The organism is Collinsella sp. AF33-16 (genome assembly GCF_003475325.1).
Classification (GTDB): Bacteria; Actinomycetota; Coriobacteriia; order Coriobacteriales; family Coriobacteriaceae; genus Collinsella.
Window position 1 is genome coordinate 1 of sequence record NZ_QRQC01000008.1, and the last position, 57,554, is coordinate 57,554.

51 protein-coding genes and 2 tRNA genes (1 of these 53 running past the window's edge) are annotated in these 57,554 nt (G+C 61.1%); 48 read left to right on the plus strand and 5 right to left on the minus strand.

Annotated elements, in window-relative coordinates; all coding sequences use genetic code 11:
- The first annotated feature begins 40 nt into the window (after window positions 1-40).
- The 7 genes from DWZ52_RS04070 to DWZ52_RS04100 all read left to right on the plus strand — a co-directional run bounded on the left by DWZ52_RS04070 (window position 41) and on the right by DWZ52_RS04100 (window position 6,284).
- Complete coding sequence (locus DWZ52_RS04070) at window positions 41-415, plus strand: PTS sugar transporter subunit IIA (RefSeq protein WP_118384962.1); 375 nt, start codon at window positions 41-43, stop codon at window positions 413-415.
- A 71-nt stretch (window positions 416-486) separates the two neighbouring features.
- Complete coding sequence (locus tag DWZ52_RS04075; protein WP_117634363.1) at window positions 487-960, plus strand: PTS sugar transporter subunit IIB; 474 nt, start codon at window positions 487-489, stop codon at window positions 958-960.
- A 195-nt stretch (window positions 961-1,155) separates the two neighbouring features.
- Entirely contained in the window at window positions 1,156-2,190 is a 1,035-nt protein-coding gene (locus tag DWZ52_RS04080) for an SIS domain-containing protein (protein WP_117640663.1), read from the plus strand.
- 81 nt (window positions 2,191-2,271) lie between these two features.
- Window positions 2,272-3,045, plus strand: coding sequence for a PTS sugar transporter subunit IIC (locus tag DWZ52_RS04085; protein WP_117716592.1), 774 nt, complete (start codon window positions 2,272-2,274; stop codon window positions 3,043-3,045).
- Entirely contained in the window at window positions 3,045-3,893 is an 849-nt protein-coding gene (locus tag DWZ52_RS04090; protein ID WP_192924133.1) for a PTS system mannose/fructose/sorbose family transporter subunit IID, read from the plus strand. Before DWZ52_RS04085 ends, DWZ52_RS04090 begins: the two co-directional genes overlap by 1 nt.
- 550 nt (window positions 3,894-4,443) lie before the next feature.
- The gene (locus tag DWZ52_RS04095; protein WP_158572408.1) at window positions 4,444-5,109 is read left to right on the plus strand and encodes a PilZ domain-containing protein; all 666 of its coding nucleotides are present in this window, start codon (window positions 4,444-4,446) and stop codon (window positions 5,107-5,109) included.
- A gap of 5 nt (window positions 5,110-5,114) precedes the next feature.
- Window positions 5,115-6,284, plus strand: a complete 1,170-nt coding sequence (locus DWZ52_RS04100) for a hypothetical protein (RefSeq protein ID WP_117655660.1) — start codon at window positions 5,115-5,117, stop codon at window positions 6,282-6,284.
- 48 nt (window positions 6,285-6,332) lie between these two features.
- Here the strand turns inward: DWZ52_RS04100 and DWZ52_RS04105 are convergent, their stop codons facing one another.
- A complete protein-coding gene (locus DWZ52_RS04105; protein WP_118328413.1) occupies window positions 6,333-6,845 on the minus strand; it encodes a hypothetical protein in 513 nt (170 codons plus the stop codon).
- A gap of 399 nt (window positions 6,846-7,244) precedes the next feature.
- Here DWZ52_RS04105 and DWZ52_RS04110 point away from each other — a divergent pair, with 399 nt between their 5' ends.
- From DWZ52_RS04110 to DWZ52_RS04125, 4 genes are all read left to right on the plus strand, one after another.
- Entirely contained in the window at window positions 7,245-8,021 is a 777-nt protein-coding gene (locus DWZ52_RS04110; protein ID WP_117634351.1) for a hypothetical protein, read from the plus strand.
- A 70-nt stretch (window positions 8,022-8,091) separates the two neighbouring features.
- Window positions 8,092-9,036, plus strand: a complete 945-nt coding sequence (locus tag DWZ52_RS04115; RefSeq protein WP_117634349.1) for a hypothetical protein — start codon at window positions 8,092-8,094, stop codon at window positions 9,034-9,036.
- A gap of 144 nt (window positions 9,037-9,180) precedes the next feature.
- Entirely contained in the window at window positions 9,181-10,263 is a 1,083-nt protein-coding gene (locus DWZ52_RS04120) for an HNH endonuclease (protein WP_118256699.1), read from the plus strand.
- A 118-nt stretch (window positions 10,264-10,381) separates the two neighbouring features.
- Window positions 10,382-10,663: a hypothetical protein gene (locus tag DWZ52_RS04125; protein WP_118256698.1), complete on the plus strand. Its 282-nt coding sequence runs from the start codon at window positions 10,382-10,384 to the stop codon at window positions 10,661-10,663.
- Window positions 10,664-10,793: 130 nt separating this feature from the next.
- On the opposite strand, the gene DWZ52_RS04130 is transcribed toward DWZ52_RS04125, so the two are convergent.
- Window positions 10,794-11,492 carry a DUF5710 domain-containing protein gene (locus DWZ52_RS04130; RefSeq protein ID WP_118384964.1) on the minus strand — a complete coding sequence of 233 codons (699 nt, stop codon included), beginning with the start codon at window positions 11,490-11,492 and terminating at the stop codon, window positions 10,794-10,796.
- A 407-nt stretch (window positions 11,493-11,899) separates the two neighbouring features.
- Here DWZ52_RS04130 and DWZ52_RS04135 point away from each other — a divergent pair, with 407 nt between their 5' ends.
- Entirely contained in the window at window positions 11,900-12,913 is a 1,014-nt protein-coding gene (locus DWZ52_RS04135; RefSeq protein WP_118384965.1) for a hypothetical protein, read from the plus strand.
- A 379-nt stretch (window positions 12,914-13,292) separates the two neighbouring features.
- On the opposite strand, the gene DWZ52_RS04140 is transcribed toward DWZ52_RS04135, so the two are convergent.
- Window positions 13,293-13,367: transfer RNA gene (locus tag DWZ52_RS04140), tRNA-Val, on the minus strand.
- A 231-nt stretch (window positions 13,368-13,598) separates the two neighbouring features.
- On the opposite strand from DWZ52_RS04140, the gene DWZ52_RS04145 reads away from it, so the two are divergent.
- From DWZ52_RS04145 to glmM, 11 genes are all read left to right on the plus strand, one after another.
- Window positions 13,599-14,483: a hypothetical protein gene (locus DWZ52_RS04145; RefSeq protein WP_118384966.1), complete on the plus strand. Its 885-nt coding sequence runs from the start codon at window positions 13,599-13,601 to the stop codon at window positions 14,481-14,483.
- A gap of 11 nt (window positions 14,484-14,494) precedes the next feature.
- A complete protein-coding gene (locus tag DWZ52_RS04150) occupies window positions 14,495-15,331 on the plus strand; it encodes a hypothetical protein (RefSeq protein WP_118384967.1) in 837 nt (278 codons plus the stop codon).
- A gap of 15 nt (window positions 15,332-15,346) precedes the next feature.
- Window positions 15,347-16,333, plus strand: a complete 987-nt coding sequence (locus DWZ52_RS04155) for a hypothetical protein (protein WP_118328406.1) — start codon at window positions 15,347-15,349, stop codon at window positions 16,331-16,333.
- A 2-nt stretch (window positions 16,334-16,335) separates the two neighbouring features.
- On the plus strand, window positions 16,336-17,142 hold the full coding sequence (locus DWZ52_RS04160) for a hypothetical protein (protein WP_118328405.1): 807 nt from the start codon (window positions 16,336-16,338) through the stop codon (window positions 17,140-17,142).
- Window positions 17,143-17,202: 60 nt separating this feature from the next.
- Entirely contained in the window at window positions 17,203-17,952 is a 750-nt protein-coding gene (locus DWZ52_RS04165) for a signal peptidase I (RefSeq protein ID WP_118384968.1), read from the plus strand.
- Window positions 17,945-19,681, plus strand: coding sequence for a hypothetical protein (locus DWZ52_RS09935; protein WP_158572409.1), 1,737 nt, complete (start codon window positions 17,945-17,947; stop codon window positions 19,679-19,681). Before DWZ52_RS04165 ends, DWZ52_RS09935 begins: the two co-directional genes overlap by 8 nt.
- Before the next feature lie 99 nt (window positions 19,682-19,780).
- The gene (locus DWZ52_RS04175) at window positions 19,781-22,063 is read left to right on the plus strand and encodes a DUF2357 domain-containing protein (RefSeq protein ID WP_118384969.1); all 2,283 of its coding nucleotides are present in this window, start codon (window positions 19,781-19,783) and stop codon (window positions 22,061-22,063) included.
- On the plus strand, window positions 22,063-22,767 hold the full coding sequence (locus DWZ52_RS04180) for a signal peptidase I (protein ID WP_118384970.1): 705 nt from the start codon (window positions 22,063-22,065) through the stop codon (window positions 22,765-22,767). The genes DWZ52_RS04175 and DWZ52_RS04180 overlap by 1 nt, the downstream gene beginning before the upstream one ends.
- A gap of 125 nt (window positions 22,768-22,892) precedes the next feature.
- Entirely contained in the window at window positions 22,893-23,915 is a 1,023-nt protein-coding gene (locus tag DWZ52_RS04185; protein ID WP_233547261.1) for a DMT family transporter, read from the plus strand.
- Between the two features lie 139 nt (window positions 23,916-24,054).
- Window positions 24,055-26,394: a DUF4012 domain-containing protein gene (locus tag DWZ52_RS04190; protein ID WP_118384972.1), complete on the plus strand. Its 2,340-nt coding sequence runs from the start codon at window positions 24,055-24,057 to the stop codon at window positions 26,392-26,394.
- An 83-nt stretch (window positions 26,395-26,477) separates the two neighbouring features.
- On the plus strand, window positions 26,478-27,809 hold the full coding sequence (glmM, locus tag DWZ52_RS04195; RefSeq protein WP_118384973.1) for a phosphoglucosamine mutase: 1,332 nt from the start codon (window positions 26,478-26,480) through the stop codon (window positions 27,807-27,809).
- Between the two features lie 205 nt (window positions 27,810-28,014).
- On the opposite strand, the gene DWZ52_RS04200 is transcribed toward glmM, so the two are convergent.
- Complete coding sequence (locus DWZ52_RS04200) at window positions 28,015-29,598, minus strand: carboxypeptidase M32 (RefSeq protein WP_118384974.1); 1,584 nt, start codon at window positions 29,596-29,598, stop codon at window positions 28,015-28,017.
- A gap of 504 nt (window positions 29,599-30,102) precedes the next feature.
- Here DWZ52_RS04200 and pheS point away from each other — a divergent pair.
- The 6 genes from pheS (at window position 30,103) to DWZ52_RS04230 (ending at window position 37,783) form a co-directional block, all read left to right on the plus strand.
- Window positions 30,103-31,179, plus strand: coding sequence for a phenylalanine--tRNA ligase subunit alpha (gene pheS / locus DWZ52_RS04205; protein WP_055250566.1), 1,077 nt, complete (start codon window positions 30,103-30,105; stop codon window positions 31,177-31,179).
- Window positions 31,180-31,359: 180 nt separating this feature from the next.
- Window positions 31,360-33,813, plus strand: coding sequence for a phenylalanine--tRNA ligase subunit beta (gene pheT, locus DWZ52_RS04210; protein WP_118384975.1), 2,454 nt, complete (start codon window positions 31,360-31,362; stop codon window positions 33,811-33,813).
- A gap of 326 nt (window positions 33,814-34,139) precedes the next feature.
- The gene (cbiM, locus tag DWZ52_RS04215) at window positions 34,140-35,225 is read left to right on the plus strand and encodes a cobalt transporter CbiM (RefSeq protein ID WP_118384976.1); all 1,086 of its coding nucleotides are present in this window, start codon (window positions 34,140-34,142) and stop codon (window positions 35,223-35,225) included.
- Window positions 35,203-36,039, plus strand: a complete 837-nt coding sequence (locus DWZ52_RS04220) for an energy-coupling factor transporter transmembrane protein EcfT (protein WP_118384977.1) — start codon at window positions 35,203-35,205, stop codon at window positions 36,037-36,039. The genes cbiM and DWZ52_RS04220 overlap by 23 nt, the downstream gene beginning before the upstream one ends.
- 46 nt (window positions 36,040-36,085) lie before the next feature.
- Window positions 36,086-36,856 (plus strand): energy-coupling factor ABC transporter ATP-binding protein, encoded by a 771-nt coding sequence (locus DWZ52_RS04225; RefSeq protein ID WP_233547262.1) that lies wholly within the window; start codon window positions 36,086-36,088, stop codon window positions 36,854-36,856.
- A gap of 78 nt (window positions 36,857-36,934) precedes the next feature.
- Window positions 36,935-37,783 carry a hypothetical protein gene (locus DWZ52_RS04230; protein WP_117736236.1) on the plus strand — a complete coding sequence of 283 codons (849 nt, stop codon included), beginning with the start codon at window positions 36,935-36,937 and terminating at the stop codon, window positions 37,781-37,783.
- Window positions 37,784-37,985: 202 nt separating this feature from the next.
- On the opposite strand, the gene pyk is transcribed toward DWZ52_RS04230, so the two are convergent.
- Window positions 37,986-39,446: a pyruvate kinase gene (gene pyk, locus DWZ52_RS04235; RefSeq protein WP_117637393.1), complete on the minus strand. Its 1,461-nt coding sequence runs from the start codon at window positions 39,444-39,446 to the stop codon at window positions 37,986-37,988.
- 442 nt (window positions 39,447-39,888) lie between these two features.
- On the opposite strand from pyk, the gene DWZ52_RS04240 reads away from it, so the two are divergent.
- The 19 genes from DWZ52_RS04240 to metG all read left to right on the plus strand — a co-directional run.
- Window positions 39,889-42,570: a cation-translocating P-type ATPase gene (locus DWZ52_RS04240; RefSeq protein ID WP_117634309.1), complete on the plus strand. Its 2,682-nt coding sequence runs from the start codon at window positions 39,889-39,891 to the stop codon at window positions 42,568-42,570.
- Window positions 42,571-42,953: 383 nt separating this feature from the next.
- Window positions 42,954-44,138 carry a ribosome small subunit-dependent GTPase A gene (rsgA, locus tag DWZ52_RS04245; protein ID WP_233547263.1) on the plus strand — a complete coding sequence of 395 codons (1,185 nt, stop codon included), beginning with the start codon at window positions 42,954-42,956 and terminating at the stop codon, window positions 44,136-44,138.
- A 251-nt stretch (window positions 44,139-44,389) separates the two neighbouring features.
- Window positions 44,390-45,049 (plus strand): Flp pilus assembly protein CpaB, encoded by a 660-nt coding sequence (gene cpaB / locus DWZ52_RS04250; protein ID WP_022094089.1) that lies wholly within the window; start codon window positions 44,390-44,392, stop codon window positions 45,047-45,049.
- Entirely contained in the window at window positions 45,049-46,698 is a 1,650-nt protein-coding gene (locus DWZ52_RS04255) for a P-loop NTPase (RefSeq protein WP_118384979.1), read from the plus strand. The genes cpaB and DWZ52_RS04255 overlap by 1 nt, the downstream gene beginning before the upstream one ends.
- Window positions 46,695-48,023, plus strand: coding sequence for a CpaF family protein (locus DWZ52_RS04260; protein ID WP_118384980.1), 1,329 nt, complete (start codon window positions 46,695-46,697; stop codon window positions 48,021-48,023). Before DWZ52_RS04255 ends, DWZ52_RS04260 begins: the two co-directional genes overlap by 4 nt.
- Window positions 47,996-48,922 (plus strand): type II secretion system F family protein, encoded by a 927-nt coding sequence (locus DWZ52_RS04265; RefSeq protein ID WP_117786099.1) that lies wholly within the window; start codon window positions 47,996-47,998, stop codon window positions 48,920-48,922. The genes DWZ52_RS04260 and DWZ52_RS04265 overlap by 28 nt, the downstream gene beginning before the upstream one ends.
- Complete coding sequence (locus DWZ52_RS04270; protein WP_055250542.1) at window positions 48,919-49,560, plus strand: type II secretion system F family protein; 642 nt, start codon at window positions 48,919-48,921, stop codon at window positions 49,558-49,560. Before DWZ52_RS04265 ends, DWZ52_RS04270 begins: the two co-directional genes overlap by 4 nt.
- 10 nt (window positions 49,561-49,570) lie before the next feature.
- Window positions 49,571-49,804, plus strand: a complete 234-nt coding sequence (locus DWZ52_RS04275; protein WP_089572694.1) for a hypothetical protein — start codon at window positions 49,571-49,573, stop codon at window positions 49,802-49,804.
- Window positions 49,768-50,331: a hypothetical protein gene (locus DWZ52_RS04280; RefSeq protein ID WP_128620524.1), complete on the plus strand. Its 564-nt coding sequence runs from the start codon at window positions 49,768-49,770 to the stop codon at window positions 50,329-50,331. The genes DWZ52_RS04275 and DWZ52_RS04280 overlap by 37 nt, the downstream gene beginning before the upstream one ends.
- A gap of 1 nt (window position 50,332) precedes the next feature.
- Window positions 50,333-50,551: a hypothetical protein gene (locus DWZ52_RS04285; protein WP_117563704.1), complete on the plus strand. Its 219-nt coding sequence runs from the start codon at window positions 50,333-50,335 to the stop codon at window positions 50,549-50,551.
- On the plus strand, window positions 50,487-51,023 hold the full coding sequence (locus DWZ52_RS04290; RefSeq protein WP_117563703.1) for a TadE/TadG family type IV pilus assembly protein: 537 nt from the start codon (window positions 50,487-50,489) through the stop codon (window positions 51,021-51,023). Before DWZ52_RS04285 ends, DWZ52_RS04290 begins: the two co-directional genes overlap by 65 nt.
- 76 nt (window positions 51,024-51,099) lie before the next feature.
- Window positions 51,100-53,160: a hypothetical protein gene (locus tag DWZ52_RS04295; RefSeq protein WP_117862864.1), complete on the plus strand. Its 2,061-nt coding sequence runs from the start codon at window positions 51,100-51,102 to the stop codon at window positions 53,158-53,160.
- Window positions 53,160-53,636, plus strand: a complete 477-nt coding sequence (locus DWZ52_RS04300) for a TadE/TadG family type IV pilus assembly protein (protein WP_117563701.1) — start codon at window positions 53,160-53,162, stop codon at window positions 53,634-53,636. Before DWZ52_RS04295 ends, DWZ52_RS04300 begins: the two co-directional genes overlap by 1 nt.
- Window positions 53,612-53,992: a DUF192 domain-containing protein gene (locus DWZ52_RS04305; RefSeq protein ID WP_089572686.1), complete on the plus strand. Its 381-nt coding sequence runs from the start codon at window positions 53,612-53,614 to the stop codon at window positions 53,990-53,992. The genes DWZ52_RS04300 and DWZ52_RS04305 overlap by 25 nt, the downstream gene beginning before the upstream one ends.
- Window positions 53,993-54,312: 320 nt before the next feature.
- Window positions 54,313-54,600, plus strand: coding sequence for a ribbon-helix-helix domain-containing protein (locus DWZ52_RS04315; protein WP_199575474.1), 288 nt, complete (start codon window positions 54,313-54,315; stop codon window positions 54,598-54,600).
- A 123-nt stretch (window positions 54,601-54,723) separates the two neighbouring features.
- Window positions 54,724-54,796, plus strand: a tRNA-Phe gene (locus DWZ52_RS04320).
- A 391-nt stretch (window positions 54,797-55,187) separates the two neighbouring features.
- Window positions 55,188-56,249 carry a glycoside hydrolase family 5 protein gene (locus tag DWZ52_RS04325; RefSeq protein WP_117640793.1) on the plus strand — a complete coding sequence of 354 codons (1,062 nt, stop codon included), beginning with the start codon at window positions 55,188-55,190 and terminating at the stop codon, window positions 56,247-56,249.
- A gap of 6 nt (window positions 56,250-56,255) precedes the next feature.
- Window positions 56,256-57,134, plus strand: coding sequence for a 16S rRNA (cytidine(1402)-2'-O)-methyltransferase (rsmI, locus tag DWZ52_RS04330; protein ID WP_118384981.1), 879 nt, complete (start codon window positions 56,256-56,258; stop codon window positions 57,132-57,134).
- A 69-nt stretch (window positions 57,135-57,203) separates the two neighbouring features.
- On the plus strand, window positions 57,204-57,554 hold the 5' end (the start) of the coding sequence (metG, locus tag DWZ52_RS04335) for a methionine--tRNA ligase (RefSeq protein ID WP_118384982.1). The gene runs 1,251 nt beyond the window's last position; the window shows 351 of its 1,602 coding nt (coding positions 1-351); its start codon is at window positions 57,204-57,206; the stop codon falls past the right edge of the window.

Consider the following 57,554-nt stretch of genomic DNA (forward strand, 5'->3'; position numbering starts at 1 on the left):
TGAGTCCTGAGGCTGTTGCAATGAAAATGAGAATCAAGGCATGAAAAGCTCTCTGGAGATTCTGATGGGCACCAACGACCGAATCGAGTGCCTGTGCGCCTATGTCGATGACGATTCAAGGGACGTCGCGGCGTTGATTGATGCATGGATGGAGACGAGGGACCCTGCCGACTCTTGGTTTGTCGTGACTGACATCTTTGGCGGCTCTGTAAACAACGAATTCATTCAGAGGCAGACCGACGGATCGTTTACGTTAATCGCTGGAATGAACTTGCCGCTGCTGGTGGAAATGGTTACACAGATGGACTCCCTGGATGCGGACAAGGCCAAAGCCGCGGTCGAGGGATCGCGTTCGTTTATTCAGCTTTGCGAGGCGGCGGACATGCTTGCCGGCGCCGAGGAAGAAGAGTTCTAGTTAGTTCTGGTTCGAGCCCTAGCTAGGGGCCACACCTGTCATTCCCTTTATCACGTGCGGAGATGATAACGATGATTAAGCTTACGAGAGTTGATTACCGACTGATTCACGGCCAAGTTGCCATGTCCTGGACTCACGCTTTGGATGTAGATTGCATCTTGCTTGCCAGCGATGCTGTGGCAAAAGACGACATGAGGAAGGCGGCCTTGAGGCTCGCCCGCCCCAACGGCGTTAAACTCGTCATCAAGGATGTTGACGCTGCTATCGAGGCGCTCAACAGCGGCGTTACCGACAAGTATTCGCTGTTTATCATCACTGAGACGATTGAAGATGTCTATCGTCTCGCTAAGGGTTGCAAAGACATCAAAGAGATCAATCTGGGCGGAACCCGAAAGACCCCTGAGACCACGCTTCATCCGACCCCTGCGATCTTTGCGACCGAGAAAGATGCCGAGCATATCCAAGAGCTCCTGGGCGATGGCGTGGCCATCGAAATCCGTCAGGTCCCCAATGACGCTAAGGTGTTTGCCAAGGACGTTTTCTAGCCGGAAACACGTTGATGCTCGGCATTTATTGAACCAATGCTCTATGCCTATGCCCGTCGATCATTTGATCGGCGGGCTTTTTATTAAAGAAAAATCAAAAAAAATCTGAAATAGTTCTTGCATAGTTAGTTATATAAAGTATTATAACGTCATGGGATGAATGAAGGGTTCATCCAAGTGAGTTAGGAGTAAGGGATGTTCAATTTCGATGAGCCTCGTTACGAGAAGGTTGTGAGCGATGCCCTCGCTCTCCGTCCTCAGATTGAGGCTGCCGTGGACGAGGTCTGCGAGCAGGGTTATTCCAACATCTTCTTCATCGGCTGCGGCGGCACCTGGGCCCACACGCTCCCGATGAAGTATTGGGTCGAGACCACCACGGCCGACGTCGATGTCCACTGCGAGATCGCCGCAGAGTTCCTCGCCTGCCCGCCCAAGACCTTCAACAAGGATTCTGTCTGCGTCTTCTCCACCCGTACCGGCACCACCCCCGAGATCATTGAGGCTGCCAAGTTCTGCCAGGAGCAGGGCGCCCGCACGCTGATGTATGTCTCCAACGACAACACCCCGGCCACCGAGTACGCCGATTACAAGTTCTTCAGCTTCGCCGAGGACGACGTTCTGTGCGAGGCCATCTACACCTACCAGATCACGCTGGTCGCCCGCTTCCTCAAGAACGCCGGCGCCTTCCCCAAGTACGACACCTTCATGGAAGAGTTCGGCAACATCGCTCCGTACCTCATCAAGGCCAAGGACGCTCAGGACGAGCGCTGCGCCGCCATGGCCGAGGACTTCAAGGACACCGATTACCACATGGTGATTGGCTCCGGCATGCTCTGGGGTGAGGCCTACGACTACGCCATGTGCATCCTCGAGGAGATGCAGTGGATCAAGACCAAGTCCATCCACGCCGCCGAGTTCTTCCACGGCACCATCGAGCTGTGCGAGGAAGGCACGAGCCTCATCATGCTCTACGGCGAGGATGACACCCGTAAGCTCATGGACCGCGTGGACAACTTCACTCACATGCTCGCCGACGAGAAGGGCGTCAACGTCCGCGTGAACAAGTTTGACACCGCCGAGGTCGAGCTGCCGTTCAGCGACCCCGAGTTCCGCAAGATCGTTTCCCCGATGGTCACCTACACCATCACCGAGCGTCTGAGCTGCCATCTCGAGCACGTCCGTAACCACCCGCTCACCACGCGTCGTTACTATCACCAGATGAACTACTAATCCTCTCAAATTGCTGCGGTTGTCTGCAGGCGAGCTGCGCAGAATGCCTCGCCTGCAGACCTGTTTCTGGGGTTGATCGAAATGGTTGTCCAGTATCTTCTAGTTGCACTGGTCGCATTTATTGCGTCCATGGACGAGCAATTATTTGGCATTACGATGCTTGGTCGTCCGCTGTTTACGAGCCTGTTTGTCGGCTTGATTCTTGGCGATGTCCAGCAGGGCGTTATCGTCGGCGCTGCTTTGGAGTCCATGTTCATGGGCGCCATCATGGTCGGCGCGGCGGTTCCTCCCGAGGTCTATGCCTCCGGCGTGCTTGGCTGCGCGTTTGCCGTCATTACGGGTACGGGCACGGCAACTGCCGTCGCGCTCGCCCTTCCCGTCTCCGTCTTCCTTCAGGTGTGGCGCAACTTCTGCTACGCCGTTCCGGGTGCCTTTGCCTGCAAGAAGATTGAGACCGCTCTGGCAAATCGCGATCTTGCCAAGGCGAATCTGTACCATCTGACCATCGTGCCGCTGTCGATTGGCATTCCGTCTGCACTGCTGGTGTTTGGCTCGCTGTTCTTTGGTGCCGACCTTATCAACAATGCGCTCAGCGCGATTCCGCAGTTTGTGATGGACGGCCTCAACGTTGCGTCCGGCGTCATGGTCTGCATCGGCTTCGCTCTTCTTATCAGGACCATGGGCGATAACAAGCTCCTTCCCTGGCTGTTCCTGGGCTTCATTATGGTCATCTACCTCAAGATGGACGTGGTCGGCGTCGCCGCAGCTGCCATTTGCGTCGCGCTGCTCCTGGCCTTCCGCGAGGGCTCGTCCGGTCCGCAGACGGTTGCTGCAGATGAAGAGGAGGACTTCTAATGGCTATCCAGAACACCGACCTCAAAGAGGCCAAGAAGGACGCGATTATGACTCCCGATATGTATCGGAGCATGTTCCTTCGCCAGTTTACGAGCCAGTGCTCGCAGTCGTACGACAAGATGATGGCAATGGGCTTCATGTACACCATTCAGAAGCCCCTGCGAAAGATCTATCCCAACGACGACGATTACTATGCGGCGCTCGATCGCCATACCGAGTTCTTTAACATCACGCCTCATGTGCTTCCGTTTGTAGCCGGCCTAACGGTTTCGATGGAAGAGCAGGCGGCTGCCGATAAGAACTTCGACACGTCCTCGATTAACGCCATGAAGGTCGGCCTTATGGGACCGCTTTCCGGCATCGGCGATTCGTTCTACTGGGGTACGTTCCGCGTGGTTGCCGCCGGCATTGGTATTGGCATCGCTTCGACGGGCAACCCGCTCGGCCCCATCGTGTACGCGCTTATCTACTCCGTGATTAACTTTGCAACGCGTATCGTCGCCGCCCATCTGGGTTACGACTTGGGAACCAAGTTTTTGCAGCAGTCCGAAGAGAGCAACCTTATGTCTCGCATGACGCATGCTGCCGGTGTTCTCGGAATGACCGTTATCGGCGCCATGATTGCGGCACAGGTCTCGCTGTCCACGGCTTTGACCTTTGACGTGGGTGGTTCGGAGATTGTCCTGCAGGATCTGTTCGATTCGATCTTCCCCGGTCTGCTGCCCTTGCTGGCAACGTTCGCTTGCGTTGCCCTCTATAAAAAGGGCGTCAAGACCATTTGGATCATCTTGGGCATCTTCGCAATCTGCATCATCGGAACGGGCTTGGGAGTGTTCGCGGCGGCGTAATGTTGACTGCTATGCTCGCGCGTTGGATAACTAACTGACCGTTTGAAAACGGGGCTCGGCGTAAGGCCGGCCCCGTTTTTTATTTGAGGGTTTTTCCGACCGTCCAAAAAATCACACTCGTCCATCACTCACGCATCTCTCATCTCTCATTCGTCACTAACACGAGAGATAGCTGAAAGACGAGAGATAAATATGAGAGATAACAATGCTGCAAGGTGGCTAGGGATCGAGTCAAAGTTCCCGTATACATGAGTTTACCTGCGCGAACGTGATTTGCTTGAACCGATAACGGCATTTTTGTCTCTCATCTCTCACTCATCTCTAAGCTGAGAGATAAATGAGAGATGGCTGAGAGATAGACAGACGGACTGTCGGGGGCATGCATCGCTGTCAGATTAATGCCGCGCGCGGAGCAGCTGCGCGTTCACCCGCGCCCTGCATCCCGCCATTTCACGCGCTGCACATCGAAACCTGCGGCAAAGCAGGTACAATAGCCCAATGTGCATCGCGCACGACGATGATATCGGCGCCCGCGACTGGGGGAGACAACATGGCAGAGCAACAGATAACGCCGGGGACCAAGCTTCAGGTGGCATTCGACGTGCCCATGGGCCAAAAAACCGACTTCAACATGCTCGCCACGTACAAAGAGAACCTGGACGACGCGTACTTCCTTATGAGCGCGCCCATGCTCGCCGGCAAGCCGCTCATCATGGACGAAAACCAAAAGCTGCTGCTGCAATACAAAGTGGGCGAGGAGACGTTCGTGCTCGCCGGCTATCCCGAGGCAGTCGAGAAAAAAGGCATCCGCACCTACTGGAAAATGCGCAAAGTCGCCGAGCAGCGCACCTTTGTCAAGCGCCGCGACGAGCGTTTTAAGGTCGCCATGCGCCTTACCTACCAGCGCGACAACGCGGCCGCCTCCGAGCCCGAGGACGCCATGACCATCGACGTCTCGGCCGGCGGCCTGGCCGTCTACCTCAACGATTATCCCGACGTGGGCGAGGCCCTGGCCGTGCAAATGCCCACGATCCGCCTGCAGGGCGAGCGCCACGAGCTGCCCGAGCAGCTGGGCATCGTGTGCTGGGTGCGCCGCGCGCCCAAGGGCAGCCTGTACCGCAACGTCTGCGGCCTGCAGTTCCGCTACGCCGACGACATGGAGCGCGAGCTCGTCAAAGAATACGTCGGCTACATTCGCACGAAATATAAGATCTGATCGCCATGGCTCTGTTCAAGCGTAACGACAACAAAGATCAAGCTGCCGAGGATTTGGCCGAGGGTTTGACCGAGGACCAAGCCGAGGACGCGCTACAGGACGCTCCCGGCGCCAACGCCGAGGACGCGCCCGGCGAGGACTCCGCGCCCGACCAGCCCCCCGCCTCCCGCAAGCGCTTCGGCAAGCCCAAGTCCAAGCCCAAACCCAAACCCAAGCGCAAGCCCAAGCGCGACTTGCGCGGCGTGGTGCGCATCGAGGAGCTGGAGCAGGCGCTGGCCGACCAGGACCTCGACGACATCGACCCCGACGCGGTCGTGTCCATGTACATGCCCAAGCGCCGCATGGAGCGCATCGGCACGGCGCTGCTGCGCATGGACAAGCTACAAAAAGCCCTCGTGGTGCTGGCGCTTGCCTTTGGCGTGCTGTTTGCCCTGTCGTTTATGCAGGAAAACATGGGTAACTTCACCATCAACCTCAACCGCCTGGAGCTGTTCCGCCGCGGCGTGGCCATTGCCGACAATGGCGACTTTAACAACGCCACCGCGCGCCTGGCGGCCGACGCCGTGGACAACGGCACCAATATCGCTGCCGACGACCTGCCCGACAACCTGGATAACATCGACGGCAGCCACAACGGCAAGAACTATGTGGCGTACACCTTCTATATCCGCAACGCCGGCAAGACCGATCTGGGCTACAGCGCCAAGCTCAAGGTGGTCAGCGCCAGCAAGGGCGTGGAGAAGGCGGCGCGCGTGCGGGTGTACCGCAACGGCGAGCCCACCACCTATGCGGCGGCAACGGCCGACGGCAGCCCCGAGCCCAACACCGAGCCGTTTGCGTCCAAGGACGTGGTGACGACCATTAGCCACAAGAACTTTCGCGTGGGCGATGTGGACAAGTACACCGTGGTCATTTGGCTGGACGGCGACGACCCGGAGTGCGTGGACAAGATCATCGGCGGTGCGGTGGAGTTTGGCTTTGACTTTGATTCGTCCGAGACCGACGACTCGAGCCTGTTCATTAAATTCGTGCAGGATATTGCCGACACCCTGACCGGCAACGACCCCATTAGCGCGAGCGGCAACGAGGCGCCCGATTACTACAAGGAACACAACGTGACCTGGAGTAACCGTCGCAACCAAAAGAACTCGCCCGCGGGGGACGGGGACAAGTAGAACGAAGAAGCGCCGGGCCGGGAGTGATTTCCCGACCCGGCGCTTTTGTTATGCGGAGGCGTTGTCGGCGGAGGTAGCGCCGTTGCCAGCGGCGTCGTCCAGCAAGAACAACCGCAACGCGAGCTTGATCGCGTAGCCCGGTTTGACCTGCACCGGATCTCTCATGCGCTCGCCCAGGTCGCCGCAGTAGGCATAGATGTCGCGGATCAGATCCGCGCCCGAGAGCGTGAACATGTAGCCCGCGTCCGAAAGCGCGTTGGGCGCTGCGGGCAGCCCCGCGGCCGCACAAAAGCTCGCGAGGTCGGAGCCCATGACGGCCTTGTAGTCGATCGCGGCGCCACGGTCCCGGGCGGTCTGCTCCTGCTCGCGGGCATATGACAACGCCGCCGCCAGCACAAAGCTGGGTGTGGGCGCGTTGACGTCGTCGGTGGTGGCGACGAGCTTACCGGCCGCTTGCGTGACCAGCCAGGCAACTTCGCGCTGACAACGAACGGCTTTGCGCGTCACCGGCTTGATCGATCCGGTAGAAACGCTTCCCTTGGGTTGATTGGCGGCAGCCATAGAGTCCTCCCGGCAAATAGCCCGCATAAGCAGGCAGAAATTACACGTGCTACATCAGTATAGCGGGTGGGGAAGGGCTAGGGCGAAGCTCGGCGGAGGGCGAATGTGTGCGTTGGCATGGCGCTGCGGTCGCAAGGCTTAAGAGGGGCTTATGACTGCGCGGGAGAGAGATCAAATAAGGTAAACGATGTTCATGTAGCACCGCATATAACCAGAGGTAGACCTATGAATCTGCCGGAATGTAGGCTGCCGAAAACTCATAAGGAAATCGTAAGAATTATGGTATTCTCAATTCCATGTCTAAAGGATGGGCAAGCAACATCCAACACGAAAGCGCGGGCTCCCCTTCCGGGCTTCTCGAGGGTCATCTGGGATGAATGGGGAAAGAAAGGGGTCCGTATGGATACCAAGGCATTAAAGAAGCAGATGGGCGCCGCCATCGCCATGGTGCTGGTAGCAGCCGTAGCACTGGGCTCTGCCACGTTCGCATGGTTTGTGAGCAACAACAAGGTCGACGCAACGACCAGTAAGATTTCTGCTCAGTCGAACTCTGCGTTCATGTATATTCGTGATGAGAATGAACCGTCTAAGGATCTTCGCACGGATGATTCTTCTGTTGCGAACACGCCGCTTTATCCGGCTCATTGGGCAAATGGCGCCGACACGACTCCGTACGATACGCTGGCTAACTTCTATACGGCATTCGGTACCAGTGCGACTGATGGCTTGAAGGTCGACAATACCGTCAAGCTTGTTCCTGCTCAGGGCGCCGACGCTGCCGGCACGCCTGCCGCCGCGGTTACTGGAAAGTATGCCGTAAAGAACACCTTTTATGTTGGCTCAAAGGGCGCTGAGCTCACCAATCTTGTAGTTGATTCGGCCAAAATTACGGGTGCCACAGGCGATAATGATAAATTTGATTCTGCGCTTCGCGTGCTGGTCATGAGCGGGACGAACTGGGTGCTTTGCAATAAGGACGGCATTGTCTCCTCTTCTGACACCACGCATAAGCTTGCCGATAAGATTGGCGAGGATGAGACAACCGTTGAAATGTATGTCTTCTACGATGGTGACGATGCTCAGGTCTTTACGAACAATCTTGAGAATCTGAAGACGGCTTCCAAGCGCATTAACGTTGTCTTCACTGCTACCTCTACTCAGACCGATAAGAACTAGCGGGATAAGCAGCTAAACAAGGCGGGGGAGAGGTGTCCCCCGCCTTTTTCTTTAGAGAGGAGGATTTCCGTTGAGCGTTAAGCAGATGAAAAAGCAGCTTGCGATCGCAGCCTTGTCAGTCGTTATGGCAGCGGTTGCGCTTGGCTCTGCAACGTATGCCTGGTTCGTTTCAAACACAAAGGTTGACGGCACCACCAGTACCGTTAGCGCCCAGGCAAACGGCATGGTCCTCCAAATTGCGTCCGGCCCAAATGCCATTCATGACGGTAGCGATCATCAGACGACCGCCGCAAGCACTGGCCATGAGATCAGTCCGTCTTCCACGGACGATGCCCATAGCTGGTTTGTACCAAAATCATGGAATGGTACAGATGTGAGTGGTTACCAGAAGGCAACGATTTCTAAGCAGCTTGAGGGTTCCTATACGCTCAAGGGAGATACCGAGACTTATTACGCCTATACGATGGCGGAATATACGCTCTACACGATTAACCAGACTGGCGAGGCTGACGTCTATCTCGACAACAGCAGCTCGAACGGTCCCGTTGTTGTGACTGCGTCGGAAGGCGCTTCGAAAGATTGGTTTGACAAAATCAAAGGCAGCCTTCGTGTTGGTCTGCTGATTAATGACGAGCTCAAGGTTGTTTATGCTCCGGTCCTTCCGACAGGCAAGGGAAACGATGTTTCTGCTACCGAAGGCTGGAGTTGCGTGAATCCCGACAGCCTCTCGGTGACCATGGCGCCGTCCTATGCCCATGTGTGCGGTGGCAATATGATTGACCAGAACAGTAAAAACTGGGGAGCAACTGGAAGCGGTGACTCCTACGTAAAGCCGACGGGCGACGCTCAGATGCTCGCTCATGTTGGTTACAGCGGGACAAACTTCAAGGTTGTCATTTGGATGGAAGGCACTGACAGCGATTGTCAGAACATGTCCGGCCTCGATGTTGGTGAAGGAAGTCCGACCTTCGATGTAACGGTTAGCCTGGTCGGCATCGTGCCTGACTCTAAGTAGAGGCAAGACAACAATTAAACTGCCTAAAGGGGCCGCTTCGATTGAAGCGGCCCCTTTTTTTGTGGCTGTCCGCTGGAAGCACTTTGTCGCATATCGCTCGGGGTCGGCGATAATGTGAAGAACTGTTCTTCCTGGAGGTTCCTTATGGACGGCATTGCTTCTAGTGTTCCGCTGATTGCTCGGCCGAGTTTCGACCGCGCTTGCAGCGTTGTGCCGTCCGAATATGTTCAGGCTTGGGAATGGTTCTTGCGCGAGGAGCAGCGTGGCGGCCTATGGGACAAACTCCCGCATCGCACCAATGCCGATAGCCCTCAATATCCCTTTCGCCTGACGATTGATTCTGAGCTCTTTCCGGTGTCGCGCGATTCGGGCATCTTTTGGCCTGGTCGCGGGCGCGTTAATCAGCCGCGCGAAAAGACCTTCGCCCTTTCGGTGCACAATTCCAAGCGCGGCGCCTACCCCGATGTTCCGCCGCTCTATCTTGAGGACGGCACGTGGGTGCTCAAGTACTCGTCGCAAAGTGCTTCGGTCGAAAACTGGCGCGACCAGGACTACAACCAAAAGATGATCAACTGCATGGAGTGCGGCGTTCCCGTTGGCGTGTTCTTTGCAACGAGCGCCGGCTACAAAGTGCTGGGCCTAGCGTTCGTTGAGCGTTACGAGCCCGAGAACAGCTGGTTTGTGCTGCACGGTCCCGTCCACAAGGGCGGACCCGATGCGCGTTTCTTCCCTGATATGAGCTACATGAAGGACGCTCCGGTCGCGGCGGAGTTTTCCGGCACTCCAGCGAGCGACGATGAAAAGGTCCGGTATGCGTTGCGTCGCGAGCGAATCGGCCAGCAGCGTTTTCGCAATCAGCTTTTTGAGGCTTATACCGGTCGATGTGCCGTCTCGGGCTGCAATGTGGATGAAGCTCTCGAGGCCGCGCATATCGAGAACTACTCGGGTCCCAAGTCGCAAGTTGTCAGCAACGGTATTCTGCTGCGCCGTGACTTGCACTCGCTGTTCGATGCTCATTTGATTTCGTTTGAGCTGGTGCGTGGCGACTATCAACTTTGCGGGTCGTATCTTCTGCGGCATACGGACTATGCGGCGTTTGCAGGGTCGGTGTTGCGTGAGCCGGACGAACATCGCCTGCGTCCCAACGCTCGATTCCTCGAGGCTCATCGTGCCGAGTTTGATTTCTCGGAATCGCGGCGCCGGGCGGAAGCCGTTGCTCCGTATTAGCTGGGCGTGGCCCGTCGCAACCCAATCATGTCGATTGATCGGATCGCGTCGCGCCGCAACGAGAGCCGCACGATCCTGCCATCCTCTTCTCAACAGGTAAAACAGGAAAGGGGAGACCATGGGATGGCGAAGCGATATCGCGCGCGGCGCATACGGTAACTTACCGCGCGTTTTGATGGATCGGAGCTTATTTCCGCTCATCGAGGCCAGCTGCAGCCAAATCTGTCTGCCCTGTCCTTGCTGCGGTACAGACCTTCCGTGCCTAGACATCACCTTCATCGATGCCCGCGATAAGCACGCCACCGACCCGCGGGTTCGAACGGGCCTGCGCCTCCCGGTCTATCCTCAGCAATGCCCGACCTGTGGATGCGCCATTACCTATGACGATGCGGACACCTAATTGCCTGATGGCGAGCGAGGATTTTTGGACGATCGAAAACCGAGCGTGGATAATCTCCCGTTTTTGGGCTGAAGGGCTGTCAAAAACGGGAGATTTTCCACGCTCAGCCGTTTCTGCCTTATAAGATGCCCTACAGGTAAATCCCCTCGTACAAGGTCTTGTGGAACTGGGTGTGGTGGTCGCGTGCCCAGGTGAAGAGCGCCTGGTCAAAGTTGTCCTGGCTGGCGGGGATGCCGTAGACGCCGGCGACTTCCACGCGCACGAACTCCAGCGCGGGCAGCTTGTTGATGGCCGTGAGTGCAAACGGCGACGTGGGCTCCTCGAACAGGTAATGGCTGCCTTGCAGCGCGCCGCAGCCGGTGCAGGTGCTGGCGAGCGATACGGTCTTGGTGGTGCGCGACGTTACGGGCTTGTAGCCGCAGCGCTCGCGCAGGTAGTCGCGGATCTCGGCCGGCACGCAGCCCAGCGTGGGGACGATGGCCACGGCGTTGGCGCAGGCGGTGTCGATCACGATGTGGCCCGCGTCGTCCATGGCGGGCGCGCCGCCGGGCGCGGCCTTGCTGCCCGAGTCCTCGGCCGCCCAATACGGAATGCCAAAGGCCGCGACCGTCGTCTGCTCGTGGCACTTCCAACATTCGCGCTTGCCCAGCACCAGGTAGATGTAGGGCGCGCTGGGGTCGGAGCGATCAACGCCGGGCAGCCACGCGGCAAAGGGCTCGGGGTTGATGCCGTCGGGCACGTACCAGATCTTCTTGACCCGGTCCCACTTGGCGCCCAGGGCCTTGGCCTGGTCTTTGTGCGAAAAGGGAACATCGAGCTCGGTGCGCATGGCGGCTCCTTTGTGCGACTTGCGGTGCATGTGCTCCAAGGATACCCCAGCGCTGGGTGTGTGGTCGCTAAACGAGCATTTCGACCGTCCGAGAAGTCGCGGAGCATTTTGGCGAGGTCGTGCCGTCAAGTAAATGGGCAAGCAAATGGTCAGCTTTTGGTCAGTTGAGCGGCAACCTTGCCAAAAGCTTGACGGATTTGCAGCTAGACGTCGACGAATGAACACTTTGGACGCGCTGCGGCAAAAAACCGCCGGTCGTTTGCCGAAAACTTACCAGGACCGCCGGCGGCCGCCGACGCGCGTGTTATCTTCGCGCCATGAGCTACTTTATCGTTTCACATAACGCTGCGTTGGCGCTTTTGGCGCACATTCCGAACCCTCGATTTGGGGATTCGGAACCAGAGGTCGTGTCGATTGCGGGCGCCTGCGCGCTCTTGGACCAAGAGGCGCAGGAGTTTATCGATCGCTATGATTTAGGGGTCGAAACGCTGGATTTGCTGGTGCCGTCGCGCGCCGACCGTCGGCGGAGCAAACATGTTAAGACGCATCTCTGCACCAACGAGCTCCCGGCGGGTTCGTTTATCTCGCTGGGCCACTGGATGGGCGGCCTGGATGCGTACGTGTGCGCTCCCGAGCTGGCGTTTGTGCAGGCTGCGCACGACGGCTCTGCAGCCGAGGCCATCTATGCCGGCTATGCCATGACATCGGACTATCGGCTGGACAACCTTGCTCCCGGCGGGGTGACAAGCAGGGATGGGGGCATGCGCGATGGCAGGCTCACGACGAAGGAGCTCATTGCGGCGTATATCGAGGCGTCCCCAAAGGTAAGGGGTCTCGCGAAGGCAAAGGCGCTGCTTGCGTATGTGATCGAGGGATCGCGCTCTCCGAGGGAGTCGGGGCTGTGCATGTTTATGTCGCTGCCTGCGCGCTACGGCGGGTATGCATTGGGCAAGGCCGAGCTCAACAAGAAGGCTTTCATTCGCGATGGACTCAACGATGGGCGCGAGCGCAAACTGCGCGTGTTGGAGCGCACGCCCGACATTACGCTTACGGCTAAAGTCGAGGTGGGCAGGGATAAAGTAAAGGCCGGGCTGCTGCCAGAGGTGCTGACCGCGATGGTCGACTACGACAGCGATGCCATTCATGACGGCCGCGAGAAGATCCACAAGGATGTCGAGCGCCGCAACGAGTTGGAACTGCTTGAGGGAGTAGCGTATTTTACGGTGACAACCGACCAAGCAATTGACTACGACAAGCTCGTTCGGCTGTGCGAACGCATCCGACGGAAGCTGCATCGGAATAAGCGCCCCATCTTTAACAAGGCGATGAGTGCAGAGCAGCGATATTTTGCCCATGCGCGTGCCGAAACGAAGCGATTTTGGCTCTGGCAAGCCGTTATCGATGCGCATCAGTATTGGTAGGGGCGGTAACAGGGGGTTAGAATTAGCGGCCATATATCCAGGTTTAATACTTTTCCCGAGAAGTGAACGAGTCAGAATGGACCCCCGAAACATCGACACTTTTAGGGGCTTGTTTCCTGCGGTTTTGCTGCTGGAATCCTGCGGTTTTAACGTCAAAAAGTGTGGATGCTCCGGGGGTCCAAATAAGCTCGTTCACTTCTGGGAAAAGTATTAAACCTCACTTTATAGGGGGTTATTTATATATGGCTGCGAGACCCAACCGCGCCTGATCGGGGCAATCACCGGGGCTGTTTGGGCGGTTTGGCTGCAGCGGCGTCCTTTTGTCTTGGCGGCGTAAAACAAAACAGCTCAGAGGCGAAGCCTCTGAGCTGCGAACATTTGGTGGGCGTTAGAAGATTTGAACTTCTGACCTCTTCCGTGTCAGGGAAGCGCTCTCCCCCTGAGCTAAACGCCCGATCAAGGGTGCGCGAGTGCGCAGGGAATAATATAACGGAGCTCCCGCCCACTGGCAAGAACTATTTTTTAAAAAGTGGCAACTTGCGACCCTATCGGCCCCCGATCCGGTGCGAGCAGTACGCGAAAAGTCGCGTTTGTACCCCCGATGAACTGCACATTCGCGTAAAATATTCCCATTATGGGCAAATGGTGTCCAGGTAGTTTACGATGCGGCATCTGGGGGAGGGGCATGTCGGACGCGCGCTCACTGCGAAAACAGTTCAATCGCATGCTCGCCACGTTGCTGGTGGCCCTTGCTGCTGCCGGAGCCGTAACATATGCCTGGTACATCTACAACGCCAACCGCCACATCACCGATGTCAAGATGGCCGCGGGCACGGGCGTGACCTTCCTTATCTCCAACGAGTACGACGGCGAATACAAAACCAACGCCGGCCTGAGCTTTACAGGCCTGCTCGATCCCGTCTCGACCGACAACGTGCTCAACGGCTTCCAAAAGGTAACGGGTTTTACTGGTGGAACCACCCAGGACTCGCTGTTTGCCAGCATGTTTGGCGCGGCAGAGCATTCCGACTACTACAAGACCTCCCTGTACCTGGCCACCAACTTTGCCGCGACCGACGTGTACCTGTCGGGCATTGACTTTACCGAGCAGGACCCGGCAAACCCCATCTCTACCGCTCTGCGGGTGGGCCTGGTTACCTATGCGCCGGGGCAGGGCGATACCGTTACGGGCCAGTACGTCTTTGAGGTCTCGGGCGAGCGCAATCCCCAGGCGCGCTACAACACGCTCGACGGCAAGGATGCCGGCGAGAACGAGCAGAATCACCTGGTGCTCGACAGCACCCGCTCCGATGGAACAACGGTTCATTTTGACCAGCTGACCAGCGCAAACTTCTGCGACTACAATGAAGACACCGGCATTGTGGGCCTCAAGGAGGCCACGACCAAGATCTGCAGCCTGCCCGCCGCTGCCAAGGGCGCCGACCGAAGCACGCCCGTGCGCGTGGACGTGTACGTGTGGCTGGAAGGCTGCGACCCCGACTGTACCAACAATCTGGCCGCCACCAGCCTGCAATCGCTGGCGCTGCGCTTTGCCGGCAAGCGTTCGTAAGGGGGCTGGACATGAGTGCTTCGAACATCAAAGACATCCTAAACTCGCGTCGTCGCATGGTTGCCGCGGCTGCATGGATGTTGGTGTTGGTAGCCGCCCTGAGCGCTGCCACCTACGCGTGGTTTAGCAATTCGCGCTACACCAACGTGACGCCCGTGGCGCACACGGTAAGCGACGAGGGCTCCGACCTGCAGATTGGCCTTTCGGCCAACGGGCCCTGGGACACAACGGCAACGCTTGCCGCCGCCGACAAGACGCTCTATCCCATCTCGACGGCAGACCTTTCCCGCTTTTGGCGCGGCACGTTCCAAAACGCCTCCGGCATCACGACCGACTACGCCGACTGCACCGCGCGGCTGGACGACTACGCCCTTTCGGGCACGCTGTACCTTAAGGGGCACGATAGTGCTCTCAACGTGTACCTGTATCAGGGCCAGATGAGCGTGACGAACGACCCCCAGCTGCTGGCCGCGCTGCGTCTGGGCCTGGTCATTACAACTCAGTCGGGCACGCAAACGCATATCTTTACCTGCGACGATCTGGGCGACACCTCGGGCGCCACCAGTAGGCGTACCACCGCGCAAGACGGCGTGGTCGTGGCGCCCGGTGCCTCGGGCTGGACCTACACCGCCGACCCCGCGCGTGCCATAAGCGCCTACAGCATGGACGGCACCGGCGACACGCCCACGGCGCGTGCAGGCGCCACACCCATCTGCACGCTGGCCGCCAATGAGGTGGCAAGCGTTCGCTACGTTGTGTACATGGAAGGCTGCGACGCCAATTGCATCGACGAGGCTCAGGCCCGCGATGTGGTGCTGCAGCTTGCCTTTGCCGCGGCCAAGGCATAAGGGGGGCGAAGCGACATGGAAGACAAGAAGCGCATGCCAGCAGATAACCGCAAGGCCAAAACCCAGAGCGCTAGCTCCGCGGCCCCCTCCAGTGCGTCCGTCGATCGCCAGGTCCTCGAGGGCGCCGCCGTCCGCCGTCACGCCCGTCGCGCGCGTGCCTACATCGCGCTCGTTATGGTGGCGCTCGCCGCCACTTTGGGCGTCGCGACCTACGCCTGGTTTACCAACAACATGAAGGTCAACACCAACTCGGTGAGCGTGCACAGCGACACGTCCAAGCTGGTGCTAGAGCTGGGCGACGCCGATCGCGGCAGCTGGTCGCAGCAGGGCGATGCATCTCTGGCCTCCACCGCGAGCGGGGCCGTGACGCTCTACCCGGTCTCGACCTTTGACCTCAACGGCTTTGCGGCCTGCGCGCAAAACAACTCGGCCGGCGATGCCGCGGTGTTTGAGCAGGCAAAAGACAACGGCTCCACCTACTATCACGGCTGGATTGACCTGCGTCCCACCATTACGGGCACGGGCGCCAGCAAGGTTAAGGGCAAGGTGAGCCTGTATCTGGCCGAATCGCTGGTCCCGCAGGGCGCCAACGCCGAGCTGCTGCGCGCGGCTCGCGTGGGCATTAAGATCTCGAGCGGCAGCCAGGTGCTTGCCACCAACATCTTTGAGCTCGACAGTTCCGACAGCGGCCATCGCGGCGAGCATCCCACGACCGCCCCGGCTGGCCTTGCTGGCTACGCCGATGGCATGCTCCTGGGCTGGCAAAACGGCCAGCTCGCTTGCGGTGCCAACGTGACGCAGGACCCGGCCGCTTATACGCTGGACACGAGCGAGACGGCCGAGCGCCCGCAAAACTCGCTCGCCACGCTGGCGCTGGGCCAGACCTATCGCCTGGACATCTATTACTACATCGAGGGAACCGACCCCGATAGCGCCGACTACCTGCATCAAGACCCGGGCACCCTGCACCTGGCGCTCTTTGCGACCCTGGACGGTGAGTAGCCATGACGCGTAAGCAACCCGCCGCCAGCTGCACGCCCGCCACCGGCAAGCCCGCCGGCGCCGCCGCACCTGCCGACACCGACTTGCGCCGCAAGCTCACCACCACCGTGGTGCTGGTGCTGTTTGCCCTGGTGGCGATAGTCATGGCAACCTTTGCCTGGTTCTCCATCGCCGATAGCGCCAAGACCCGCATGCTCATGATTGATGCCAACGCCGACGGCTCGCTGCGCTTTGACCTGGACGAGCACTCCACGTTTGACGAATACGTCCACAGCCTGGGCTTCGACCAGATCTCGGCACGCATCGCCAGCGGAAAGGGCGTGGACATCGATGCATCCAGGCTCAAGCCCGTCACCACGAGCGACTACCAGACTTTTACCTTCGAGGACGGCTCCACCGCCGATCCCGCGACCGGCGCCTACTTGGAGTTCACGCTGCACTTTATGAGCAGTACGGACCTGCGCGTTCGCCTGACCGGGCAGGACGGCGACGGTGGCGCGTCCGGCACGCGGTTTAGCTCCGACACGCAGGGCATGGCCAGCGCCATGCGCATGAGCTTTACCGCCGACGGTCACACCTGGGTCTACAACCCCAACGGAGGCGGAGGCTCGTCCGGTTCGGCCACCGTCTTTGGGCTCGACTCGGGAGTAGCGAACGCGGCCAGCGACATGTTCGACCTAATAAAAGATACGGACAAGCCGGTAGCCGTTCGCATATGGCTCGAGGGAACGGACCCAAATTGCACTAATATGCTAAAGGGAGCTAACTATTCGGTTTCGATGCGCTTTGAGGGCATCGAGGAACAGTAGATATGCACGGCGGCCATCGGGCCGCGCACGACCTAGTCAGACACGGTAGTAAGGGACATCATGCAATCTGTTAAAAAGGCCGCATCCATCGCACTGAGCATCGTCATGTGGATCATCATCCTGGTGGCGGCCCTGTACGCGTTTACCACGCTCGCCACGCGCGAGGACGGCAGCGTCTCGGACATCGCCGGCTTCACCCCGCTCGCCGTACAGTCCGACTCCATGGCGCCCACGTTTAACAAGGGCGACCTCATCGTCATCAAAAAGTGCGACACCTCCAAGCTCGAGGTGGGCGACATCGTGACGTTCCACACCATTATCGACAACGAGTACGCGCTCAACACGCACCGCATCGCCGCCATCGACGAGATCAACGGCATGCGCAGCTTTACCACCAAGGGCGATAACAACGACGTGGCCGATTCGCACATCATCAGCGACGGCGACATCGTGGGCAAGTACGTGTTCGCGCTGCCGCAGATGGGCAAGGTCATGGACTTCCTGTCCAGCTCCATGGGCTTCCTCATCGTAATCGTGCTGCCCATGCTGCTGTTCTTTATCTACCAGGTGTATCACCTTATCGTGGTGGGCATGAACCTTAAGCGCGCCATGGCCGAGGAAGACCGCCTGGCCGCCGCGGCCGCCATCGTGGACGCCGAGGGCAAGGGTGACACCGCCGCCGTCACCGCCGATAACGCCGCCGAGCAGCTCGCCCAGGCCGAGGCCAAGCTCGAGGAAGCCCGTCGTTTAAAGGCCGAGGCCGAGGCGGCGATGAGCGCGACCAAGCAGGAGGATACCGACGGTGAGTGAGTTTCTGGGATTTGCCTGGGAGCTGCTGGCAAAGGTTGTCTACAACGTCGTTGCCGTCGTGAGCTCCATCCTTAACCTGCTGGTGTTTGGCTGGGTTGAGTACTTCAACATCTTTATGACCTACTTCACCACGTTTGACCTGGTGGGCAAGATCGGCGCGGTCATCCTGTTTGCCATGCTCATCGCGGTCCCCGTGCTGATCGTGGCCATCCTGGTCCACCGCTACCGCATCAACCGCCGCCTGCATCGCGACGACACGTCCAACAAAGCGCTCTATCGCGAGATCGGCCGCCTGAACAAGCAGGTGCTCGACCTGATGGACGAGAAGAACAAGCTGCTGGCGCTCAAGGTCAATGCCATGGGCGGTACCAAGCAGATTCCGTACGTGGTCGCCTCGGCCCTGGCCGACGACCCCCTGCCGACGGTGGGCAACGTGGTGGGCGCCGCTGCGGGCGCCGGTGCGCCTGCGGGCGAGGGCGCCGCGGCGGGCGCCGGTGCGCCTGCGGGCGAGGGCGCCGCGGCGACGGCCGTCATGTCGGGCAACGCGTCGCTCGCGCTCGATGGCGAGGGTGTCAAGGATGCCGCAGCCGCCATGGCCAAGGCCACCGTCGAGGCCAAGACCCTTGCCGAGGAAAAAGAGATCGCCCAGGCCAACCGCTTTCCCAAGCTGTCCCTCGTGGACCTTAAGTACCGCGACTGGGAATCGCCGGTCTACGACGATGCCATCTCGCTGGAGGACTTTGTCGACAGCTTCCGCGCGTTTGCATGCAGCCAAATGAAGCTCTACTACACGCCCGAGATCATCCGCCGCTTTGTGGCCGGCATGGCCGCCTCCAAGCTGCTGATCCTGGAGGGCATCTCGGGTACCGGTAAGACGTCGCTGCCCTACAGCTTTAGCCGCTATCTGGATAACCCCGCGACCATCGTGTCGGTGCAGCCGAGCTTTCGCGATCGCACCGAGGTGCTGGGCTACTTCAACGAGTTTTCCAAGCGCTTTAACGAGACCGAGTTCCTCCGCGCCGTGTACGAGGCGGGCCTTCGCCAGGACCCGTCCATGATCGTGCTCGACGAGATGAACCTCGCCCGCGTGGAGTACTACTTTGCCGAGATCCTATCGGTACTCGAGATGCCCAGCCACGACGAGTGGGTGCTCGACCTGGTGCCTACCCAGTGGGCGGCCGACCCCAAGGGCCTGCACGACGGCAAGCTCACCATTCCCGACAGCCTGTGGTTTATCGGCACCGCCAACAACGACGACTCTACCTTTACCATCACGGACAAGGTGTACGACCGCGCGATCCCCATCGAGCTCAACGAGCGCGCCGACGCGTTTGAGTGCGAGCCGCACGAGCGCGTGCACGTGACGGCCGAGCATCTGCAGTATCTGTTCCAAAAGGCCAAGGTCGAGTACGTGATCGACGACGAGCTGCTCCAGAAGATGCACAAGCTGGACCAGTACCTGCAGACCCGATTTAAGCTGGCCTTTGGCAACCGTATCATCAAGCAGATGTACGACTTTATCCCCGTGTACGTGGCGTGCGGCGGCACCGAGCTGGGCGGCATGGACTACATCATCGCCCGCAAGGTGCTCAAGAAGTTTGAGTCCATGAACGTGAGCTTTGTGCGCGACGAGATGAAGGGCCTGATCGAGTACATCGAGAAGACCTTTGGCGAGGGCGGCCTGCCCGATTCCGTCATGTATCTGCAGCGGATCCAGAACTTCTACTAATGCCGTAAGCGCGGGGCGTGGGACAAGACAATCAGTAGCGTTTGCCCTGTGTGGTGTCGCCACGCCCCTTACCGATCGATCCAACCTATGGAGTAACCCATGTCCGAGACCATTCAGGACCTCTATACCAGCTTCTCCGAGCAGATGGAGCCCATCCAGGAGGACAGCCGCTACTTCCGCTATCTGTTTGAGATGGCGCAGGCCTCGGGCACCACGATCGAGCAGCAGCGCGAGGAGCTCGTCAAGGTGGTGGACGAGGAGTGGATCAGCATGATCGAGGACTCGCTCGATGCCATCAACACCATCATCGAAAATCCGCGCCGTTTCATCACCACCGAGGAAGAGGTGGTGCCGGTCTCGCTCGCCAAAAAGATCAGCGCCGATAGCGTCCGTCATCTGAGCCAGAACACGCAGTTCTTGGCGCCGAGCGACGATGGCGGCGTCCACCCCACGCGCATCCTCAACGTCAGTACCGTCGAGACGTACGACCTGTACGAGAACCGCTTTATCTACCACCTGATTCAGCGCCTGCTGACGTTTGTGGACAAGCGTACCGACGTGATCTTTTGGTCGACGGGCAACGAGATTCGCAACCGCTTTAAGATGCACAGCAAGATTGACGACGCGTACGAAGAGATCGAGTACAACGTCGAGATGACGGTCAAGAACCGCCAGAGCTTTGCCGAGAACGATGCCGACAACATGGATGTCTTTATGCGCATCGACCGCGTGCACCGTCTGGTCATGGCGCTGCGCGGCGCGTCGTTCTGCCAGATCATGAACGGCTGCAGCGCGGTCCGCAGCCCCATCCAACGCACCAACCTCATCATGAAGGATCCCAACTACCGCAAGTGCTACCAGCTGTGGCAGTTTATGGAGCGCTACGACAAGGTGGGCTACAACATCGACGTGCAGCAGCAGGCACTGGCGTTCGATGACGAGTACATGGTGCAGATGTACACCAACCTCATCAACAACTACACCGTCTTTAAGAGCCTGACCGATGACGAGCGCAACCTGCAGGAGCTCGAGAGCGTGCAACACGCGCCGGTGGCGCCCAAGTTTATTAAGGAGATTAAGGAGGTGCAGGTCGATAGCCCCGACCTGCCCGACGTCGAGGTCCGCCGCGTGTTTGTGGAGGAGGTCACGCAGGCTCAGCTCGATGCCGAGCAGGCGCTGGCCGAGGCCCGCGAGCAGATCGAGGAGCTGCAGGGGCAGGTCAAGTCTTGGAAGGTGCAGGCGCACGCGTTGACCGACGAGCGCGACGACCTGGTCGACGAGCTGAACGAGGCCAAGACGCGCGAGCTGGCGTTGACGCAACGCGCGCAGATGGCCGAGGCTGATGTTGAGGAGCTGCAAGGTTCGCTGGAGGATGTCGAGGCGGGCAAGAAGGCTGCCGAGGCCGACGCTGCCGAGGCGCGTGAGACCGCGGCGGCGCAGCTTGAGCGGATGCGTGTCGAGGCCGATGCCGAGGCCGCGGCCGCTCGCGCCGATGCCGATGCTAAGATTGCGGCTGCCGAGCAGACGGCCGCCGAGCAGGTCGCGCAGGTCAAGAGCGAGTCCGCCGCGGCTCTGGCTGCCAAGACGGCGACCGATGCCGCCGAGCTGCAGGCCGCCAAGGATACTGCCGCGGCCGAGCTTACCGGCGTGCGCGAGGCTTCTGCCAAGGAGGTGGCCGAGCTGCATGCCAAGCTGGACGCCGTCAAGCTGCAGATCGAGGAAGTGCAGCTGACGGCCGAGCGCGATGCCCGTGCCGCGGCCGAGGCAGCCGACGCCGCTGCTGCTGTGGCGGAGCAGAAGCTTGCCGACACTGTTGCCGCGGCCGAGAAGAAGGTCTCCGCTGCTCAGCAGGCAGCCGATGCCGCGATCGATGCCGCCCGTGCGGCCGCCGATTCTGCCGTCGAGCAGGCTACGGTGGACGCCAGCGAAAAGGTCGCCGCTGCCGCTGCCGAGCGCGATGCTGCCACGCGCGCCGCCGAGGAGGCTCGTGCCGACGCCGACGCGCGTATCGCTACGGCCGAGCTCGAGGCAGGGAAGCGTATTGAGCAGGAGCTCGCCGCCGCCAAGGCCGCGCACGAGCGCGAGCTCGAGGCTGCCCGCGCCGAGATGCAGCAGCGCTTGGACTCGTTGGCGCACGAGCTGGAGCAGGCCGAGCGCGATCGCGCCCGTGCCGAGCGCCGTGCTGAGGGCAACAGCCTGTCGCGCTATCTGCTGGCCCGCCTGCGCGGCGAGGCCGATGAGTCGGCTGCGGGTGTCGAGACGGCCGCGGGCGACGCGGGTGCCGAGGGCGAGGCTGCGGCTTCTGCAGAGGACGCCGCCGAGGTCGCTGACGCCGTCGACGCCGCCGACGCTGCACTTTCCGCAAAGGACGACGACAAGTGATGAAGCACGTGCTCCGCGTGATCAACGTGCTGGCGACCGTGGTGATCCTCGTCGCCTTTGTGGTGTTGCTGCGCACGGTGTTTACGCCCGCCGGCGAGATTCCCACCATCATGGGCTATGGCTTTATGCGCACGCTGACCGGCTCGATGGAGCCGGCGATTCCCGTGCATTCGTTTATCGTCGTCGATACCGACAACGGCCAGGTCTACCAGGTGGGCGATATCATCACCTTCCATTCGTCCGATGACGCGCTGGAGGGTTCGCTCAACACGCACCGCATCGTATCCGTGGAGGCCGCGTCTGACGGCTCGCCGGTCTACCACACCAAGGGCGACGCCAATCCGGTCGAGGACGCCGCGCCCGTGCCCGCCGCCGATGTGGTGGGCCGCGTGGTCTTTGTCTCGGCAGGCCTGGGCGTGGTGGTGTCGCTGCTCACCAATCCGCTGCTGTTCTTCCCGCTTATCGTGGTGCCGCTGATCGTGCTGCTGGTGCTCGAGATTCGCCATATGGTCAAAACCACGCAAGAGGTGGCGCGCGCCGAGGACGAGGCCGCCCTGCGCGCAGCCGTGGAGCAGATTCGCGAAAAACGTCGCCGCGAGCAGGAAGGCCAGGACAACGCCAAGGAGCAGAACGATGGTGGCCATACCGATGAAAGTGCGGAAGCCGACCCCGGCGCCCTAGACGGTTCCAGCCACTCGGCATAGCGCATCTGCGCCTTTCGTCCCTGCAATTTGGATGCTCGTAGACGTTCCGAATTGTCTGCTTTTTCATGCCGATATTCGTGCTACAGTTTGAGCGCTTTGTTGCCAATTGATTTCGGGGGAGTGGGATGGAGCAGGAGCGCACAGCGCAGCGTGCACGCAAAAAGACTTCGGTACCGATGACGGTGGCGTCCGATTTTGTCGTGCCCGAGGGAACTGACGAGCTCAGCCGCAACACCCGTCGCGCCTGGCGCGACCGTCTCAACGACGCCCAGACGCGCAAGATGATCACGGGCGTTTTAGCCACGCTGGTGGGCGGTTCGTTTTGGGGTTTCTCGGGTACCAGCGCGAGTTTTTTGTTCGATACCTACCATGTCGATACGCTGTGGCTTATGAGCATACGGCAGATTCTCGCCGGCCTGCTCTTTATGGCTGTGGTTGTCACGCGCGACCGCGCACGCCTGGTCAAGCTTTGGACGACGCCCGCTGATCGCAAGCAGCTGCTGCTCTTTACCGCTTTTGGCCTGCTCTTTAACCAGTTTTGTTATCTTTCGGCCGTGCGCCTGACCAATGCCGGAACCGCGACGGTGCTCCAGTGCCTGCAACTGGTCATCATTATGGGCTACACCTGCGTGATCGACCATCGCATGCCTCGCGTGCGTGAGGCCGTTGGCATTGGGTTGGCCCTGGGCGGCACCTTTTTAATCGCTACCGGCGGCGACCCGACCAGTCTGAGCATATCGCCGCTTGGCCTGGTCGCAGGCCTTATGTGTGCGGTTAGCGCCGCCTGTATGGCGGTGATTCCCGCCAAGATTCTGTCCGAATACGGCAGCCCTATTGTTACGGGCTCGGCTATGCTTACGGCGGGTGTCGTTTCGAGCGTCTTTGTGCAGCCATGGGCTCATATGCCGGTCCTCGATACGGCTGCCGTCGAAGCGCTCGCGGTGTTTGTGATCGTTGGCTCTTTCCTGGCGTATATGCTCTATATGCAGGGCGTCAAGGATATTGGCTCCGTACGTGCGAGCCTCATCGGAACTGTGGAGCCGGTCTCGGCAACCATTACCAGCGCCGTTATGCTGGGCACGGTGTTTTTGCCGACCGACTTGATTGGCTTTGTCATGATCATCGTGATGATGTTCCTGACGGTATAGCTCACGCCGCTGCCTAGACGGACACGGTATTGCACCAAAATTCCGCGAATTGGTGCCTGCATCTGGAGTTTAACTGACGATGCCAAATATGTCATAAACTAATAGCGTTATTGACTTTTAGTATTGCGAGGACTCCTCTATGGCTGGTAACCACTTTAAGAACGGCGACGGCGAGCGCTCTGCAGTTCCGCCGCGTTCAAATGGGACTGGAAACGCTGGCGTACCGAGTGGATCCAGCCAAAACGGTGCTGGCAACCGTACGTCTCCGGGCGAAACGGCGATGTTTGCCGCTCTGTACGAACAGTCTCAAAAGGCAAAACAGGCTGGTCGCGTAGGCAGGCAGGCATTTCCGGGCGGGGCGGGCTCTGCGGCTTCGTCGGCCGGGGTCCGTCCGGCGCCAACGGGCGGTGCAAATGTCGCCGGCCCCACTGACCCCGCTAACAACGCTCATCGCGCCCACAACGCCGGCCCCATCACCCCCGCCAATTCCGCCAATAGTGCTTCTTCTGCTGGAGACGCAGGGCTTACGGGTAACCTAGGCACTATCTATACGGGCGCTTCCGAAACCGGCACGTTTGCCCGTCTCAATGACGACGGTGCCGAGTTTAAGGGCTCGGGCTCTAAAGAAGATTATTACGATTTTGGCTTGAACTACGGCGGTGATTCCTCGACGAGCCCGACCTCGAACGGCCTGGTTCGCCATCGCCATCGCAAGGGCGAGCGCAAGAAGCGCCGCGTTTCGGCTGTTGTCGCTGCCATCGTCGCGGTGGTTCTTGTCGCTTTTGGCGTGAGTGGCTTCATGCTGTTTAACTCGGCAAAAACCGTGAAGAGCCAGGCAAAGGAAACTGTCGAGATCGTCGGTGGCCTTAAGGACAAGGTCACGTCGGGCGATTTTTCAACCCTGCCCGACGATGCGAAAAAGATCGACGAGCTCTGCAGCAGCATGAAGAAGGAGACCTCGAGCCCGGTGTGGACGATGGCTTCGTTTATCCCGGTGTATGGCAGCGACATCAATGCGGCCCGCACCATGATCGACGCCCTGTCCGATGTCTCGAGCAATGCGCTGGTTCCCATGGCCGATAACCTTTCGCAGGCCACGCCCGGCAAGCTGTTTCAGGACGGCATGATTAACGTGTCCGCGCTGCAGGCCGTTGCCGATTCGCTTTCCGATAGCTCCAAGGTGTTCAAGAGCGCCAACGAGAAGATCCAGGGCATTGGCGATACTCATATTTCCCAGGTGACCGAGCTGGTCGATAAGGCCAAGGACGGCTTTGCCACCCTCAACGGCGCGGTTGACGCGGCGGAGAAGGTCGCCCCCGTCCTTCCCCAGATGCTCGGCGCCAACGGCCAGACGCGTAACTACCTTGTGTACGCCATGAACAACGTCGAAATTCGTGCCTGCGGCGGCTTTGGCGGTTCGCAAGGTTTGATTTCGGTCACCGACGGCCAGATGTCGATTGGCGAGTTTGTTCCCCGCATTGGGCTCAGTGAGGATGAGGCAGTCGAGAGTGTCGACGAAGAGGATGAGGCGCTGTTCGGCAACCACAGTAACCTGTACAACTCGGGCAATACCTATTCGCCTGATTGGCCCCGCAACTCGCAGCGTGTCGCCGCGCTGTGGAAGTCCCAATATGGGCAGGACGTTGATGGCGTCGTCGGCATCGACCCGGTGTTCCTGCAGTATCTGCTGGGCCTGGTCGGTAACGTGTCGCTGCCCGACGGAACGGTTGTCGACGGCACCAACGCCGCAAAGGTCCTCATGCACGATGTGTACTGGAACTATCCGGTCGAGGAGTCGGACGGCATCTTTGCATCCGTCGCCAGCGCTGCCTTCGACAAGATCCTTGGCGGTATCGGCGATGTCGATGTTACGAAGCTTGTCAGCGCCGTTGAGCGCGGTGCCGAAGAGGGCCGCCTGATCGCGTGGATGAAAAACGATGACGAGCAGAACGCTATCAAGGAGATGAACATCGACGCCTCGCTGCCCGATCCGGATGACCCGAGTGAAGATCCCGTTGCTGGTGTCTACTTTAACAACCTGAGCTTCTCCAAGCTCGACTGGTACCTGAATGCCGATACGCAGATTGGCCAGGGCATCAAGAACGGTGACGGCACATGCTCGTATCGCATCGCCGTTACCCTGACGAACATCATGACGCAGGAGGAGGCCGGCAAGCTGCCCGACTACGTCGCGGCGAGCGCGCCCGATGCCGCGCGCGACGACGAGCGTCTGAATGTCTCGTTGTTTGCCCCGACGGGCGGCAACATTACAGATCTGACCGTCGAGGGCACCCAGTTTGGTCTTGGCGCCGCTACGTGGCATGGAATCCCCTTCTATTCGGGCACCGTTGACCTGCATGCTGGCGAGACGACGACGATCACATATACGCTGACCACGTCAGCCGAGGCGGGGGACAAGCCGCTTACGCTGCGTCAGACTCCTACATGCCAGGCGGCTCGCGACAGCGCGTCGGCGTAGGGTTTTTCTGGTAGCGCAGATAATCGAGTACCATTTTGGGGCGGACAGGCAATCTGTTCGCCCCTATTTTGTAAGGAGAGCGCATGAAGTACTTTGGCACCGACGGCTTTCGCGGTGAGGCTAACGTTGGGCTGACGGTAGAGCACGCTTATAAGATTGGCCGTTTTGTGGGCTGGTATTACGGCGCCAACCGCGAGCGCAAGGCGCGCGTCATCGTGGGTAAGGACACGCGTCGCTCGAGTTATATGTTTGAGGCGGCGCTGGTGAGCGGCTTGGTCGCGAGCGGCGCGGACGCCTATATGCTGCACGTGATCCCCACGCCGGGCGTAGCGCATCAGACCGTGGAAGGCTGCTTCGATTGCGGCATCATGATCAGCGCGAGTCACAACCCGTTTTGCGATAACGGCATTAAGCTCGTCAATAGCGACGGTTTTAAGATGGACGAGGACGTACTGGAGCTCATCGAGGACTACGTCGATAGCAAGAGCGAGGTGCCGCTGGCCACGGGCAACCACATCGGCGCCACGGTGGACTACATGCAGGGCCGCAACCGCTACATTGCCTCGCTCATCGCCAGCGCGAACTTTTCGCTTCAGGGCGTCAAGATCGGCATCGACTGCGCCAACGGCTCGGCGTCCTCGGTGGCCAAGCCGGTGTTCGACGCGCTGGGCGCCGACGTGCGCGTGATCAATGCCGCGCCTGATGGTTTTAACATCAACGTCGACTGCGGCTCCACGCATATGGAGCGTCTGCAGCGCCACGTGGTGGAGCAGGGCCTGGACGTGGGCTTTGCCTATGACGGCGATGCCGACCGCTGCCTGGCCGTGGACGAGCGCGGGCGCGTGGTCGATGGCGACCAGATCCTGTACGTGTGCGGCGTGTACCTGAACAAGCACGGTCGCCTTTCGGGCGGTACCGTGGTTCCGACGATTGCCAGCAACTTTGGCCTGATCAAGTCGTTGGAGCTTGCCGGCCTAAGTGCCGTGACCAGCGGTGTGGGCGACCGTCACGTGTATGCCAAGATGCGCGAGGGCGGTTACAGCCTAGGCGGCGAGCAGACGGGCCATACGATCTTTGGCGATATCGAGCGCACGGGCGACGGCATTATGACCTCGCTGCGCGTGATGGAAGTGATCCGCGCCGAGCGCGAGACGCTCTCGCAGCTCACGGCTCCGTGCAAGCTGCTACCGCAGGCGCAGGTGGCCGTGCGCGTGGCGGACAAGGACGCCGCGCTCGAGAACATGGGCGTGCAGAACGCCATCGCCGAGGCCGAGGCTGCACTGGCAGGCGAGGGCCGCGTGCTCGTACGCAAGAGCGGAACCGAGTCGGTTATCCGCGTGCTGGCCGAGGCGCCCGACCAAGCATCCGCCGATGCCGCCATGAAGCGCATCGCCAACGCACTCGAGGCTCTGTAGTTACGCGGTTTTACCAAACCGCGTAACTGCTCGACGCTGCAAACGGCCCCAAGCGGCAACCTGACGTTCAATTTCAAGGGCGCGACCAGGAGGTCGGCGCCCTTTCATTTCACGTCACCTTGCTCGCTTAGGGTCGTTTTCGCTGACGTTGCCAAGACATTGGCGTCAACATGGTTGGCGTTGGCGATGGCGTGCTGGTCAATCCTTACAGCTCGTACAGCGTGGTGAACTTGTCCTGCAGGTAGCTGCAGTAGTAGCGGGCGTCAAAGGCCATGCCGCAGGCGCCCTTGATGAGTTCCGGCGCGTCTTTGGCGCGGCCCCACTGCCAAATGTGCTCGCCCAGCCAGGTGCGGACGGGTGCCAGGTCGCCGCTCGCACAGGCGCCATTGAGGTCGACACCGTCGCGGCACATGGCCGGCACAAACATGGCATCGTAGGCGCTACCCAGCGCATACGTGGGGAAGTAGCCAAACGAACCGCCGCTCCAATGCGTATCTTGCAGGCAGCCGTGCGTGTCGTCGGGAACGGGAATGCCCAGGTACTCGTCCATAAAGCGATTCCAAAGCGCGGGGATGTCCTTGGCCGTAGCCTCGCCGGCAAACAGCATGCGCTCGATCTGGTAGCGCACCATAATATGCAGCGGATAGGTGAGCTCGTCGGCCTCGGTGCGGATCAACGACGGCTGCGCGATGTTCACGGCGCGGTAGAGCGTGTCTTCGTCGACGTCGCCGTAGACCTCGGGCGCGTGACGACGCAGCACCTCGAGCAGCGGGCCCATAAAGGCGCGGCTGCGACCCACGGTGTTCTCGAAAAAGCGGCTCTGGCTCTCGTGGATGCCCATGGAGGTGCCGCCCTCCAAGCATGTGCGCGCATAGGCGGGATTGACGCCCAGCTCGTACATGGTGTGCCCCGCCTCGTGGATGATGCTGTAGACGTTGGAGATGCAGTCGTCCTCGTAGATGTGCGTCGCGATGCGCGCATCACCCACGGCAAGGCCCTCGCTAAACGGATGCTCGGTAAAGGCAAGCGTGGTGTCGTCCAGGTCCAGGCCGACAAGCTTCATAAGGTCGAAGCTCATGGCGCGCTGGGCAGCCTCGGGCACGTGGGCGTGCAAAAAGTCGGCAGCCGGCTGCTGGCCGCGCTCGCCGATGGCGTGCACGAGCGGCACGACCGTGGCCTTGACCTCATCGCAAAACGCATCGAAGCTCTTGGCGGAAAGGCCGCGCTCGTACTGGTCGAGCCAAACGTCGTATGGATCGCGCTTGGGGTCCATGAGCTCGGCCTGATGCTTAAGTTGGGCGACGATTCTATCCACATAGGTCTCAAAGCTCGCCCAGTCGTTGGCTGCCTTGGCCTTGTGCCACACGGCGTCCGCCTCGCAGGTGAGCCTGGTCCAGGCCTCGGCTTCTTCGGTGGGGATGGCACTGGCCTCACGTTGATCGCGGCCGAGCACGCGGATCTCGTCGAGCAGCTGAGGGTCGTCGATTTTGCCGCCGGCGACGGTCTCGCGCGCTAACGAGCGTACGAGCTCAACGGACTTCTCACTGGTCAGCAGCTTGTGATGCTCGCCGGCAAGCGTGCCCATGGCGTCGGCACGCGCTGCTGCGCCGTTGGCAGGAGCAATCGTCGCTCCATCGAACTCGGCAATCTTGAGCAGGTACTCGCGAGTCCACAGCTTGCCCTCGAGTTTGCGGAACTTTTTGACGGCCTTGTCGACTTTAGCAGCCTTGACGCCCTTGGCAGCCTTTGCCACGGCGGCCTTGGCCTTCTTATCGAGTTTCTTTCCCATACCATATCCTTGATCTCGTGAGCCGAGCGCTTCGGGTGGGCGCGCGGCCAGTTTGCACAGCTACCTGCCTTGTACCCAGTGCGAACAAAGCGGAACGCGGCGATGCACACGCAGAATGTGTTATCCTATAGCCCAATGCGTTGACGGAGAGGGTTTTGCCCGCCGCGTCGCCGGCAAGAGAGGGAAGGTCATGGGCTGCGAGCCTTCCTGCGGTGACAAGGGCCAAGCGTTCACTCCCGAGCAGCGACCTCAACGGGCACGCGGCCAGCGGCGGCGAAGCCCCAGTAGGGAAGCCGTGAGCCTCGCGACAAGGGGCACAGAGTGGGCGCGGCGGGCCAGACATCCGCCGGGTCAAACAAGGTGGTACCGCGGAATTCAACCGTCCTTGGGCAATGCACATGCCCGAGGGCGGTTTTTTTGTTACCGAACCGGGCCGCACATCCGCAGCTCCGGGTGGCTCCAGCCGCCGCGGCAAGTGGATGCGCGAGAGACGAAAGGGAAGACATGAGTCTGATTGATGATCTGGTCAAACTCGAGGAAGAGGCCAAGGAGCTCGTCGCAGGCGCCGATGACGCCGCCAAGCTCGAGGCTGCGCGTGTTGAGCTGCTCGGTCGCAAGGGTCGTATCACCGGCTTGATGCGCATGATGGGCAAGCTCGCCCCCGAGGATCGTCCCGTGATGGGCAAGCGCGCCAACGAGATGCGCCAGCTGATCGAGGGCATGCTCGACGAGCGAAACACCGAGATGAAGGCCGCCGCCCTCAAGCGCGCACTCGAGCACGACGCCGTCGACATCACGCTGCCGGGCATCCGTCCGCAGATCGGCCACCAGCACCTGATCAAGCAAATCATCGAGGAGGCCGAGGACATCTTCTGCGGCATCGGCTACACCGTCGAGTCCGGCCCCATGGTCGACACCTCTTACTACAACTTCACCGCGCTCAACGCTCCCATGGATCACCCGAGCCGCTCGGCCCGCGATACCTTCTACGTGGTCGACAACAACCCCGGCAGCGTCGCGCACCCCGAGGCTCACGCCCACGGCGAGTCCGACGTGCTGCTGCGCACCCAGACTTCGGGCGTGCAGATCCACACTATGGAGTCGCAGAAGCCGCCCATCTACATGATCTGCCCGGGCACCGTCTACCGTCCCGACACGGCCGATGCCTGCCACCTGCCGCAGTTCAACCAGATCGAGGGCCTGGTCGTCGACGAGGGCATCACCTTTGGCGACCTGAAGGGCACGCTCGACTACTTTGTTAAGTGCATGTTTGGCGAGGATCGCAAGACGCGTTACCGCCCGCACTTCTTCCCCTTCACCGAGCCCAGCTGCGAGGTGGACGTGAGCTGCCACGTGTGCGGCGGCAAGGGCTGCAACTTCTGCAAGCACAGCGGCTGGATCGAGATCTTGGGCTGCGGCATGGTCGACCCCAACGTCCTGATCAACTGCGGCATCGATCCCGAGAAGTACACCGGCTTCGCCTTTGGCATTGGCGCCGAGCGCGTCGCAGCACTGCGCTACGACCTGCCCGACCTCAGAACCCTGATGACTGGCGATATGCGCTTCCTCAACCAATTTTAATTTGACCTGTCCCGGCGGCTTCCCGAGCCACCGCACCTTGCCTTTCAATCGTCGGTTGCGTACCTAAGTACGCGGCCCTCCTCTTTCAAGGCAATCTGCGGCACCTCGGAAACCCGTCTCCGTAGCTGGAGTTTTCCGTCTGTTTATTGCAGGCGTTACAGATGAAAGGAGACCAGTTAGATGCGCGTTTCTTACGACTGGCTCAAGACCATGATCGATATTCCGGAGGATCCCAAGACCCTTTCGGACGAATATATCCGTACCGGCACCGAGGTCGAGGCGATCGACACCGTGGGCGAGTCCTTCGACCACGTGGTGACCGCCAAGGTGCTCACCAAGACCCCGCACCCCGATAGCGACCATATGTATGTGTGCTCGGTCGACGTGGGCGACAAGAACCTCGACGCCGATGGCAACCCCGCCCCGCTGCAGATCGTCTGCGGCGCGCAGAACTTCGAGGCCGGCGACCACATCGTCACGGCCATGATCGGCGCTGTGCTCCCCGGCGACGTCAAGATCAAGAAGAGCAAGCTTCGCGGCGTCGTGTCCATGGGCATGAACTGCTCTGCGCGCGAGCTCGGCCTGGGCGGCGACCACTCCGGCATCATGATCCTGCCCGAGGATACGCCCTGCGGCATGCCGTTTGCCGAGTACGTGGGCTCGAGCGACACCGTGCTCGACTGCGAGATCACGCCCAACCGTCCTGATTGCCTGTCCATGATCGGCATGGCCCGCGAGACCGGCGCCATCTTCGACCGCGATTTCCACGTTGAGCTGCCCGCCATCAAGGCCGAGACCGGCCGCGCGACCGACGACGAGCTTTCGGTCGAGATTGCCGATGAGGGCCTGTGCGACCGCTATGTCGCCCGCATCGTGCGCAACGTGAAGGTCGGTCCGTCGCCCGACTGGATGGTCAAGCGCCTCAACGCCCTGGGCGTGCGCCCGCACAACAACATCGTCGACATCACCAACTACGTGATGATGCTCACCGGTCAGCCGCTGCACGCCTTTGACCTGTCTACCTTTGCCGAGCGCGAGGGCCATCGCCGCGTGGTGGTTCGCGCCGCCCAGCAGGACGAGAAGTTCACGACCCTCGACGGCGAGGAGCGCACGCTCGACGCCGGCATGGGCCTCATCACCGACGGCGAGCGCCCCGTGGCGCTGGCCGGCGTTATGGGCGGCATGGATTCCGAGATTGAGGACGACACCGTCGACGTGATGGTCGAGAGTGCCTGCTTCAATGCCGGTCGCACCTCGCACACCAGCCGCGACCTGTCACTGATCTCCGACGCCTCCATCCGCTTTGAGCGTCAGGTCGACGAGACCGGCTGCGTGGACGTCGCCAATGTGACGTGCGCACTTATCGAGGAGATCGCCGGCGGCGAGGTCGCCCCCGGCTATGTGGACGTGTTCTCCGCGCCCAAGACCATCGACAGCATTAGGCTGCGCCTGGCCCGCGTGCATGCCATCTGCGGTGCCGACATCGAGCCCGACTTTATCGAGCGTTCGCTCACCCGTCTGGGCTGCACCGTCGAGCGCGACGGCGAGGACTTCATGGTCACGCCGCCGAGCTTCCGTCCCGACCTGCCGCGTGAGATCGACCTGATCGAGGAGGTCCTGCGCCTGTGGGGCATGGGCCGCGTGACGGCGACCATCCCGGCTGCCAAGAACCACATCGGCGGCCTGACCCGCGAGCAGAAGCTCACCCGCAAGGTCGGCGAGATCCTGCGCGCCTGTGGCCTCAACGAGACTACGACCTTTGGCTTTGCCGCCCCGGGCGACCTGGAGAAGATCGGTATGTCCACCGAGGGCCGCGGCTGCCCCGTGGTTCTCATGAACCCGCTGGTGGCCGAGCAGACCGAGATGCGCCGCTCGTTGCTGCCGGGTCTGCTGCAGTCTGTGGCCTACAACGAGGCCCACGGCACGCCTAACGTGCATCTGTACGAGGTCGGCAGCCTATTCCACGGTCGCGAGAATGCCAGCCTGCCCAAGGAGACCAAGTCCGTGGCGGGTGTGCTCTCGGGCCAGTGGAGCGAGCAGTCTTGGAACATGAAGTACCGCAAGCTGCGTTTCTTCTTTGGCAAGGGCATTGTCGAGGAGCTGCTCGCCCAGCTGCGCATCGAGAAGGTCCGCTTCCGTCCCGTCGAGGGCGAGGGCTATGCCTTTTTGCAGCCGGGCCGTGCGGCTGAGGTTCTGTCCGGCGGCACCGTGCTGGGCTGGGTCGGCGAGATTCACCCCGAGGCGCGCGAGGCTATGGGCATTGACGAGGTTGTCGTTGCCTTTGAGCTCGATCTGGACAAGCTGATCAAGGGCGCCCGCAATCAGGAGAACTACCGTGAGTTCTCGCAGTACCCGGCCGTTGAGCACGACCTTGCTATCGTGGTCGACAACACTGTGACCTGCGAGGATCTTGAGCGTCGTATTACGAGTGCCGGCGGCAAGCTGCTCGAGGGCGTGCGCCTGTTCGATGTCTACCGCGATCCGGTCCGCATCGGAGCGGGCAAGAAGTCCATGGCCTTTGCGCTTACGTATCGCTCGGACGACCACACGCTTACCAGCGAAGAGGTCGAGAAGGCGCACCAGAAGATCGTCACCAAGGTGTGCAAGGGCGTAAACGGCGAGGTTCGCTCGTAATCTTTGCCGTTCGGAACCCGCCCCCTGCGGGGTTTTCACGGCAACGACCTCGCCGCTTTGCGGCTGCGGGATGTTGCCTTAGAAAACCCCTCTCGGGGGCGGGTTCCTGCGTTAACCTTGTTGCGAGCGGACTGCATCTTCTTCCGGGTGACCGGAAAGTTGGGAGTGCATGGGCCCTTTATTGGGCGGTGCGTGGACCTGGGTTAATAACGTACGTATTGCAAGGACGTGCTGCGTTGTGGGCGGTGCGCCTTTTTGTTAGTATGCTGAGTCGGTGTTACGGATTGTTGGAAACGTAACACGCAACGTTCTGATTGAGAGGGCTCATGCATATTCCCGATAACTATCTGTCCCCGCAGACCGATGCCGTCATGGCGGTGGCGATGGTGCCCGTTTGGGTCCATTGCATCAAAAAGGTACGCGCCACGCTCGATCGCGAGCATATGGCGTTCCTGGGCATCTGCGCCGCATTTTCCTTCTTGCTCATGATGTTCAACGTGCCGCTCCCCGGTGGCACCACTGGTCACGCCGTTGGTGGCGCGCTCATCGCGCTGCTGCTGGGTCCCGAGGCCGGTGCCATCGCGGTTTCGGTCGCGCTGGCGCTGCAGGCGCTGCTGTTTGGCGACGGCGGCGTTCTGTCCTTTGGCGCAAACTGCTTTAACATGGCCTTTGTGCTGCCGTTTACCGCTGCTATCGTGTTCCGTGCGCTCAACAGCCGTTTGCACGACAAGAGCTGGGGCACCTCGGTTTCGGCCATCGTAAGCGGCTGGGTCGGCCTGTGCCTGGCGGCCATGTGCGCGGCGATCGAGTTCGGTATTCAGCCGATGCTCTTCACCAACGCTTCGGGCGCTCCACTGTACTGCCCCTTCCCGCTGTCCGTTGCCATTCCGGCCATGATGATTCCGCATATGTTGGTTGCCGGCGTGGTCGAGGGCGTGGCGACGGCCGCCATCTACGGTTTCATTAAGAAGACGGCGCCGAGCGTTATCGTCGGGCCCGAGGCCGTCGATGGCCAGTTTGCTGCCGAGGGCGCTGCCGCCAAGAAGACCTCGCTGGTCCCCACGCTCATCCTGGTCGCCGTGCTTGTCGTGGCCACGCCGCTGGGCCTGTTGGCCACAGGTGACGCATGGGGCGAGTGGGACGCCGAGGGCGCCGCGACCGTCGTTCAGGAGACTGGTGACGACAGTCTGCAGGCTTCGGTCGGCCTCGATACCCCGACCTTTGCCGACGCTCTGCCTACGGGCGATTATCTGCAGGCCTATTCCGAGGAGCAGGGCCTTGGCTTTGCCGGCCAGGCCGCGATGTATATTCTTTCGGGCGTGATTGGCGTGGCGGTGCTCACCATCGCATTCCGCCTGGTCTCGCTGACGGTCAAGGAAAGCGGTGCTCATGGCAATAGCCGAGCTGCCTAGTTGGCTTGCGGCCGAGGAGCGATACGAGCCCGCGGGGGCTCGGCATCGTGTGATGCAAAAGAACGTCCTGCACCTGGCGAGCCTGCTTGAGCGGGTTCGCCTGGGTGGAGGCGCGAACAAGGGCGGGTCGATGGTCGACCGCGCCCTTTCTTGCGTTTCGGCTCCGGTGCGCCTGTTAGGGATGTTCGTTTGCGTCCTGTGCGTGTGTCTGACGCAAAGCCCGCTGTACCTGATGTTGATGGCGGCGATCGCGTTGGTGCTGGTCGCGGTGCGCCCCGTACGCGGGCTGCGCGCTACCTTTGTGCCGGCGTTGGCTGCCGCGGGGTTTGCCGTGGTTCTGGCGCTGCCTGCCCTGCTGCTGGGTGCTTCTGCCTCGGGCGCCATGCTCAAGATTGCACTCAAGACGTTCATTAACGTGTCGCTGGTGCTGGGTGTTTCGTGGACGCTCACCTGGAGCCGCATGTCGGCGGCGCTTAAGATGCTGCACCTGCCCGACGAGGTCATCTTTACTTTCGATATGGCGCTCAAGCATATCGAGGTGCTGGGACGCACAGCACACGATCTGTGCGAATCGGTCATGCTGCGCAGCGTCGGTTCCGCGCCTGCGGGTTTTTCGCGCACCGACTCGCTGGCGGGTATCATGGGCATGACGTTTATCAAGGCGATGGAGTGCAGCCGCGCGATGGACGAGGCTATGCTTTGCCGCGGCTTTGCCGGCGTGTACCCGGCGCCTGCACGCGCCGGGTTTGGCTGGCGCGATGCGGTCTATGCGGCCGGCGTGGTTCTGCTCGCCGTGTTGTGCGCGGTGCTGTAGGCGCTGCTGGTTCCGGCTGGGGATGCAACTAGGGAAGGGCGACGTTTTGACGATCGATATGAATAGTGCGGCGGGCACGAACGGTGCGGGCGGCGCCGAGGCCACGCCGCTCATCGAGCTGCGCGACGTGGTGTTCTCCTATGCGGGCCATACGGTTGTCGATGGTGTGTCGCTGCAGGTCGATCGTGGTGAACTCGTTGCCCTGCTCGGTCCCAACGGCTGCGGTAAGACGACGATTATGCGCCTTATCAACGGTCTTGAACTAGCGGACGCGGGTGCGTACCTGTTTGACGGGCACGTGATCGATGCGGCATATCTCAAGGATTCCGCAGCCGCTCAGCGTTTTCATCAGCGCGTGGGCTTTGTGTTCCAGAATGCCGACGCCCAGCTGTTCTGCGCTACGGTGGGCGAGGAAGTTGCTTTTGGCCCCGCGCAGATGGGGCTGCCGACAGACGAGCTCGAGCGCCGCGTCCGCGATGCCATGGAGCTGTTCCAGGTTGCCGATCTGGTCGATGCCTCGCCCTATCAGCTTTCGGGCGGGCAAAAGAAGCGCGTTGCGCTGGCTGCGGTGGTGTCGATGAACCCCGATATCCTAGTGCTCGATGAGCCCACCAACGGGCTCGATGAGGACTCGTGCGACATCGTAGTCAACTTTTTGCTGGCCTACGTTGCTGCCGGTAAGACGGTTTTGATGAGTACGCACCATCAAGATTTGGTGCGCCGCCTGGAGGCCCGTGCCATCTATATCGATCGATATCACCATGTGGTCGAGGCGCCCGTGCCGTCGTATGGAACCGAAAGCGGTGCTGCGGAATAGTTGCTGCGTAGGGTATGTATGGCCGCCTGTGCGACTCTGCCGTGATGGTATAGTTAACCAGGTTTTATGGGGGTGGCTATGCCAAGTTGGAACATTCATATCGCTCAAACGGAGCGCTTGCTGGCACGTGCTAGCGTGCTTGCCGATAGCGTGCGCGACCGCAATGCCTTTTTGTTTGGCTGCGTGGTTCCGGATATCTTCGTGGGCTATATGGTCCCTGGCATCGCCGATCCCATTCCGTATCGCATTACGCACTTTGCAAAGCCCGAGCCTATCCCTAAGCCGCGCGAGCACGAGTTCTGGGATACCTATGTGGCGCCGCTGCTTAAAGGCGCACCCGCGGGCGAACCTGCTGAGGCTACCTCGATTGTCGAGGAGCGCGAGCGACTGAACCGCGTGCACTATCCTCAGCGCTACAGGGATGCCGAGCCGGTTGTCGGTCCCGGCGCCTGTGAGTTCTCGCTTGCGTCCGAAGATGTGGCGCAGTCGCTGCTCGATTTAACGCTGGGCGTCTGGTCGCATCTGGTGGCCGACACGGTATGGAACACGCGTGTGAACCAGTATCTGGAAGCACACGGCGGCAAGCCGTGCGAGGAATTCCGCATTAAAAAGCAGGGCGATTTTGACTGGTTTGGCAAGACGCTGGGCATCGTTTCCATTCCGCGTGCGACCGATCGCCTCTATACCGCTGCGACGCGTTTTGGGCAGTATCCCATCCATAAAGAATATGTGCTCAAGACTATCGGCGTCATGCACGAGATTGTACGCGAAAACCCCGGCGAGCCCGATCATCCGCCGTATCGCCTGCTAACCGAGGAGTTTTTCGATGCAACGTTTACCGAGGTCATCGAGCTGACCGAGGCGGGATTTGCGGCTCGCGTTGCTGCTTCTGACGTTCCCGCAGTCCCCCTGATCGCTAGCTGTTAGCCGGCCGGCTTAACGGTGAACAGTTCATTCCAATTGACCAACGGCTCCCGTCGCAGGGCGTCTTCGGTGGTGCGCTCGGCATCGGAGAGGCTTGCGACTGAACACAAATCGATGATGCGGCATACGAAGAAGGTCTAAAAAGGGCCCGGAAGGCAAAGCCTTCCGGGCCCTTTTGCAATGCAAGCGTGCTTGCAAGTGCGATTTAGCGCACCTGAGCGACGTAAGCGACGTTGGTCGAGGAGACCTTGTCCTCGAGCTGAACACTCATGCGGGGATCGCCGGCGGTAGCGACGGTCAGATCGCCGGCCTCGACGTAGCCGAGCTCCTTAGCGGTCTCGATCGCCTTGACGATCGTGCCGTTGACGGTGCCCTGGGTAATCTCGGCCTGGTGCGGGATAACGCCCCAGTACATGATCATCTGCTGGACGGCCCACTCGTGGCGGGAGAACGCGCAGATCGGCATGTTGGGACGGAAGTGCGAGATCAGGCGTGCGGTACGACCGGTGGTCGTCGGCACGGTGATGCACTTGGCGCCAACGGTGGTGGCCATGTTCACAGCGGACATACCCACAACGTTGTTGACGACGCGGGTGCCGTGAGCGTCGGCCGGAACCTCGAGCGGAGCGTGGGCCGGGAGGTACTTCTCGGTCTCGAGAGCAATGCTGGCCTGCATCTTAACGGCCTCGACCGGGTACTTACCGGCAGCGGACTCGCCAGAGAGCATAACGGCGTCGGTGCCGTCGTAGATGGCGTTAGCAACGTCGGCAACCTCGGCGCGCGTCGGGCGCGGGTTCTGCTGCATGGAGTCGAGCATCTGCGTAGCGGTGATAACGGGCTTGTAGGCCGCGTTGCACTTGGCGATGATCTCCTTCTGGATGTGCGGAACGAGCTCGGGCTTGATCTCGATACCCAGGTCGCCACGGGCGACCATGATGCCGTCGGAAGCCTCGAGGATCTCGTCGAAGTTCTCGACGCCCAGGGCGCACTCGATCTTCGGGAAGATCGTCACGTGCTCGCCACCGTTCTCGCGGCAAAGCTTGCGGATGCCGCGGACGGACTCGCCGTCACGGATGAAGGAAGCGGCGATGTAGTCGATGTTCTCGGTCAGGCCAAAGAGGATGTCCTGACGATCGCGCTCGGTGATGGCGGGCAGCGAGATGTTGACGTTGGGCATGTTGACGCCCTTGCGCTCGCCGATCAGGCCGTCGTTCTTAACGACGCAGGTCATGTCCTGGCCACTGACGGACTCGACCTCGAGGGCAACCAGGCCGTCATCGATCAGGATGAGGGAGCCCTTCTCGACCTCGGAGGGCAGAGCCAGGTAGTCGAGGGAGATGTGCTCAGCGGTGCCGTGGAAATCCTCGGACGTGGGCTGAGCGGTGACGACGATCTTATCGCCGGTCTTGACGGCAACCTTCTTGCCGTCGACCAGAAGGCCGGTGCGGACCTCGGGGCCCTTGGTGTCGAGCAGGATGCCGACAGGCAGACCGAGCTCCTTGGAAATACGGCGGACGCGCTCGATGCGACCGTGGTGCTCGTCGTAGGAGCCGTGCGAGAAGTTAAAACGGGCGACGTTCATGCCCGCCTTGATCATCTCGCGGATGGTCTCGTCGCTATCGCAGGCGGGACCCATGGTGCATACAATCTTAGTGCGCTTGTACATTCAGACCTCCATCTGACATCGTCTTGCGCTGATAGATAAACCATAAGAAATAAAACCGAGATGATTATAACGAAATGCCGACCGAATACCCCAAAAAATCGACCGTATGCCGAAATGGAAGTTCATTTTTTGCGGGAAAAACGGTATATGGAAAATCTTTACCAACCACTCCAACCGCTGCTATCTGGGCGATATGTCAGTTTGGCGATGTGCCGAAGAAAAAACGTTTTACCAATGTTGAGCATCACACGGTCTGCACCGTTGCGTGCGGACCATATTTCCAAACCGATTGTTTTGGCTAGACGCGTCGCTTTGGGGTACCATAGCTCCACTATCAACTGCCGCTCAGCACGGCAGCCTTGATGAGCCCTTGCCCTTCTCCTGGGAATTATGATCGGGCATCAATCTGCTGAGTGGCCCGAATCCCAGGAGGGGACTCTATATGCAAAAGGAATACCTGTCCGCCGCGGCGGAGGTGCTCAGCGACCAAGGTGTCGATGAGAACCTCGGCCTGAGCAACGACGAGGCGTCTTCGCGCCTTGCCAAGACAGGCCCTAACAAGCTCGAGGAAGCCGAGAAGACGCCGCTGTGGAAGCGTTTCTTTGAGCAGATGGCCGACCCCATGGTCATCATGCTGATCGTTGCCGCCGTCATCAGTGCGCTCACGGGCATGGTCAAGGGCGAGCCCGACTTTGCCGATGTTGCCATCATCATGTTCGTCGTTATCGTCAACTCGGTGCTGGGCGTGGTCCAGGAAGCCAAGAGCGAGGAGGCCCTCGAGGCCCTGCAGGAGATGAGTGCGGCGCAGTCCAAGGTGCTGCGCGACGGCAAGCTCGTGCACCTGCCGAGCGCCGAGCTCGTGCCCGGCGATGTGATCATGCTCGAGGCGGGCGACTCCGTCCCGGCCGACTGCCGCGTGCTCGAGAGCGCCACGATGAAGATCGAAGAGGCCGCGCTCACCGGCGAGTCCGTGCCCGTAGAGAAGCACGCCAACGTGATCGAGCTTGCCGCGGGCACCGATGACGTGCCGCTCGGCGACCGCAAGAACATGTGCTACATGGGTTCCACCGTGGTATACGGCCGTGGCCGCGCCGTCGTGGTCGGCACCGGCATGAACACCGAGATGGGTAAGATCGCCGGCGCCCTGGCCGAGGCCAAGGAGGAGCTCACGCCGTTGCAGGTGAAGCTCGCCGAGCTCAGCCGCATCCTTACCATTATGGTGATCGTCATCTGCGTCGTGATCTTTGGCGTTGACATCCTCCGCCACGGCGTGGGCAATGTCCTCACCGACCCGACTGCCCTGCTCGACACCTTTATGGTCGCCGTCTCGCTTGCCGTCGCCGCCATTCCCGAGGGCCTGGTCGCCGTCGTGACCATCGTCCTTTCGCTCGGCGTGACCAAGATGGCCAAGCGCCAGGCGATTATCCGCAAGCTCTCTGCCGTCGAGACCCTTGGCTGCACGCAGACCATCTGCTCCGACAAGACCGGTACCCTTACCCAGAACAAGATGACCGTCGTCAAGCACGAGCTCGCTGCGCCCAAGGAGAAGTTCCTGGCCGGCATGGCGCTGTGCTCCGATGCTCAGTGGGACGAGGAGCTGGGCGAGGCCGTGGGCGAGCCGACTGAGTGCGCGCTCGTCAACGACGCCGGCAAGGCGGGCCTCACTGGCCTGACTGCCGAGCATCCGCGCGTGGGCGAGGCCCCGTTTGACTCGGGCCGCAAGATGATGTCCGTGGTCGTCGAGACCCTGGATGGCGAGTACGAGCAGTACACCAAGGGTGCGCCCGACGTGGTGATCGGCCTGTGCACCCATATCTACGAGGGCGATAAGGTCGTCCCCCTGACCGAGGAGCGCCGCGCCGAGCTCGTGGCGGCCAACAAGGCCATGGCCGACGAGGCCCTGCGCGTACTGGCGCTGGCAAGCCGCACCTACACCGAGGTTCCCGACGACTGCAGCCCCGCTGCGCTCGAGCATGACCTGGTCTTCTGTGGCCTGTCCGGCATGATCGACCCGGTCCGTCCCGAGGTGGCCGACGCTATCCACGAGGCGCACGACGCCGGTATCCGCACCGTCATGATCACGGGCGACCACATCGACACCGCCGTGGCCATCGCCAAGCAGCTGGGCATCGTCGCCGATCGCAGCCAGGCCATCACCGGTGCCGACCTCGATCGCATGAGCGACGAGGAACTCGACGCGCACATCGAGGACTACGGCGTGTACGCCCGCGTCCAGCCCGAGCACAAGACACGCATCGTCGAGGCCTGGAAGTCGCGCGACCAGATCGTGGCCATGACGGGCGACGGCGTCAACGACGCCCCGTCCATCAAGCGCGCCGACATTGGCGTTGGTATGGGCATCACCGGTACCGACGTCACCAAGAACGTCGCCGACATGGTACTTGCCGATGACAACTTCGCTACCATCATCGGCGCCTGCGAAGAGGGTCGTCGCATCTACGACAACATCCGCAAGGTCATCCAGTTCCTGCTTTCGGCCAACCTTGCCGAGGTGTTCTCGGTGTTTATCGCCACGCTCATCGGCTTTACCATCTTCCAGCCGGTGCAGCTGCTGTGGGTGAACCTGGTCACCGACTGCTTCCCCGCGCTCGCGCTGGGCATGGAGGATGCCGAGGGCGACATCATGAAGCGCAAGCCGCGCAACGCCAAGGACGGTGTCTTTGCCGGACATATGGGTCTGGACTGCGTGGTCCAGGGCCTAATCATCACCGCGCTGGTGCTGGCGAGCTTCTTTGTGGGCGTGTACTTTGACATGGGCTACATCCACATCGCCGATATGATCGCCGGCAATGCCGACGAGGAAGGCGTGATGATGGCGTTCATCACGCTCAACATGGTCGAGATTTTCCACTGCTTCAATATGCGCAGCCGTCGTGCGTCGCTGTTCACCATGAAGAAGCAGAACAAGTGGCTGTGGGCTTCCGCCGCGCTGGCACTGGTGCTGACGGTGATCGTGACCGTGCAGCCGACGCTTGCCGAGATGTTCTTTGGCCCCGTGACGCTTGAGCTCAAGGGCGTTGTCGCTGCCCTGGGCCTGGCCTTCCTGATCATCCCGCTGATGGAGATCTACAAGGCGATCATGCGCGCGGTCGAGAAGGAGTAAGTTAACCTGTCCGGGCCCGCCCCTGCGTGTTTTCTTCTTCGCTGGTCCTCGCGCTTCGCGCTGCGGGATCGCTCAGAAGAAAACACTCCCAGGGTGGGCCCTACGGTATCCTTACTGGCTTTTCTCCCGCGCGGATGAAAAAGGGCTGAGGGAAAGAAGGTGAGCGGCCGAGCAATTGCTCGGCCGCTCGTTTTGAATAAAGGATGTGCCCTTTGGAAACCCCTCTCGGCGGGCGGGCCCTGCGGTGACGTTGCTGACTTTTCTCCCGTGTGGATGATAAAGGCTGAGGGAAAGTGTGTGAGTCGGTCGAGCATTTGCTCGACCGACTCTTTTTTGTGGGAAAATACCTGCTCAGTTGTGATTTTTGGTGCTGGGAGGCGTTTGTGGCTAAGGCTAAGGCTAAGGCGAAGAAAAAGACGACGGGGGCGCGGGCTAAGCGTGATCGTCGTCGGAAGCTCGCGACCGAACCCCCTGCATCTGCTGAGGAGTTGCTGGCGAGTGTACCGGGGCTTGACGCGCTGCAGGACGTTCCGGCGTTTGATGACCTGCCGATCGATGAAGCTCAGCAGACTGCCTTTGATGATTTCTGCGCACATGCCGAGGAGCCCGAGCAGATGCAGCTTGGCGCCGTGGTGCGCTTGGATCGCGGGTTTCCACTGGTGGCGACCGCTGACGATACCTTTCGCGCCGAGCATGCCGTGGGGTTTGCCAAGTCGCGCGGCGAGGACGAGGTCCTTCTGCCTGCCGTGGGCGACCGTGTGGCGGTGCGCCGCGCTCCCGGGCACGATATGGGTGTGATTGAGTGCGTGCTGCCGCGCCGTACGAGCTTTGAGCGTTGGCGCGGCCGAGCCCGCGGAGAGCGCCAGGTGCTCTGCTCCAACGTGGATAGCGTGCTAATCGTGCAGGCGCTCGGTGCCGGCGAGGTTCTGCTCGACCGCGTGGCGCGTTCGCTGGTATTGGCGCTCGACTGCGATGCCGAGCCGGTGGTGGTACTCACCAAAGCTGACCGCTGCGATGCCGAGGAGCTCGAGCGCGATCTGGACCGCGTGCGCCGCCTGGTGGGTCCGGACGTGCGCGTGATCGTGACGTCCTCTGCCGAGGGCCGCGGCCTGGACGAGGTCCGTGCCTGCGTGCCTGCCGGGAGCTGCGCCATGATTCTGGGCGAGTCGGGTGCCGGCAAGTCGACGCTGCTCAATGCGCTGCTGGGCCACGATACGTTGGCGACCGGCGGTGTGCGCGAACGCGACGACCAGGGCCGTCACACTACCGTCGCGCGCGTGATGGTGACGCTGCCGGGCGACGCCGGCGTGATCGCCGATGCCCCGGGCCTGCGCAGCCTACCGCTCGTGGGTCACGAGCGGGGTCTGGCGCGCGCCTTTCCCGAGATTGTCGAGGCATCGCGTGCGTGCCGGTTTGGCGATTGCACGCATGTCCATGAGCCGGGTTGCGCCGTTCGCGAGGCCGAGGACGCCGGGCAGATCGACAGCCTGCGTCTGGAAACGTTCCAAAACCTGGCGTCATCCATGCGCGTGAGCGCTCAAATGCTCGATCCCGATGTCCATCTGTAATTGATTTTTCCTATGACAGCCGTCTCCCAACTGTTCGGGAGACGGCTTTTTGCTGCGGAAAAGCCTCGAAACATGCAGTTTGCTGACGTGCTGACCAAAACCTTGCCACGAGCTTGACGGGCTGGTCAGCTTTTGGTCAGCGATTGGTTTGACATCGAAAACCAAGATTGCGATTGCGCCGCTTTGCACTCTGACCGCCCAGACAATGGTGGTACGGGCATTCGCCCGGCACTGCCATGAGAGGAGCGGCCGTGAACAAGAGCAAGCGCATCGCCATCAGTCTGGTCGCGGGCGTGCTCGCTGCTCTGCTCTGCATGGTTTACGGCTCATCGATCCGCTCGCAAGCCGAACAGGTCCAGGCTGAGACCTTGGCCAAGTACGGTGGCGATCGCGTCGAGGTATGCGTCGCGGCGCGCGATATCGATGTGGGCGAGACCCTCGATGAGACCAATGTCATAACCCAGGAATGGCTGACGAGCCTGCTGCCGCGTGACGCGGCGACCGAGCTGCGCCAGGTGCGCGGCGACGTGACGACTTCGCGTATTCCCAAAAACGCCGTGATCTGCAATGTCTACACCAAGGCCGAGAGCCACAAGCTCGAGGTGCCTAAGGGCAAGGTCGCCGTTTCGGTGGCGGTCGATGCCGAGCACTCGGTCGGCGGCGCCACGGGCGTGGGCAGCTACGTGGATGTGTATGTGCAAAAAGACGGCGTAACCGATCGGCTGTGCGGCGCGTACGTGATCGATACCAGTGAGGATTCCGGTGCCACGCGCGAGGGCAAGATCGAATGGGTGACGCTGGCGGCTGACCCCGAAGACGTCAAGGAACTGCTGGGCGCCTCGGGCAAGGGAACGGTCAGCTTGACGATTCCCGCCACGGCGCGCGGCAAAAAGAGCGGAGGCGACGAGTGATGAAGGCGATCTGGCTTGCGTGCTGCGCGTGCGGCGATTACGGGCTGTTGCAGCGGGAAGTCGAGGGCCGTGACGCGGGTGCACAGGTGCTTCGCGTGGGTGACCTGGACGGGCTGGTTTCCATGGCGCGGGCGTTTCCGTCGCGCCGCGGGGCTGCCATCATCGCGGCGTCTCTGTTTGATACCGAAGATGTGCGCAAGACTGTTGCGCGCCTGACGGCCGAAGGCCGCGTGAGTCGCGTGGTCGTGTTGATAGAAGCGCTCGATCCGTCGGATATCGAGGGGCTGTTTCGCGCGGGGGCGACCGAGGTCATCGCTGCGCACAGTATATGCGGCAACGGGCGCGCGGGCGAGGGAGCGGTTGATTCCGATCGGCGCATGACGATTGAGCCCGATGCTTTTGTTGATAGGGAACCCGGGGCGCCTCGCGCTACAAGAGGCCCGCGTGTTGATGATTATGGAAAAGCGGAAGCCGAGCATGGTCGGCGCCCCCGGAACCCCCTTGTATACGATGACGCTGGAGGGCCGGTGCAGCATGCTGGCGACTCCCCGGCAGTAGATATGGGATACGTGCACGGCGTGAATCTGGCGGATGAACTCGACGAAGTTGAGGGCCTTGCCGGGTGCGGCGAGTTGTCGCTGATGCAGCATGAGCAGATTGCGCAGAACGAGCCTGCCTCGCAGACCGAACAAGCTGCCATGCCGGCTTGGACGCAGCGTGTGGTTGCGGCGGGGGAGACGGGGACGCTGTCACCGACGCCCGCCCCGCCGCCTCCGATGCCGCCGGCAGACGCTGCCGCTTCGCCGCATCGAGCTCCGGTCATCTGCGCCATTTCGGGTTCGGGCGGTTGCGGCAAGTCGACGATCGTTGCCACCATGGCACACACATCGTCGCTGTTGGGCTTGCGTGCCGCCGTGCTCGACCTGGACCTGATGTTTGGAAACCTTTACGACTTGTTAGGCGTCGATGCTCCGCGCGATATGGCGGCACTTATCGAGCCGTCGGCGGCGGGCACGCTCACCGAGCCGGATATCGTAGCCACATCGATGCGCGTGGCGCCGGGCGTTACGCTCTGGGGTCCCGTCGCGGCGCCCGAGCAAGCCGAGCTCATGGCACGTCCGGTGGAGCTACTGCTTGATGTTCTGCGTCGCGAATCCGACGTGGTCTTTATCGATACCTCGGTCTTTTGGGGCGACGCCGTGGCGGCTGCGGTGGCGGCGAGCGACCGTTGCCTGGTCGTTGGCGATGCGGCGGTGTCGTCCGCGGCATCGGCATCGCGCGTCATTGAACTGGCAGGTCGAGTAGGTGTGCCGCGCACGCGCATGAGCGCCGTGTTCAACCGGTTCGGTGCGCGCGGGGCAGACGAGGACGTCGCCATGCGCTTTGAGATTGCCTGTGCGTTAAGCTCCAAGATTCGTATCGCCGATGGCGGGCAGGATCTCGCCGCGCTCATGGCGTTTGGGCGCGCTGACGAGGCAGTGGGGCAGACCAGCGCTTTTGCGACTAGCGTGCGCGAGGCCACGCGCGAGATGCTCGTGGAACTGGGGTGCGCCGTCGGCCCTTGGAGCGATATGGTCGCCGACCGTGCAACGCGCACCGAACGCCCGCGTATCCGCCTTCCCTGGTCGCGCGAGGGTGATCAGCGATGAGCCTGCAAACGAGGATTAAGGCTGCCGGCGCTGCGGCGGCGGCAGCGCCTGTAGATGCGGGGCGTCGCCGCGCCGTGAAACGACGCACCAAGCGCGCCGTGATGGACCGCATGGGTTACGACGAAGTGGCGCGTATCAGCGCCTATATCGACCCGGCACTTGCCCGCTCGGAATTGCGTCCCGCGGTGGAGGCGGCGCTCAATGTTGAGGAGCCGACCGATCTCGCGACGCCCGAGCGCGAGACCATCATCGACGAGATTTTGGATGACGTGGTGGGCTTGGGGCCGTTGCAGCCGCTCATCGAGGACGACACCGTTACCGAGATCATGATCAACGGCTGCCGCTCGGCTTTCTTTGAATGCGGCGGCGTCTTGTACCCCATCGAGCATGCGTTTGAGGATGATGAGCAGATCCGTGTGCTTATCGACCGCATTATCTCGCCACTTGGCCGCCGTATCGACGAGCGCAGCCCCATCGTCAACGCCCGCCTCAAAACGGGCTATCGCGTCAACGCGGTGATTCCGCCTGTGGCGATTGACGGACCGATTCTCACCATCCGAAAGTTCTCGGACCGTATCTGCTCGTTGGACGAGCTCGTGGGGTTGGGATCGCTGCCGCTTTGGTATGCGCAGCTGCTGTCGTGTGCGGTGTCGCTGCGACCGGACCTGGCGGTTGCGGGAGGCACGGGATCTGGTAAGACCACCCTGCTCAACGCGTTGTCATGTGAGATTTCCACCGGCGAGCGCATCGTGACGATCGAGGACTCTGCCGAGCTCAAGTTTGCGCATCATCCGCACGTGGTGCGCCTAGAGGCGCGCGAGGCTTCAATTGAGGGCGAGGGCGCGGTGACGATCCGCGACCTGGTAACTAATGCCCTACGCATGCGCCCCGACCGCATCGTGGTGGGCGAGGTGCGCGGTGCCGAGTGCTGCGACATGTTGCAGGCCATGAACACGGGCCACGACGGGTCGCTCACCACACTTCATGCGGGTTCAGAACAGGAGACCGTGGTGCGTCTGACGTTGCTTGCGCGTTATGGCATCGATCTGCCGAGCGAGCTCATCGAGGAGCAGATTGCCATGGCGCTCGACGGCATCGTGATGTCCGAGCGCCATGCCGATGGCAGGCGTTTCGTCTCCTCGTATTCGGGGGTGCGACGCGCCGCATCGGGTGGCGTAGAGCTCGAGCGCTATGTGACGTTCGATGCCGCCGAGCGCACCTGGACGCTTGACCGCGAGCCGCCGTTTATCGCAGAAGGCCTGCGGTCGGGGACGCTCGCACAAGAGGAGGTGGACGAATGGAGATCACTGTGCCCCTCGTCGTAGGGGGCTTGGCAGGGCTTTCTGTCGCGACGGCGTGCGGGGCGGAACCTCGTGTGCCGCAGGTACCGCCGGCGGAGCTGGCACGTCAGGCGCTCGAGACGGTGGCAGAGAAGCTGCCGCGTGAGCTGGTGGAAAACGATCTGCTGAAAAAGATCGCCCGTTCGTGGGCATCGCTGGCTCCGGCGCATCGCCTTGGCCTCGTGATCGAAGATGCTTCGGGACGTTTGGCGTTTCTGCTGCTGTCGAGCGGTGTCTGCTGCGTTTTACTAACGATGGTGTCGTTATCGCCCCTCGGATTTGCCTTGGGACTTGTTGCTCCGTTTACCGTTGGTGCCGCTCGGGATGGCTTTGAGAGCCGGCGCGAGCAACACGATGCAGAAGAGGCAATGCCCGAGGCGTTTACCGCACTTTCCATGTCGCTTGCCTCGGGACATTCGCTGGCCCAGGGCATGCGCTTTGTGGGCGCTCATGCGCAAGAGCCAGTGCATACCGAGTTTTTGCGGGTGGCGGCGGCGATCGATTGCGGCATCTCGGCGACCGACGCGCTCGATGACTTGCTCGTGCGTATCGACGCCCCCGGTCTTTCGCTTGTGACCTTGGCGCTTAAGGTGTCTCAGCGCACCGGCGCTCCGCTTGCCGACTTACTGTCCGAGGCGTCGAGCATGGTGGGGGAGCGCATTGAGCTCAAGCGCCGCCTGGATGTTAAGACGTCGCAGGCTCGCATGTCTGCGCATATGGTCGCGGCGATGCCGGCGGGCATGTGCGCGGTGTTGGCGCTGCTTTCGGCAGATTTTCGTCGCGGTCTTGCGACGCCTGCCGGCGCGGGCGCTGTGGTGCTGGGTCTTGCCCTCAACGCCGTTGCCCTGGTGGTTATCCGGCGCATTATGCGGGTGGAGCTATGAGCGCCCCGGTTGCAGTTGCGGCTTGCCTGTGCGCCCTGAGTGTATTTGTCGCGACGGGTTTGGATCGGGCGGATGCACGCAAGATCGCAGGGGCCTGCAAGCGCGAGGCGGTGCTGGTCGCTGCCGCGGGTCGCTCGGTGGTCGATGCTCTGACCGCGCGAGTGAAGGGCGCGGTTGGAGCGGGCGGCCCGGCGCGAGTGTCGCTCGGCGAAGTGTCCGAGATGATCGATGTTGTGCGCTTGGGTCTTTCGGCCGGTCTTTCGTTTGATGCGGCGCTTGAGATTTTCTGCGCCAACCGCCGGTCAGTGCTGGCTCTTCGCCTTGAGCGCGCCTGCATGGCGTGGCAGGTGGGCGTGGGCACGCGTGAGGACGAGTTGTTGGCCGCCGCGCGCGACCTGGACGTGCGAGCGCTCGAGACCTTTGCCATCACGGTGGGGCAGGCGCTCGCCCTGGGTGCCCCACTTGCCGAGACGCTGGCCGCTCAAAGTCGCGAGATCCGTGCGGCTCATCGCGCCGCGGTCGAGCGCGAGATCGAGCGTGCGCCCGTCAAGCTGTTGATTCCCACCGGCACGCTCATCTTGCCGGCGTTGCTTCTGTCCATATTGGGCCCGCTGCTGGGAGCAGGCGGGATGATGTAGGGAGGAATACATGAACACGATGACTGACGCTGCTGGCAAGGTCCAGGGCTGGGCGTTTTGCCGGGCGGCACATGTTCGTCAGCGCGCCAAGGAACTATTGCAGGAGGAGAGCGCACAGGGTACCACCGAGTATGCCATCTTGGTCGGCGTGCTCGTGGTGATCGCGATTATCGCCATCGTCGCATTTAAGGGCAAGGTCCAAGATCTATGGAACGCTATCAGCGAGGGCATCAACAGCCTGTAGAGGGCGAGCGCCCCATCGGGGTGCTGCTGGTGTTTGCTTGCCTGACCGTGGCGATAGCGGCGGTGCTTTGGGGGCTTAACGCCGCGCGGCAGCAGCGTCCTGGGACCGCCTCCGATTTGGGCTCAGATTCGGCGGTGGCGTCTCAAAAAGATGAGATGCGAGATGCGGACGATTCGGATGTCGCTGTCACGGCGCAAACCTTTCTGCGGACGCTCGACAAGCGGTCTGGCACTGCGACGGATTCGCCTGAGGGCAACGCGATTGCGGTCCGGCTTGCATGGTCCGAGGACCGACCGATGACCGAAGCGGCGGCGGATATGCTGCGTGCCTATCGCGAGGTACCCACGGCGCAACTTGCTCTGAGCGGCTATCTCGACATCAAGGGAAACGTGTGGGGCGCCATCGTGCGCGACGAACGCGGCTGGGTCGATATGGTGACAATTGCCGCGGATGCTGGCGATGCTTCGTGTCGTCTGCGCGCCGTGCGCCTGAGCCCGCAGGCAACGGACTCAAAGGAGGGATCGTGAAATGCATGATGTCCTGCGTGAGGAATCTGCCCAGGCGACGGTCGAATACGCCATCGTCACGGTGGCGCTGTTATCGATCGTGCTGGCGATCGCGGGACTTTGGCGTGCCGGCACCGATGGGCGCTTGGCGGCGCTGGTTGAGCGGGCGGCATCCCATGGCGTTGCCTCGACGTCGGTTATCGACGCCGCTGCGGCCGCTAAGGACATCGCGTTGTATTGATGCCGCGCGCGAGGACCGGGCGCAGTCTACGGTCGAGGCCGCTTTTTTGCTGCCGACGTTTCTGACACTCATCCTTCTCGCGCTGCAACCGGTGTGCCTGCTCTATACGCGCGCGGTCATGGAGTCTGCCGCCGCCGAGACCGCGCGGCTCATGACCACGACGACGGCGGAGGACGACGATCTTAAGGAGTTCACCCGCCGCCGACTTGCCGCAGTGCCCAACGTTTCGATCTTTCATGCCGGCGGGCCGTTGTCGTGGGATATCGAGCTTGGCCGGGCCGGTGCGGGTGGCGTCTCGTCCGTGTCCGTTTCCGGCGAGGTCAAGCCGTTGCCTGTGATCGGTGCGTTTGCGCAGGCTATGGGTGGTACCGCCGAGGGCGGCTACGTTGAGCTCAAGGTCGATGTCTCGTATCAATCGCGTCCCGAATGGCTGGAGGGAGATTATGATTCGTGGATTGCTGCATGGGATTAGGCGCTGCCTGTTGCGGGTGACGCAAGGGTTTGCGGCCCGCCGTCGACCAGGCGCTCTCCGCAAACGAGGCGGCTTTATGGGTCGAGCCGGTGTCGATCTGTTTATCGAAGACGGCGCCTATACCACGCTTTCTTCTGCCGTGGTCATCCTAGTGGTGCTCACATTGTTGTTTTCGTCGACCGCGGCGATATGGAGCATGTCGCGTGCCGGGGATACTCAGGTGGCGGCTGATAGTGGCGCGCTGGCGGGTGCCAACGTAGTGTCGTCCTATCACACGGCTGCCACGGTGGTTGATGCGAGCATCTTGAGTCTGGGGCTGGCGGGGTTTGCCACGATCGGGACGGGCCTGGTCGCCATCCTCATCCCGGGTGCCGAGCCGGTTGCCGGCAATATGGTCGACACCGGGATTGAGATCATTAAAACGCGCAACAAGTTTGCCAAAAGCGCATCGGAAGGCTTACAGAAAATCGAGACGGCTCTGCCGTATCTGATCGCCGCGCGTGCCACGCAGGCGGTGTCGGCGCAGGATACCGATAGTGTGACCTATACCGGTACGGCGCTTGCCGTGCCCAGGACATCCGAGTCTGACTTCGCTGCGCTCGAGGGGTCCGAGATCTCGACTGATGCCATTAAAGACACATCAGATGATTTAGAGTGTGCGGCCGAGGAGCTGCGGAAGGCTTCTGAGGACACGGCGAAGGCTAAAGAGCGTGCTTGGCTGGCGGATTGTGGTGGGTCTGACAAGGGCTCGGTCGGCAGCTGTTCTTGCATGTGGGAGCGTGCGAAAAGCCTAACGGATCTCTCCGGTGTTCAAAATCCGCATTACTCATCGAGCGTTACGTGGGAGCCCCAAGTTGCCCTTGATCGCGCGAAGGACTACTACCATTGGCGTCTGACAAATGAGAAGCCCCACGGCTCGAGTGTCGAGATGAAGGCAGAGTCTGCGGCGCGTAAGGCGTTTTATACCTATGCGAGCGCGGAGGTCGATCGGGCGCATATAACCGAGAACGGAGACAGGGTTTCCTCCTATATTCCGCTGCTGCCGCGCAACTCTGATGAGGTTCGGGCGACGGAACTCTATACCGATGCGGTGTGGCCGACTAGCGTGAACGATGACAAGGCGTATCTGCATTACGGGACGACCTGCCCTAACTATAAGAAAGGGACGCCGAGCGGATTTGCTTCGGTTGCCGATTACGATGGACAGGATAAATGCAGCAAATGCCATTTTGGCGTTTTGTCGCTTGGTGCTGTTGCGGCGCCTTCAACCTCTATCGAAAACGGCTTCGAATATCACTTCGACGAGTTCAAAAAGGCCTTGGAGGAATACGTCAAATGTCGGAACAAAGAGCTTGAGCTCATGCGTCAGACCGAGGATGAGGCCGACCGTGCGAGCAATGCGTTTGACCAGGCCATTAAAGCGCTTTCGGGCGAGCGTCCGCGTATCGCTCCGCCCGGTCGCAACGGCGTGGTTGCCTTTGCGGTTTCGGGTGCCATCTCGAGCCCCGATGAGCTCAACTCTTCGTTTAACACGGCAGTCAGGCTTGGCGATCGCGGTGCCATCTCTGCCGCGGTGCTGGCGCCCGATGAGGCGACGGCGCAAAACAACGTGCTTTCGCGATTTTTCTCGACATTGAAGGAACGCTCGGGTGGCGTTGCCGGCGTACTCGATGGCGTCATGGATGTCTGGGGACGGCTGCTTGTGGGATACGGAGACATCCAAGGTTCGGCCGACGAACTTATGGACGAGATGATTAAAGGCCTAGGAGGGGGCAGCGGCGCGTTGGGCTCCATCGCATCGTGGCTCGGCGATACCGTTTCGGCGTCCGTGGCGGCGCTGGGTTTGGAACCGTGCGACTTGCGCCTGCGAAAGCCGGTGCTGACTGATTCCGCCAACGTCATTAAGAGCCCGGGGTCTGACATTGCTGGTCTCTCTCAAGCGCAAGACAAACTGCGAAGTATTCCGTTGGGCGTGACCGATCCCAAGGCGCTTTGCGAGGCGTTGGAATATCAAGTCGAACGCACCATCAGCGGTACGGTGTTCACGCTTGCGGAGATTCCTCTGCCCGGCGGCGGCTCCATCCCGCTCACCGTCGATGTCGCCACGCTGGTTGGCGCTCTGGGCGGTGGGTCGTAATGAGTATCCGCATGCGTCTGCGCGAGGAGCGCGCCCAAGCGACGGTGGAGATAGCAGTGGTTACGCCCGTTTTGCTGGTGCTGGCACTCATCGTATACAACGTCATGATCTATGCCAGCGCTGTCGCGCGCTTCGACCGCGTGGTGCCCGACATCGTGTTGGCGCACGCCGTGGCGCCGAGCGGGGAGGGCGACGAAAGCTCTGTCGATGCCTCGGCGACGGTCCGGACTCAAATTCTGAATGCCATGGAAGGCTATGACTTGCAGATCGAAGTGTCGAGCGAGCAAGGCGCGGAGGCATCGGATGGTGGCCTGCTCTCCCTATCCGGTACGTTTAGGACCTACACCTGCACCATGCACTATGAGCCGTGGCCGACTTCTCTCAGCATCGCTGGCGTTCCGCTGGGGGCGCCGACAACGTTGTCGCACGAGCGCGCGGTGACGGTCGATCCATGGCGTCCGGGGGTGGTCATGTGACCGCGGTCTCGTCCTACATCGCCTACGCGCGGGCACTCAATAGGCTGGGCTGGACGCCGGCCGAGTTTGCGGTGGCGGAGTCGTTTGCCGTGCGCCTGCGCGGCATGCTGGGACGGTGTCCGGTTGCCGCCAACGGTCTGCCGCTCGTCATGGCATTTCCACGCTGCTCTTCGGTCCATACGTGTTTTATGGCCTATCCCATCGATATCGCCTTTATCGATGCACGTGGCTATGTCCTCGTATGCTACGAAAACGTACGTCCCTGGCGTATGTGCTCCTGCCCCGGCGCCTGGGCCGTACTAGAGCGTCCTTCAATCATTGTTTCGACCCCTGCTCTCCAACGCGTGCCGGCTTAAGGATTGGCGACAGCGGACTTTCGTCATACGAAATTGGGTAAGATGGAGGAGAAGATGCATGGATGTTGAGATCCATCCCAACGCTAAAAAGCACCTGACGGAAAAGCAGGTGCTTAGCGCTTGGCTTGCGGTTACTGAGTGCATTCGTCGCGAGCCGAAGGACGAGCCGCCGAGATGGCTTGCGATTGGATGGCTCCCAGACGGACGAAGCGTGGAGCTTGTCGCGGTCGAGCTTGTCCGTGGGGGCTTATCATTCATGCCTTGTCTCCAGTCCAGAAGAAATTTTGGCAGGAGATTGAACGGGCTCGGCAAAGGGGTCGATGATGGGCAAGACGTATACGGCCGCTAATGGTCAGGTTGTAACGGATGAAATGATTGACGCGTGGTGCGAGTCGTACGAGCGCGGAGAGTTTCCGGATGGCGAACACACCGTTGGTGGGATCGTGCATGGACGGCCCCCACTCTCAGGTGAGGGGACGGCAACGCTGTCGGTCAAGATTCCTCTGGGAATGAAGGAGGCCATTCGTCGACGGGCGGCTGCCGAGGGGATGACGCCAAGTGAGTTTGCCCGTGCGGCTCTGAGCGAAAAACTTCTTGCTGCCGGCTGATGCCTCTGACGTGCCGATTTATAGAACCGAGGCTGTGCTCAAAAACTTTTTTAAAATTCTCGGTTGACCGGAACGCGTCCTTGGTTATACTAATCAAGCCTTGAAACAAGGCACACCTCAAATGGCTGGGTAGCTCAGTTGGTAGAGCAGAGGACTGAAAATCCTCGTGTCAGGGGTTCGATTCCCTTCCCCGCCACCTTGAATTGACTAGGACCTCTGCAAAGGGGTCCTTTTCTTTTATATGGCTCCTGCACGGAATCGAACCCCGTGAGGGCGCGGAGCTGAGTAAACGCGTAAGCGTTTGCCAGCGCAGCTCGCAAGGCGCGCAAGCGCCGCAGCGGTCCGTCCGCGCAGCGCGCGGACGCGATTCCCTTCCCCGCCACCTTGAATTGACTAGGACCCCTGCAAAGGGGTCCTTTTCTTTTATCGAGGGCTCTGCGGAAAACGCATCCCAGACATTCCTCCCGCTTTTGCGCCACTTTTCAGACCGTTCGCTCGCCTGTCCGCACGCGCGGGTATACTCAAAACGATACTTTTCCTATGCAATACGATGCAGGCTCGACCTGCATGATTCGAAGGGGGCAGTGATGGAGAGGATACTCGGTGTTAATCTCTCTGGCTGGTTTATTCCCGAGCCTTGGGTGACCCCGTCGCTGTATGCAGCGACCGGTGCATCCAACGCGGCCGAGCTGCAGGAGGCTATGGGCACCGCCGCCTATAACGAGCGCATGCGCCGTCATTACGAAACGTTTGTGAGCGAGGACGATTTTCGCCGCATGGCGCAGATTGGCCTCAATGCCGTGCGTCTGCCGGTGCCCTGGTATGCCTTTGGCTCGCAGGAGTCCGATGCGTCCTACATCTCGGTTGTCGATTACATCGACCGCGCGATTGAGTGGGCTGCCAAGTACAACATCCGCGTGCTGCTCGATCTGGCAACCGTGCCAGGTGGCCAGGGCGATTCCAACGATTCGCCCACCACGCCGGAGGCTGTTGCCGAGTGGCATTCGTCCACCAACGGTCGTCATGTCGCACTCGACGTGCTCGAGCGCTTGGCCGATCGCTACGGCGAGGCCGAGAGCCTGCTGGGCATTGAGCTGCTGGATACGCCGCAGATGAGTGTCCGCAAGAGCCTCTTCACCATGACGGATGGCATTCCGGCGCACTACCTGCGCAATTTCTATCGCGATGCCTACGAGCTCGTCCGTTCGTATATGCCCGAGGATAAAATCGTCGTCTTCTCGTCGTCGGGGCATCCCAGCGAGTGGAAGCATTTTATGCGCGGCGCCAAGTACAAGAACGTCTACATGGACCTTCACCTGTACCATTACCGCGACGAGTATGCGCTCGACATCACGAGCCCTCGCGGGCTGACGACGGCGATTTCGCGTAACAAGCGCGAGCTTAAAGAAGCGATTTCGACTGGGTTCCCCGTGCTGGTGGGCGAATGGTCGGGCGCGGCGATCTTTGCCAACTCGTCGGTTACGCCCGAGGGCCGCAATGCCTACGAGCGCGTGTTTATCGCCAACCAGCTGGCTTCGTTTGCGCCGGCTGCCGGTTGGTTCTTCCAAACGTGGAAGACCGAGAAGCGCATTGCAGCATGGGACGCCCGCGCGGCGCTCGGTACGCTCGAGCGCGGCATGATTGAATAGGTTGATATGACGCAAAACAGCGCCCATACGGGCAAACTCTATGTGGTCGGCACGCCCATCGGCAACCTAGGCGACCTGTCCCCGCGCGTTGGCGAGGCCTTTGCCGCCGCCGATGCCATTTGCTGCGAAGACACGCGTGTGACGTCAAAGCTGCTGATGCACCTGGGCATTTCCAAGCCGCTTGTCCGTTGCGACGAGAATGTGATCGCTAGCCGCGCTGCCGGCCTGGTCGACCGTCTGCTGGCGGGGGAGACCCTCGCCTTTGCCTCGGACGCCGGCATGCCGAGCGTGTCCGATCCCGGCCAGGCGCTGGTCGAGGCGGCGCGTGAGGCCGATGTACCCGTCGAAGTTATTCCCGGGCCCTCTGCTTGCGTCACGGCGTTTGTTTCGTCCGGCATTCCCTGCGAGCATTTTTTCTTCGAGGGCTTTTTGGGCCGAAAGCACGGCGACCGTGTGCGCCGTTTGCAGCGCCTTGCCGTGGTGCCCGGCGCACTCATCTTCTACGAGTCTCCACATCGCATCGTGGCGACGCTCGAGGCCGTGGCGGAGGTCTTTCCCCAGCGTGAGGTTGCCGTCTGCCGCGAACTCACCAAGCTGCACGAGGAGGTCTTGCGCGGGCTCGCTGCCCAGCTTGCCGAGGAACTGCGCGCTCGCGGCGAGGTAAAGGGCGAGATCGCGCTGGTCATCGCGCCGCCGAGCGAGGATGAGGAGGCCGGTATCGTGCCGGTCGGCGCCACGGCAGCGGATCCCGACGAGGCCCTGCGCGAGGATATCCGCGCCGCGCTCGAGGAGGGGGAGCCTGCGTCTGCGGTGGCCAAGCGCCTGTCTCAGAAGTATTCGCGCCGCAAGCGCGATGTCTATGCCATGGTGCTCGATATGCAATAGATGGAGGATATCCAGCCCTTGCGCTAGAATCATCCTCTGTATGCAACGTTTTTCTGGAGGACAAACCCCATGGATCAAAGCAAGCCTTCGTTCTTTATCACGACGCCCATCTACTACGTCAACGCCGATCCGCACCTGGGCACGGCTTATTCCACCATCATCGCCGACGTTCAGGCTCGCTATCGCCGTTCCGCCGGCTATAACGTCAAGTTCCTGACCGGCATGGACGAGCATGGCGAGAAGGTCGCCGAGGCCGCAGCCAAGCATGGCATGACGCCGCAGGAGTGGACCGATAGCCAGGCCCCGCACTTCAAGGAGCTTTGGAGCAAGCTCGAGATCTCCAACGACGACTTCATCCGCACCACCGAGCCGCGCCAGCATCATGCCGTGCAGTACCTGTGGGAGCGCATGAAGGAGTCC

What these genes read in the sequence shown, in the direction of transcription:
- DWZ52_RS04280 (WP_128620524.1), top strand. Translation starts at nt 49,768, where the DNA reads ATGGAACGCTATCAGCGAGGGCATCAACAGCCTGTAGAGGGCGAGCGC.
- DWZ52_RS04155 (WP_118328406.1), top strand. Translation starts at nt 15,347, where the DNA reads ATGGAAGACAAGAAGCGCATGCCAGCAGATAACCGCAAGGCCAAAACC.
- DWZ52_RS04200 (WP_118384974.1), bottom strand. Translation starts at nt 29,598, where the DNA reads ATGGGAAAGAAACTCGATAAGAAGGCCAAGGCCGCCGTGGCAAAGGCT.
- DWZ52_RS04130 (WP_118384964.1), bottom strand. Translation starts at nt 11,492, where the DNA reads ATGCGCACCGAGCTCGATGTTCCCTTTTCGCACAAAGACCAGGCCAAG.
- DWZ52_RS04165 (WP_118384968.1), top strand. Translation starts at nt 17,203, where the DNA reads ATGCAATCTGTTAAAAAGGCCGCATCCATCGCACTGAGCATCGTCATG.
- DWZ52_RS04230 (WP_117736236.1), top strand. Translation starts at nt 36,935, where the DNA reads ATGCCAAGTTGGAACATTCATATCGCTCAAACGGAGCGCTTGCTGGCA.
- DWZ52_RS04185 (WP_233547261.1), top strand. Translation starts at nt 22,893, where the DNA reads ATGGAGCAGGAGCGCACAGCGCAGCGTGCACGCAAAAAGACTTCGGTA.
- DWZ52_RS04190 (WP_118384972.1), top strand. Translation starts at nt 24,055, where the DNA reads ATGGCTGGTAACCACTTTAAGAACGGCGACGGCGAGCGCTCTGCAGTT.
- DWZ52_RS04290 (WP_117563703.1), top strand. Translation starts at nt 50,487, where the DNA reads ATGGCGTTGCCTCGACGTCGGTTATCGACGCCGCTGCGGCCGCTAAGG.
- DWZ52_RS04240 (WP_117634309.1), top strand. Translation starts at nt 39,889, where the DNA reads ATGCAAAAGGAATACCTGTCCGCCGCGGCGGAGGTGCTCAGCGACCAA.
- DWZ52_RS04070 (WP_118384962.1), top strand. Translation starts at nt 41, where the DNA reads ATGAAAAGCTCTCTGGAGATTCTGATGGGCACCAACGACCGAATCGAG.
- DWZ52_RS04180 (WP_118384970.1), top strand. Translation starts at nt 22,063, where the DNA reads ATGAAGCACGTGCTCCGCGTGATCAACGTGCTGGCGACCGTGGTGATC.
- DWZ52_RS04255 (WP_118384979.1), top strand. Translation starts at nt 45,049, where the DNA reads ATGAAGGCGATCTGGCTTGCGTGCTGCGCGTGCGGCGATTACGGGCTG.
- DWZ52_RS04305 (WP_089572686.1), top strand. Translation starts at nt 53,612, where the DNA reads ATGGCGTCCGGGGGTGGTCATGTGACCGCGGTCTCGTCCTACATCGCC.
- DWZ52_RS04160 (WP_118328405.1), top strand. Translation starts at nt 16,336, where the DNA reads ATGACGCGTAAGCAACCCGCCGCCAGCTGCACGCCCGCCACCGGCAAG.
- DWZ52_RS04295 (WP_117862864.1), top strand. Translation starts at nt 51,100, where the DNA reads ATGGGTCGAGCCGGTGTCGATCTGTTTATCGAAGACGGCGCCTATACC.
- DWZ52_RS04110 (WP_117634351.1), top strand. Translation starts at nt 7,245, where the DNA reads ATGGATACCAAGGCATTAAAGAAGCAGATGGGCGCCGCCATCGCCATG.
- DWZ52_RS04105 (WP_118328413.1), bottom strand. Translation starts at nt 6,845, where the DNA reads ATGGCTGCCGCCAATCAACCCAAGGGAAGCGTTTCTACCGGATCGATC.
- DWZ52_RS04315 (WP_199575474.1), top strand. Translation starts at nt 54,313, where the DNA reads ATGATGGGCAAGACGTATACGGCCGCTAATGGTCAGGTTGTAACGGAT.
- DWZ52_RS04145 (WP_118384966.1), top strand. Translation starts at nt 13,599, where the DNA reads ATGTCGGACGCGCGCTCACTGCGAAAACAGTTCAATCGCATGCTCGCC.
- DWZ52_RS04100 (WP_117655660.1), top strand. Translation starts at nt 5,115, where the DNA reads ATGGCTCTGTTCAAGCGTAACGACAACAAAGATCAAGCTGCCGAGGAT.
- DWZ52_RS04270 (WP_055250542.1), top strand. Translation starts at nt 48,919, where the DNA reads ATGAGCGCCCCGGTTGCAGTTGCGGCTTGCCTGTGCGCCCTGAGTGTA.
- DWZ52_RS04325 (WP_117640793.1), top strand. Translation starts at nt 55,188, where the DNA reads ATGGAGAGGATACTCGGTGTTAATCTCTCTGGCTGGTTTATTCCCGAG.
- DWZ52_RS04085 (WP_117716592.1), top strand. Translation starts at nt 2,272, where the DNA reads ATGGTTGTCCAGTATCTTCTAGTTGCACTGGTCGCATTTATTGCGTCC.
- pheS (WP_055250566.1), top strand. Translation starts at nt 30,103, where the DNA reads ATGAGTCTGATTGATGATCTGGTCAAACTCGAGGAAGAGGCCAAGGAG.
- DWZ52_RS04075 (WP_117634363.1), top strand. Translation starts at nt 487, where the DNA reads ATGATTAAGCTTACGAGAGTTGATTACCGACTGATTCACGGCCAAGTT.
- DWZ52_RS04285 (WP_117563704.1), top strand. Translation starts at nt 50,333, where the DNA reads ATGCATGATGTCCTGCGTGAGGAATCTGCCCAGGCGACGGTCGAATAC.
- pheT (WP_118384975.1), top strand. Translation starts at nt 31,360, where the DNA reads ATGCGCGTTTCTTACGACTGGCTCAAGACCATGATCGATATTCCGGAG.
- DWZ52_RS04095 (WP_158572408.1), top strand. Translation starts at nt 4,444, where the DNA reads ATGGCAGAGCAACAGATAACGCCGGGGACCAAGCTTCAGGTGGCATTC.
- DWZ52_RS04265 (WP_117786099.1), top strand. Translation starts at nt 47,996, where the DNA reads ATGGAGATCACTGTGCCCCTCGTCGTAGGGGGCTTGGCAGGGCTTTCT.
- DWZ52_RS04300 (WP_117563701.1), top strand. Translation starts at nt 53,160, where the DNA reads ATGAGTATCCGCATGCGTCTGCGCGAGGAGCGCGCCCAAGCGACGGTG.
- DWZ52_RS04175 (WP_118384969.1), top strand. Translation starts at nt 19,781, where the DNA reads ATGTCCGAGACCATTCAGGACCTCTATACCAGCTTCTCCGAGCAGATG.
- DWZ52_RS04260 (WP_118384980.1), top strand. Translation starts at nt 46,695, where the DNA reads ATGAGCCTGCAAACGAGGATTAAGGCTGCCGGCGCTGCGGCGGCGGCA.
- DWZ52_RS04090 (WP_192924133.1), top strand. Translation starts at nt 3,045, where the DNA reads ATGGCTATCCAGAACACCGACCTCAAAGAGGCCAAGAAGGACGCGATT.
- cbiM (WP_118384976.1), top strand. Translation starts at nt 34,140, where the DNA reads ATGCATATTCCCGATAACTATCTGTCCCCGCAGACCGATGCCGTCATG.
- DWZ52_RS04120 (WP_118256699.1), top strand. Translation starts at nt 9,181, where the DNA reads ATGGACGGCATTGCTTCTAGTGTTCCGCTGATTGCTCGGCCGAGTTTC.
- rsmI (WP_118384981.1), top strand. Translation starts at nt 56,256, where the DNA reads ATGACGCAAAACAGCGCCCATACGGGCAAACTCTATGTGGTCGGCACG.
- DWZ52_RS04275 (WP_089572694.1), top strand. Translation starts at nt 49,571, where the DNA reads ATGAACACGATGACTGACGCTGCTGGCAAGGTCCAGGGCTGGGCGTTT.
- DWZ52_RS04220 (WP_118384977.1), top strand. Translation starts at nt 35,203, where the DNA reads ATGGCAATAGCCGAGCTGCCTAGTTGGCTTGCGGCCGAGGAGCGATAC.
- DWZ52_RS04080 (WP_117640663.1), top strand. Translation starts at nt 1,156, where the DNA reads ATGTTCAATTTCGATGAGCCTCGTTACGAGAAGGTTGTGAGCGATGCC.
- pyk (WP_117637393.1), bottom strand. Translation starts at nt 39,446, where the DNA reads ATGTACAAGCGCACTAAGATTGTATGCACCATGGGTCCCGCCTGCGAT.
- DWZ52_RS04125 (WP_118256698.1), top strand. Translation starts at nt 10,382, where the DNA reads ATGGGATGGCGAAGCGATATCGCGCGCGGCGCATACGGTAACTTACCG.
- glmM (WP_118384973.1), top strand. Translation starts at nt 26,478, where the DNA reads ATGAAGTACTTTGGCACCGACGGCTTTCGCGGTGAGGCTAACGTTGGG.
- DWZ52_RS04150 (WP_118384967.1), top strand. Translation starts at nt 14,495, where the DNA reads ATGAGTGCTTCGAACATCAAAGACATCCTAAACTCGCGTCGTCGCATG.